Annotated in this window: 51 protein-coding genes (2 of these 51 running past the window's edge); 24 read left to right on the forward strand and 27 right to left on the reverse strand. The window is 62.6% G+C overall.

Translation table 11 applies throughout. From position 1 onward, the window contains the following. From fdh3B to ACWNZ3_RS19250, 4 genes are all read left to right on the forward strand, one after another. On the forward strand, positions 1-358 hold the 3' portion of the coding sequence (gene fdh3B, locus ACWNZ3_RS19235; protein WP_114276808.1) for a formate dehydrogenase FDH3 subunit beta. It extends 236 nt beyond the left edge of the window; the window shows 358 of its 594 coding nt (coding positions 237-594); its start codon lies off the left edge, out of view; the stop codon is at positions 356-358. 99 nt (positions 359-457) lie between these two features. Further along, entirely contained in the window at positions 458-1660 is a 1203-nt protein-coding gene (locus tag ACWNZ3_RS19240; protein WP_269360653.1) for a formate dehydrogenase subunit gamma, read from the forward strand. Between the two features lie 34 nt (positions 1661-1694). Beyond that, positions 1695-1820 carry a hypothetical protein gene (locus tag ACWNZ3_RS19245; protein WP_269360651.1) on the forward strand — a complete coding sequence of 42 codons (126 nt, stop codon included), beginning with the start codon at positions 1695-1697 and terminating at the stop codon, positions 1818-1820. Between the two features lie 21 nt (positions 1821-1841). Continuing rightward, positions 1842-3197: a sigma-54-dependent transcriptional regulator gene (locus ACWNZ3_RS19250; RefSeq protein ID WP_269360650.1), complete on the forward strand. Its 1356-nt coding sequence runs from the start codon at positions 1842-1844 to the stop codon at positions 3195-3197. A gap of 145 nt (positions 3198-3342) precedes the next feature. On the opposite strand, the gene ACWNZ3_RS19255 is transcribed toward ACWNZ3_RS19250, so the two are convergent. Then, positions 3343-3576: an oxidoreductase C-terminal domain-containing protein gene (locus ACWNZ3_RS19255; RefSeq protein WP_496902280.1), complete on the reverse strand. Its 234-nt coding sequence runs from the start codon at positions 3574-3576 to the stop codon at positions 3343-3345. A 150-nt stretch (positions 3577-3726) separates the two neighbouring features. After that, positions 3727-4203, reverse strand: a complete 477-nt coding sequence (locus ACWNZ3_RS19260) for an Lrp/AsnC ligand binding domain-containing protein (RefSeq protein WP_114277528.1) — start codon at positions 4201-4203, stop codon at positions 3727-3729. Between the two features lie 223 nt (positions 4204-4426). Here ACWNZ3_RS19260 and ACWNZ3_RS19265 point away from each other — a divergent pair, with 223 nt between their 5' ends. Next, positions 4427-5446 (forward strand): 1-aminocyclopropane-1-carboxylate deaminase, encoded by a 1020-nt coding sequence (locus ACWNZ3_RS19265; protein ID WP_269360648.1) that lies wholly within the window; start codon positions 4427-4429, stop codon positions 5444-5446. Positions 5447-5498: 52 nt separating this feature from the next. On the opposite strand, the gene ACWNZ3_RS19270 is transcribed toward ACWNZ3_RS19265, so the two are convergent. Beyond that, positions 5499-7016, reverse strand: a complete 1518-nt coding sequence (locus ACWNZ3_RS19270; RefSeq protein ID WP_496902281.1) for a malonate--CoA ligase — start codon at positions 7014-7016, stop codon at positions 5499-5501. A gap of 4 nt (positions 7017-7020) precedes the next feature. Beyond that, on the reverse strand, positions 7021-8274 hold the full coding sequence (locus ACWNZ3_RS19275; protein ID WP_496902282.1) for a malonyl-CoA decarboxylase domain-containing protein: 1254 nt from the start codon (positions 8272-8274) through the stop codon (positions 7021-7023). 220 nt (positions 8275-8494) lie between these two features. Between ACWNZ3_RS19275 and ACWNZ3_RS19280 the strand changes: the two genes are divergently transcribed. From ACWNZ3_RS19280 to ACWNZ3_RS19320, 9 genes are all read left to right on the forward strand, one after another. Next, a complete protein-coding gene (locus tag ACWNZ3_RS19280; RefSeq protein WP_496902283.1) occupies positions 8495-9151 on the forward strand; it encodes a GntR family transcriptional regulator in 657 nt (218 codons plus the stop codon). 263 nt (positions 9152-9414) lie between these two features. Further along, complete coding sequence (locus ACWNZ3_RS19285) at positions 9415-10929, forward strand: ABC transporter substrate-binding protein (protein WP_496902284.1); 1515 nt, start codon at positions 9415-9417, stop codon at positions 10927-10929. Between the two features lie 69 nt (positions 10930-10998). Further along, positions 10999-11916 (forward strand): ABC transporter permease, encoded by a 918-nt coding sequence (locus ACWNZ3_RS19290; RefSeq protein WP_496902285.1) that lies wholly within the window; start codon positions 10999-11001, stop codon positions 11914-11916. An 8-nt stretch (positions 11917-11924) separates the two neighbouring features. Next, complete coding sequence (locus ACWNZ3_RS19295; RefSeq protein WP_269360639.1) at positions 11925-12836, forward strand: ABC transporter permease; 912 nt, start codon at positions 11925-11927, stop codon at positions 12834-12836. Beyond that, positions 12836-14473, forward strand: coding sequence for an ABC transporter ATP-binding protein (locus ACWNZ3_RS19300; protein ID WP_496902286.1), 1638 nt, complete (start codon positions 12836-12838; stop codon positions 14471-14473). The genes ACWNZ3_RS19295 and ACWNZ3_RS19300 overlap by 1 nt, the downstream gene beginning before the upstream one ends. After that, positions 14470-16059: a gamma-glutamyltransferase gene (locus tag ACWNZ3_RS19305; protein WP_496902287.1), complete on the forward strand. Its 1590-nt coding sequence runs from the start codon at positions 14470-14472 to the stop codon at positions 16057-16059. The genes ACWNZ3_RS19300 and ACWNZ3_RS19305 overlap by 4 nt, the downstream gene beginning before the upstream one ends. Further along, positions 16060-17448, forward strand: a complete 1389-nt coding sequence (locus ACWNZ3_RS19310; RefSeq protein WP_496902288.1) for a M20 family metallopeptidase — start codon at positions 16060-16062, stop codon at positions 17446-17448. Positions 17449-17452: 4 nt separating this feature from the next. Then, positions 17453-18763 carry a D-serine ammonia-lyase gene (dsdA, locus tag ACWNZ3_RS19315; protein WP_496902289.1) on the forward strand — a complete coding sequence of 437 codons (1311 nt, stop codon included), beginning with the start codon at positions 17453-17455 and terminating at the stop codon, positions 18761-18763. Continuing rightward, a complete protein-coding gene (locus ACWNZ3_RS19320; protein WP_496902290.1) occupies positions 18760-20250 on the forward strand; it encodes an amidase in 1491 nt (496 codons plus the stop codon). Before dsdA ends, ACWNZ3_RS19320 begins: the two co-directional genes overlap by 4 nt. Before the next feature lie 20 nt (positions 20251-20270). Here the strand turns inward: ACWNZ3_RS19320 and ACWNZ3_RS19325 are convergent, their stop codons facing one another. Continuing rightward, positions 20271-21029, reverse strand: a complete 759-nt coding sequence (locus ACWNZ3_RS19325) for an IclR family transcriptional regulator domain-containing protein (RefSeq protein ID WP_496902291.1) — start codon at positions 21027-21029, stop codon at positions 20271-20273. Between the two features lie 100 nt (positions 21030-21129). Between ACWNZ3_RS19325 and ACWNZ3_RS19330 the strand changes: the two genes are divergently transcribed. After that, positions 21130-21837, forward strand: coding sequence for a 3-oxoacid CoA-transferase subunit A (locus ACWNZ3_RS19330; RefSeq protein WP_496902292.1), 708 nt, complete (start codon positions 21130-21132; stop codon positions 21835-21837). After that, positions 21834-22523, forward strand: a complete 690-nt coding sequence (locus tag ACWNZ3_RS19335) for a 3-oxoacid CoA-transferase subunit B (protein ID WP_496902293.1) — start codon at positions 21834-21836, stop codon at positions 22521-22523. The genes ACWNZ3_RS19330 and ACWNZ3_RS19335 overlap by 4 nt, the downstream gene beginning before the upstream one ends. A 131-nt stretch (positions 22524-22654) precedes the next feature. Here the strand turns inward: ACWNZ3_RS19335 and ACWNZ3_RS19340 are convergent, their stop codons facing one another. Both ACWNZ3_RS19340 and ACWNZ3_RS19345 read right to left on the reverse strand, forming a co-directional pair. Beyond that, on the reverse strand, positions 22655-24337 hold the full coding sequence (locus ACWNZ3_RS19340) for an amidohydrolase (RefSeq protein WP_496902294.1): 1683 nt from the start codon (positions 24335-24337) through the stop codon (positions 22655-22657). Beyond that, complete coding sequence (locus ACWNZ3_RS19345; protein WP_496902295.1) at positions 24334-25035, reverse strand: TetR/AcrR family transcriptional regulator; 702 nt, start codon at positions 25033-25035, stop codon at positions 24334-24336. The genes ACWNZ3_RS19340 and ACWNZ3_RS19345 overlap by 4 nt, the downstream gene beginning before the upstream one ends. Positions 25036-25375: 340 nt before the next feature. Here ACWNZ3_RS19345 and ACWNZ3_RS19350 point away from each other — a divergent pair, with 340 nt between their 5' ends. After that, entirely contained in the window at positions 25376-26611 is a 1236-nt protein-coding gene (locus ACWNZ3_RS19350) for a serine hydrolase domain-containing protein (protein WP_496902296.1), read from the forward strand. A gap of 73 nt (positions 26612-26684) precedes the next feature. On the opposite strand, the gene ACWNZ3_RS19355 is transcribed toward ACWNZ3_RS19350, so the two are convergent. Next, positions 26685-27641 (reverse strand): LysR family transcriptional regulator, encoded by a 957-nt coding sequence (locus tag ACWNZ3_RS19355; RefSeq protein ID WP_496902297.1) that lies wholly within the window; start codon positions 27639-27641, stop codon positions 26685-26687. Positions 27642-27743: 102 nt separating this feature from the next. Between ACWNZ3_RS19355 and ACWNZ3_RS19360 the strand changes: the two genes are divergently transcribed. The 4 genes from ACWNZ3_RS19360 to ACWNZ3_RS19375 all read left to right on the forward strand — a co-directional run bounded on the left by ACWNZ3_RS19360 (position 27744) and on the right by ACWNZ3_RS19375 (position 31978). Continuing rightward, entirely contained in the window at positions 27744-28184 is a 441-nt protein-coding gene (locus ACWNZ3_RS19360) for a tripartite tricarboxylate transporter TctB family protein (protein WP_496902298.1), read from the forward strand. A 7-nt stretch (positions 28185-28191) separates the two neighbouring features. Then, positions 28192-29709 carry a tripartite tricarboxylate transporter permease gene (locus ACWNZ3_RS19365; protein ID WP_496902299.1) on the forward strand — a complete coding sequence of 506 codons (1518 nt, stop codon included), beginning with the start codon at positions 28192-28194 and terminating at the stop codon, positions 29707-29709. A 23-nt stretch (positions 29710-29732) separates the two neighbouring features. Then, positions 29733-30689 (forward strand): tripartite tricarboxylate transporter substrate binding protein, encoded by a 957-nt coding sequence (locus ACWNZ3_RS19370; RefSeq protein ID WP_496902300.1) that lies wholly within the window; start codon positions 29733-29735, stop codon positions 30687-30689. An 80-nt stretch (positions 30690-30769) separates the two neighbouring features. Further along, entirely contained in the window at positions 30770-31978 is a 1209-nt protein-coding gene (locus ACWNZ3_RS19375; protein WP_496902301.1) for a CaiB/BaiF CoA transferase family protein, read from the forward strand. A gap of 224 nt (positions 31979-32202) precedes the next feature. On the opposite strand, the gene ACWNZ3_RS19380 is transcribed toward ACWNZ3_RS19375, so the two are convergent. Beyond that, complete coding sequence (locus ACWNZ3_RS19380; RefSeq protein ID WP_496902302.1) at positions 32203-33003, reverse strand: IclR family transcriptional regulator; 801 nt, start codon at positions 33001-33003, stop codon at positions 32203-32205. Between the two features lie 177 nt (positions 33004-33180). Here ACWNZ3_RS19380 and ACWNZ3_RS19385 point away from each other — a divergent pair, with 177 nt between their 5' ends. After that, on the forward strand, positions 33181-34500 hold the full coding sequence (locus tag ACWNZ3_RS19385) for a Rieske 2Fe-2S domain-containing protein (RefSeq protein ID WP_496902303.1): 1320 nt from the start codon (positions 33181-33183) through the stop codon (positions 34498-34500). A 68-nt stretch (positions 34501-34568) separates the two neighbouring features. Further along, positions 34569-36026: a glutamine synthetase family protein gene (locus ACWNZ3_RS19390; RefSeq protein WP_496902304.1), complete on the forward strand. Its 1458-nt coding sequence runs from the start codon at positions 34569-34571 to the stop codon at positions 36024-36026. Positions 36027-36097: 71 nt separating this feature from the next. Here ACWNZ3_RS19390 and ACWNZ3_RS19395 read toward each other — a convergent pair whose 3' ends face one another. The 15 genes from ACWNZ3_RS19395 to ACWNZ3_RS19465 all read right to left on the reverse strand — a co-directional run bounded on the left by ACWNZ3_RS19395 (position 36098) and on the right by ACWNZ3_RS19465 (position 54401). Further along, positions 36098-37570: an NAD-dependent succinate-semialdehyde dehydrogenase gene (locus tag ACWNZ3_RS19395; protein ID WP_496902305.1), complete on the reverse strand. Its 1473-nt coding sequence runs from the start codon at positions 37568-37570 to the stop codon at positions 36098-36100. Next, positions 37567-38619 (reverse strand): tartrate dehydrogenase, encoded by a 1053-nt coding sequence (locus tag ACWNZ3_RS19400; protein ID WP_496901930.1) that lies wholly within the window; start codon positions 38617-38619, stop codon positions 37567-37569. The genes ACWNZ3_RS19395 and ACWNZ3_RS19400 overlap by 4 nt, the downstream gene beginning before the upstream one ends. Positions 38620-38636: 17 nt before the next feature. Continuing rightward, positions 38637-38876, reverse strand: coding sequence for a hypothetical protein (locus tag ACWNZ3_RS19405; protein ID WP_496901931.1), 240 nt, complete (start codon positions 38874-38876; stop codon positions 38637-38639). A 208-nt stretch (positions 38877-39084) separates the two neighbouring features. Beyond that, positions 39085-40410, reverse strand: a complete 1326-nt coding sequence (locus tag ACWNZ3_RS19410) for an NAD(P)/FAD-dependent oxidoreductase (RefSeq protein ID WP_496901932.1) — start codon at positions 40408-40410, stop codon at positions 39085-39087. A gap of 116 nt (positions 40411-40526) precedes the next feature. Beyond that, positions 40527-41438 carry a 2-hydroxyacid dehydrogenase gene (locus ACWNZ3_RS19415; protein WP_496901933.1) on the reverse strand — a complete coding sequence of 304 codons (912 nt, stop codon included), beginning with the start codon at positions 41436-41438 and terminating at the stop codon, positions 40527-40529. Beyond that, positions 41438-42811 (reverse strand): aspartate aminotransferase family protein, encoded by a 1374-nt coding sequence (locus ACWNZ3_RS19420; RefSeq protein ID WP_496901934.1) that lies wholly within the window; start codon positions 42809-42811, stop codon positions 41438-41440. Before ACWNZ3_RS19420 ends, ACWNZ3_RS19415 begins: the two co-directional genes overlap by 1 nt. A 17-nt stretch (positions 42812-42828) precedes the next feature. Further along, positions 42829-43674, reverse strand: a complete 846-nt coding sequence (locus tag ACWNZ3_RS19425) for a GNAT family N-acetyltransferase (protein WP_496901935.1) — start codon at positions 43672-43674, stop codon at positions 42829-42831. A 135-nt stretch (positions 43675-43809) separates the two neighbouring features. Beyond that, positions 43810-44922, reverse strand: coding sequence for an acetylornithine deacetylase (gene argE, locus ACWNZ3_RS19430; protein WP_269361056.1), 1113 nt, complete (start codon positions 44920-44922; stop codon positions 43810-43812). 5 nt (positions 44923-44927) lie between these two features. Further along, positions 44928-45308, reverse strand: a complete 381-nt coding sequence (locus ACWNZ3_RS19435) for a cupin domain-containing protein (RefSeq protein WP_496901936.1) — start codon at positions 45306-45308, stop codon at positions 44928-44930. A 230-nt stretch (positions 45309-45538) separates the two neighbouring features. Further along, positions 45539-47716 carry an FAD-dependent oxidoreductase gene (locus tag ACWNZ3_RS19440; protein ID WP_496901937.1) on the reverse strand — a complete coding sequence of 726 codons (2178 nt, stop codon included), beginning with the start codon at positions 47714-47716 and terminating at the stop codon, positions 45539-45541. Between the two features lie 14 nt (positions 47717-47730). Then, positions 47731-49044: an NAD(P)/FAD-dependent oxidoreductase gene (locus ACWNZ3_RS19445; protein ID WP_496901938.1), complete on the reverse strand. Its 1314-nt coding sequence runs from the start codon at positions 49042-49044 to the stop codon at positions 47731-47733. Positions 49045-49055: 11 nt separating this feature from the next. Next, a complete protein-coding gene (locus tag ACWNZ3_RS19450; protein ID WP_114276850.1) occupies positions 49056-49934 on the reverse strand; it encodes an ABC transporter permease in 879 nt (292 codons plus the stop codon). A gap of 31 nt (positions 49935-49965) precedes the next feature. Further along, complete coding sequence (locus ACWNZ3_RS19455; protein ID WP_269360592.1) at positions 49966-50916, reverse strand: ABC transporter permease; 951 nt, start codon at positions 50914-50916, stop codon at positions 49966-49968. 79 nt (positions 50917-50995) lie between these two features. Further along, on the reverse strand, positions 50996-52663 hold the full coding sequence (locus ACWNZ3_RS19460) for a peptide ABC transporter substrate-binding protein (protein WP_496901939.1): 1668 nt from the start codon (positions 52661-52663) through the stop codon (positions 50996-50998). A gap of 73 nt (positions 52664-52736) precedes the next feature. Continuing rightward, the gene (locus ACWNZ3_RS19465; protein WP_496901940.1) at positions 52737-54401 is read right to left on the reverse strand and encodes an ABC transporter ATP-binding protein; all 1665 of its coding nucleotides are present in this window, start codon (positions 54399-54401) and stop codon (positions 52737-52739) included. A 390-nt stretch (positions 54402-54791) separates the two neighbouring features. Between ACWNZ3_RS19465 and ACWNZ3_RS19470 the strand changes: the two genes are divergently transcribed. After that, positions 54792-55271 (forward strand): Lrp/AsnC family transcriptional regulator, encoded by a 480-nt coding sequence (locus ACWNZ3_RS19470; protein WP_114277533.1) that lies wholly within the window; start codon positions 54792-54794, stop codon positions 55269-55271. Positions 55272-55471: 200 nt separating this feature from the next. Here the strand turns inward: ACWNZ3_RS19470 and ACWNZ3_RS19475 are convergent, their stop codons facing one another. The 3 genes in view from ACWNZ3_RS19475 to ACWNZ3_RS19485 are tightly spaced (each overlapping or abutting the next) and all read right to left on the reverse strand, a layout consistent with a single transcriptional unit that may run on beyond the window. Continuing rightward, positions 55472-56269 (reverse strand): SDR family NAD(P)-dependent oxidoreductase, encoded by a 798-nt coding sequence (locus ACWNZ3_RS19475; RefSeq protein ID WP_269360589.1) that lies wholly within the window; start codon positions 56267-56269, stop codon positions 55472-55474. Continuing rightward, entirely contained in the window at positions 56266-57216 is a 951-nt protein-coding gene (locus ACWNZ3_RS19480; RefSeq protein WP_496901941.1) for a phosphotransferase enzyme family protein, read from the reverse strand. Before ACWNZ3_RS19480 ends, ACWNZ3_RS19475 begins: the two co-directional genes overlap by 4 nt. After that, on the reverse strand, positions 57213-57245 hold the 3' portion of the coding sequence (locus tag ACWNZ3_RS19485) for an aspartate aminotransferase family protein (RefSeq protein ID WP_496901942.1). The gene runs 1257 nt beyond the window's last position; only the last 33 of its 1290 coding nucleotides appear in the window; its start codon lies off the right edge, out of view; its stop codon occupies positions 57213-57215. The genes ACWNZ3_RS19480 and ACWNZ3_RS19485 overlap by 4 nt, the downstream gene beginning before the upstream one ends.

The following is a 57245-nucleotide window of genomic DNA, read 5'->3' on the forward strand; positions in this document are numbered from 1 at the left end:
GGTGCTGCACTCCAAGGATCTGTGCATTGGTTGCGGCTATTGCTTCTATGCCTGCCCCTTCGGCGCGCCGCAATATCCGCAGGCGGGCAACTTCGGCTCGCGCGGCAAGATGGACAAATGCACCTTCTGCGCCGGTGGTCCGGAGGAAAACAATTCCCAGGCGGAGTTCCAGAAGTACGGGCGCAACCGGATTGCGGAAGGCAAATTGCCAATCTGCGCCGAGATGTGTTCGACCAAGGCACTGCTGGCGGGCGATGGCAATGTGGTCTCTGACATCTACCGCGAACGTGTGGTGGCGCGGGGCTTTGGCTCTGGTGCCTGGGGCTGGGGCACGGCCTACGAACAGAAGGGTCAGTAACCCGGGCGGCACGGGCCAGGTGCCCTTGCCGATGACAGATCTGGTGGCCCGCGTTGCTGCGGGCCGTCGCTTCACCGTTTTTCATGCGGGGGATTTCCCATGCTGCGCCATCTGATGGCATTGTTTGTTCTTGTACTGCTGGCCTTGCCCGGCGTCGCCTCTGCACAGGATGTGCGACCCCCCGACAACGCAGTCAATGTCGATGCGCCCCGCGCCTCGACCGGCGGGGCGCAAACGCTTCAGGACGTGCTGCGCCGTCAGCAGGGCCTTGCGGTTGACGACAGCTTCCGCCGCAACAACATCGGCGGCGATGCAGGCACCGCACCCGGGCTGGGGCCGCTGGGTGGCACCTCGGACGCCGAACAATGGCGCGCGCTGCGCTATAACGAGGCGGATGTACGCGTGACCACCCTGAACACCACCGGCAAAGTGCTGGTGCAGGATGGTGGGATGTGGTGGCTGGATATCCGACGTGGTGCCTTGCCGACCTATGGCGGCTGGCTGCTGCTGGGCACGTTGGGCATTCTGGCGGTGTTTTTCCTGCTGCGCGGCCGCGTGCGGGTCGAGGACGGCATGTCGGGGCGCACTGTCACCCGGTTCAAGGCGATTGAACGCTTTGCCCACTGGATGCTCGCAGGGTCCTTCATCCTGCTGGCGGTTACCGGGCTGCTGTCCCTGTTCGGCCGCAAGGTGTTGATTCCGGCCTTTGGCCACGGCTTCAACTCGGTCCTGCTGACGGGAACAAAATACATTCACGACAACGTCTCGTGGGCGTTCATGATTGCGCTGGTGATGGTGTTCGTGATGTGGGTCTGGCACAATCTGCCCGACCGCACTGACCTGACCTGGGTCCGCTATGGCGGCGGCATCATCGGCAAGAAACACCCGCCCGCCAAGAAGTTCAACGCAGGGCAGAAGCTGATCTTCTGGTCTGTGATCCTGCTGGGCGCATCGGTCTCTGTATCGGGCCTGTCGATGCTGTTCCCCTTCGACATGCCGCTGTTCGGACATACCTTTGCGGTGCTGAACGACACCGGCCTGCCGCAGGCCCTGGGGTTTGGCACATTGCCCGTCGATCTGGCCCCGCAGGAAGAGATGCAATATGCCCAGTTGTGGCATGCCATCATCGGTTTCGTCATGATGGCGATCATCTTTGGCCACATCTATATCGGGACGCTGGGCATGGAAGGCGCCTATGACGCGATGGGGTCTGGCGAGGTTGACGTGAACTGGGCGGAGCAGCACCATTCGATCTGGCTGGAAAAGGTCAGAGAGACCGAGCATCGGAGCCCTGCGGAATGATTGCCCCCGGGACCTACGCAAAAGGAAACAGGCGATGAAAGTGATGTTTGCAGGCTTTGCCGGGATCATGGTGATCGGTGTCGTGGCCTATTTCGGCCTGCACGAGATGGGCTTTTCCTCTCAGGACGTTTATTCCAGTGGTAATGTCAGATTGGACTGACCTGCGGGGATAAATTACGCCATGGCGGTACGGGACGAATACGGCGGCACGCTTGAGGGCGCGTCGGTTCTGATTATCGACGACGAGCCGGGCATGCGGCATTTCCTGACCAAGATTCTGGAACCGCGGGTGAAACGGGTGGCGCAGGCAGCCTCGCCGGCCGAGGCGACGAAGCTGCTGGATGCGGCGCATTTTGACGTGGTGGTGCTGGACAATGTCATGCCGGGCAAGACCGGGCTTGAGTGGGTCAACGAACAGCGCCGCAAGGGGTTCTATGCTGACACGATCCTGATCACCGCCTATGCGGATCTGGAAACCGCGATCGCCGCACTGCGGGCGGGCGTCAGTGACTTTGTGCTCAAACCGTTTCGGACCAATCAGATTCTGGGCGCGGTGTCGCGCACGCTGGACCGCAAGAACCTGCGCCGGGACAACACATTGCTGCGCCGCGAGCTGCATGCGGGAACAGCGGTGCAGATGCTGGGCAAATCGCAGGCCCTGGGGGCGGTGCGCCGCATGTTGACCCGTCTGGCGCCGCTGCCGACGCCGGTTCTGTTCACCGGGGCCAGCGGCACCGGCAAGGAACTGGCGGCGCGGCAGTTGCACCAGATGTCAGACCGCAGCGACAAGCCCTTTGTCGCCGTGAACTGCGCCGCCATTTCACCGGACCGGATCGTGCCGGAGCTGTTCGGGTCGGTGGAGGGCAATGAGACGTTAAAGCCGGGGCTGTTACTGCTGGCGGACGGCGGCACGTTGTTTCTGGACGAGGTGGCGCAGATGCCGGAGGCATTGCAGGCGGCGCTCTTGCGGGTGCTGGAAGACCAGACCATCCGCCCGCAGGGGGGCGAGCGGGAGATACCGCTGGACCTGCGGTTCCTGTTTGCCACCAACGCCAACCTGGAAAAAGCGGTGGCAGAGGGCCGTTTCCGCGCCGATCTCTATCACCGGATCAATGTGGTCGAGATCGAGATGCCGCCGCTAAAAGACCGGTCCGAAGACATCGTCGAACTGGCGGCATTGTTCATGGAGCAGTTTTCGACAGTCCTGGGCATGCCCGCGCTGCGGCTTGATGCGGAAACCCTACTGAAACTGCGGCGCTATGACTGGCCCGGAAATGTGCGCGAACTGCGCAATCTGATCGAACGGTCGGTCATCCTCGGCGCTTTCCCCGAGGGTTTTTCGGGCCATGGTTCCGTCGCCGGGACGCGGGCAATCGAAGATCTGGACCTGGTGATACAGCGGCATGTGTTACATGTGCTGGATCTGTGCAAAGGAAACCGGGCAGAGGCCGCACGGCGGCTGGGGGTGTCGCGCAAGACCATCGACCGCAAGATGGCGGTATGGGGTGAGGCGGGTATTGATATCGACCTTGCCTGAACCGGATTGCGCGGCGGCCTGCGGCCCTGGTTCCGCGCTTGGGAAAGGTGGAAAGGGCGCCGTCCGGACCTCCGCCGCGTCGGTCACGAAGCATAGTTTTGCATTCTGTAAGGCTGATAAGCAGAATTATGTCAAATTAATTCCGCTACATCACGTTGATATCCATCCCCGTCGCGACCAGTGACGCGCGGTCAATTGGCGCTCCGGCCAGACGCTTCCGCGCCTGCATATGGGTTTTGGCGTTGTATACTGTTTCCACCGCAGAAAGCCTGTCACCGGCAAAGCGCCAGACCGTGCCGTCCGCGCCTGTCAAGGCTTGGTCGTCAGGTCCGGCAAGGCCTGCAATCTGCAGCTGATATGGACCGCGGTAAACCTTCATTCAGAAATGCTGAAATGGGCCTGCGAAACGATCGCTGCATCCATCAGATCGGCTGAGGGCGCTACAGCACAGGTGCGGCAGCATGATCCGGGCAAGGATCAAGGCCGATGATCAAGGGTGTCGGCTTTGGGCCAGCCCGCCGCTGACATTTCAAAAATCCATCGGCGCATTCGCCTTTACTTCCTTGATCACAAAAAAGGTCCGGGCTTGCCGGACACCGGGAAGCGAGATCAGCTTTTGGGTGTGGAACCGGTTGAAATCCGCGATGTCAGACACCCTGATCCGCAACAGGTAATCGAAATCCCCGGCCACCAGATCACAATCCAGGATCGACGCCTCCTTGGTGATCGCAGCCTCGAAGGCGGCAAAGCTTTCGGGGGTGGAACGGTCCAGGACGATGCCGACCATCACCAGGGCCCCCAGGCCGACCTTGTGTGGGTCAACCATGGCCCGCACGCCGGTGATGTACCCCTCATCGAACAGGCGCTGGGTCCGGCGGTGGCAGGTTGCGGGGCTGACATTGGTACGCTGCGCCAGTTCTGCATTGGTCAGCCGCCCGTCCGCCTGCAGCAGTTGCAAAAGCGCCAGTTCAGTCCGGTCGAGCGCGCGGGATGGGTTATCTTTCAACATGTTACCTCTGAAACTCGGCGGAACGCACAGGGGTGCTGCCGCAGGCGATGATTCGCTGTAATCACTGGATGACGTATTCTTTCAGAATGATCGAGGTTTTTGAAGATTTTATGAGGTTGTGATGGCTTAGGGCGCAAAAGTGTAGAAATGAGCCATATACTTTGAAAGGACATTTCACAAATCCGTTGCTATCACGGGGCGACCCAAACTGGAGATAGCCATGTCACTACTTGAAAAATTCGAACGGTATCCGCTGACCTACGGCAAGACCCCGATTGACCACCTGCCCCGGCTGACCGCCGCTCTGGGTGGCAAGGTCGAAATCTATGCCAAGCGCGATGACTGCAATTCCGGTCTGGCCATGGGCGGCAACAAGCTGCGCAAGCTGGAATATATCGTGCCTGACGCTATCGCATCGGGTGCTGATACGCTTGTGTCCATCGGTGGCGTTCAGTCGAACCACACCCGGATGGTGGCGGCAACCGCGGCCAAGATCGGCATGAAATGCGTTGTGGTGCAGGAAAAATGGGTGCCCCATTTCGACGCCGTTTACGACCGCGTCGGCAATATCCTGATGACCCGTCTGATGGGCGCGGATTCGCGACTTGTCGACGATGGTTTTGACATCGGCATCCGCGAAAGCTGGGAAAACGCGATGCAATCGGTCCGCGATGCGGGGGGCAAGCCCTATGGCATTCCGGCGGGCGCCTCCGTGCATAAATACGGTGCGTTGGGCTATATCGGCTTTGCCGAGGAAGTGGCGGAGCAGGAAGAAGAGCTGGGCTTCAAGTTCGATTACATCGTGGTCTGCGTCGTCACCGGCTCGACACAGGCCGGCATGATCGTGGGCTTCAAGAACCAGGGCCGCGCCGACCGCGTGATCGGAATCGACGCCTCGGCCACCGTGGAACAGACCCGCGCACAGGTCACGGAGATTTCCCGCAAGACCGCCGAACTGGTTGGACTTGGCCAGGAAATCACCGAGGATGATATCGTGATCAACCCCGATTACGCCTATCCCGCATATGGTGTCCCGTCGGATGAAACCAATGACGCTATCCGGCTTGCAGCACAGACCGAGGCGATGATGACCGACCCGGTTTACGAAGGGAAATCCATGCAAGGCATGATCGACCTGACCCGCAAGGGGTTCTTTCCCGAAGGATCGCGGGTGCTTTATGCCCACCTTGGCGGCGCACCGGCCCTGAACGGCTACAGCTATTACTACAAAGACGGCTGAACCGGCAGCGAATGCCCGATGTGGGCGGTTCTTGCCGCCCACGTCACCCCCCTCAGCCGGAGACGAACATGTCCTTGTAGGTGTCCCGCAGCAGGTTTTTCTGGACCTTGCCCATGGTATTGCGCGGCAGGCTGTCGACCACAACCAGCCGGCGCGGGTGCTTGAAGCGCGCCAGCGGACCCTTGACCGCCTCCATGATCGCATCCGTATCGGGCGTCTTGCCCTGCTTTGACACCAGTACACCAACCACCGTTTCGCCAAAGTCCGGATGTGGCACGCCGATGACCGCGCTTTCCAGAACGCCGTCCTGCTCATCCAGCACCAGCTCGATTTCCTTGGGATAGATGTTGTAGCCGCCCGAGATGATCAGGTCCTTGCCCCGGCCTACGATGCTGACATAACCGTCGGCGTCGATCATCCCCAGATCACCGGTGATGAAAAAGCCGTTGTTCCGCAGTTCCTCGGCGGTTTTTTCGGGCATGTTCCAGTAGCCTTTGAACACATTGGCGCCCCTGACCTCGATGACGCCGACCTCACCTTGCGGCAGGGTTTCGCCGCTGGCCGGGTCGCAGACCTTCAACTCGACCCCCGGCAGCGGAAAGCCGACAGTGCCGGCGCGGCGTTCACCCACATAAGGGTTGGAGGTGTTCATATTCGTCTCTGTCATGCCGTATCGTTCAAGAATTCGCTGGCCGGTGCGGGCCTCGAACTGCACATGTGTCTCGGCCAGCAGGGGCGCAGACCCCGATATGAAGACCCGCATATGATCAGCGGACTGCCGGGTGAAGCGGGCATCGTCGAGAAGTCGTGTATAGAACGTGGGCACACCCATCATCGTTGTGGCGCGGGGCATCAGGGACAGCACCTGATCCACATCGAAGCGGGGCATGAATATCATGCTGCCACCGGCGATCAGGGTCACATTGGTGGCAACGAACAGACCGTGGGTGTGAAAGATCGGCAAGGCATGCAGCAGCACGTCCTGCGCGGTGAACCGCCATTCCTTTGCCAGGGTCGCGGCATTCGACAGCAGGTTGGTCTGCGTCAGCATCGCCCCTTTCGATCTTCCCGTGGTGCCGGACGTGTAAAGAAACGCGGCCAGGTCATCTGCGCTGCGCTCAACGGTGTCAAAGCGATCCGGCGCGCTTTCCGCCTTTGTAACCAGCGACCCGGCACCTTCGGCATCCAGCGTCTCGACCAGCGCGCCCAGTTCATCTGCGACGGGCGTCAGCGCCGAAACCGCGCTTGGGTCACAGACCACCAGCGCCGCGCCGCTGTCCTTGATGAAATAGGTCAGTTCAGATGTGGTGTAGGCGGTGTTCAACGGCAGGAACACCAGCCCGGCCTGAGCGCAGGCCGCAAACAGCGCCAGTGCCTGGGGTGATTTATGCACCTGTGCCGCGACGCGGGCCCCCGGCTGCAATCCCAGTCCGGTCAGCACATGGGCGATCTGCGCGGTCTGTTTCAGGAATTCCGAATAGCTCAGCGTTGTACCGTCGATCAGGTGCAGAAAAGCTGCGTCGCGCCCCAGATGAGCACCGAACAAAGTATCGTAAAGCGGGTTTGGCATGGCGTTATCTTTCCGAGGTCGTCGCGTTGACAAATGTCTTCGCCAAGGCGGTGACTTCCGCGCTGGCAACGATCTTGCCCTTGGTGGCAAAGTTTTCGAGGTTCTGTGAGACGGCTGACAGGTCATAGAGGTAATTGACCATCACACCGCCTGAATTGGCCTCCCCGTTGGCCGAGGAATCGGCATCGGCATGTACCGCATGGACAAGCGCGCCATTGCCCAGATGAAAGCGCGCCACCGGATCATAGGGCGCATCCCCCCTGCCCTTTGCATCCAGCAGGTAATGCGCCGCAAGCGCGCGCCGCATTGCGGGCGTCTCGGGCATCTTGATGTCGTTCAGGGCCGCCCATTTGGTCAAAAGCGGGATCGGCGAAAGGGTGACAAAGGTCTTCAGCCCTGCCTGTTCCGCGGCAAGGTCCGCCGCCACCTGCTTGATCAGCGAATTGCCGAAGGAAATGCTGGCCAGCCCGGCCTGGCAGTTCGAGATCGAATAGAACACTGCCGTGTCGCAGGCCTCGGGGTTCAGCGCTGCGCGGTCTTCGGCCAGCAGCGCCTGTATGGACCCGGGAATGCCCTTGGTCAGCGCCACCTCGACAAAGATCAACGGCTCATCCGGCATGGCGGGATGGAAGAAGGCAAAGCAGCGGCGGTCCTTGGGTTGCAACCGGCGGCGCAGGTCGTCCCAGCTGTGAATGGCGTGGACCGCCTCATAGGCGATGATCTTTTCCAGGATATGGGCGGGGCTTTCCCAGCTGATCGGGCGCAGCACCAGAAAACCGCGGTTGAACCAGGATGCGAAAAGGTGCCGGAAATCCAGGTCAAGTGCCGCCAGTTCCGGGTCATCACCGGCCAGCGACAGCAGGTCGGCCCGCATCCTGACCAGTGCGCCGGTGGCACCCGGCGCGCGGTTCAGGCGCCGGATCAGCTCCTGCCGCTGCGGCTCGGCCGCGTTCAGGAAGGCCCGGTAGGTCGCTTTTGACGGCGTCTGTTCATAGGCATCCAGCGCGGACCGCACGACTTCGGGGTCGATGTTCATGTCGCGCGCCAGGTGCTGCAGGAAGGCCAGTTTGCCTGCATCATCAAGACTTGCGAATTTTCCCAGAATGTCCTGGGCAAGCGCCTGTTCCGTCGTTTCGCCGGCACTGCCAAGCAGATCGGCGGTGAGAGCCGCAATCGGGCGGGTTGACGGGCGATCCTGACCAAAGGGGCGGTAGCGCCTTTCGAACATGGTCGACAGCAAGTCAGCAAGTATCGTCATGGTGCAAGTCCTTATGGCGGAGTGCCGCAAGCGATGAGGTGCCGCGCGTCAGGGGCGGCGTGAGAAGTGCCTGTATTTTAGTCGCAATTTCTGCGCCTGACGGGGTAAACCGCCGGAGGTGATGGGTGGATCATAGACGCATCATGTTTTTCAGGTCAATTATTTTGTATACAAGATATTAGTTATTGCGTGCTTCCTAGCACCAAGCTAGCTTTTCTACATGGAACAACGCAGTGCGGTGAACATCGCAAATTCTTTGGAGCAAATGATTTTCGACGGCACCTTTGCCGACGGCGATCGTCTGGACGAGGTGCGGCTGGCCGAACAATTCGGTGTGTCACGCACGCCGCTGCGCGAAGCGCTGCAACGTCTGGAAAGTTCCGGGCTGGTCACCCTGATCCCGCGACGTGGTGCTTTCGTGCGTCAGCCCGGGCCCCTTGAACTGCTGGAGATGTTCGAGGTGATGGCCGAACTGGAAGCGGTCTGCGCCAGACTGGCTGCGCGGCGCATGTCCGATGATGCATTGGACGAGCTGCGGTTGGCCAATATGCGCTGCCAGGCGGCTTCGGATGCGCAGGACACCGACCTGTATTATATGGAAAACGAAAAGTTCCACGCCACGATCTACCGCGAATCGGGCAACAGCTTTCTTGAGCAGGAAAGCCTGAAACTGCAAAAACGCCTGCGCCCCTTCCGCCGCCAGCAACTGCGCCTTCGCGGGCGGATGCCGCAATCGCTGACCGAACATGAGGCGATTGTGGAGGCGCTGACGGCAGGCGATTCCAACGCCGCCGCCAATGCGCTGCGCGACCATGTGAACGTTCAGGGCGAGCGGTTTCAAAGCCTGATGGCGGGCCTGAAAGCGGCTGCATCTTAGCGACCTGTCACGAGAATTTCATTCCGGCCTGCAAGAACTGCCTGTCTGAAAGGGGTGGAGACATCCTTACCATTGCCCCCGGGCAACGGGTGTACCAGCGATGCCCTGCCGACAAAGCCCAAATAAGCATCAGGCGGGTTGTTGCCGGGGATGTGTCACATGAAAATGCAGTATTTGCTTGACCAATTACAATCAGCCGATGTTGTATACAAAAACAAGAATAAAAATACATCATCCCGAACAACGTAACAGCGAGGACTACCATGACATTGAAAAACCTGATGACCGGCACTGCGCTGAGCCTGTTGGCCGCCGCACCCGCATTTGCGGACAAAGCCGACGACACGCTGCGTGTGGCCTTCACCAAGGAACTGGAATCGGTCGACACCTATTACAATTCTGCGCGCGAAGGGATTCTGTTCACCCGTGGCGTCTGGGACGCCCTGTTGTTCCGTGATCCGATCTCGGGCGAAATCTCGGGCAACCTTGCGACCGAATGGACCTGGATTGACGATGTCACCGTCGAATTCAAACTGCGTGAGGGCGTGACCTTTCACAACGGCGAGGTCTTCAACGCCGACGATGTGGTCCATACCGTCAACTATGTTGTGAATCCCGAAAACGGCGTCAAGGTGATGACCAACGTCAGCTGGATGAAGAGCGCGGAGAAGGTTGACGATTATACCGTCCGCATCATTCTGAATGCGCCCTTCCCGCCGGCCGAAGAATATCTGGCAAGCGTTGTGGTCATGTATCCCGACGAATATTACGCCGAAGTCGGCCCGACCGGCATGAACACCAATCCCGTGGGCACCGGCCCCTACAAGGTCGACAAGGTCGAAGCAGGCAAACTCTATGAGCTGAGCCTGAACGAAAACTATCACGACAGCCCCAAAGGCAAGGGCAAGATCGGCAAGATCGAGGTCAAGACGATCCCCGACATGAACACCCAAGTGGCGGAGCTGTTCAACGGCGGTCTGGATTTCCTGTGGAACGTCCCCGCCGATCAGGCAGAGAAACTGGCCGAGATGGATGACCGTTTTGACGTGGTCAACGCGCAGGCGATGCGCATCGGCTATATCACGATGGACGCCCAGGGCGCTGTCGACCCAGATGGCCCGATGACCAAGAAAGCGGTCCGTCAGGCGATCTATCACGCCATCGACCGTCAGGCGATTGTCGATGCGCTGGTCAAAGGTTCCTCCGAAATCGTGAATGCAGGCTGCGCACCGATCCAGTTCGGTTGCGACCTTACCGTCAAGTCCTATGACTATGACCCGGAAAAGGCCAAGGCGCTGCTGGCCGAAGCCGGTTATCCCGATGGTTTCGAGATCGACTTCTACGCCTACCGCGACCGGCCCTATGCCGAAGCGCTCATGGGCTTTCTGAATGCGGTCGGGATCAAGACCAACTTCAACTACCTGCAATACGCCGCCCTGCGCGAGAAACGCACAAAGGACGAGGTGCCGATTTCCTTCCAGACATGGGGTTCCTATTCGCTGCCCGACGTCTCGGCGATCACCGGTGAATTCTTTACCGGCGGCGAGCTGGACGATGCGCATGACCCGGAAATCATCGAATGGGTGAAAGAAGCAGGTTCCATCACCGACCGTGCCAGGCGTGAAGAGCTCTACAGCAAGGCACATGCCAAGATCGCCGAGGAGGCCTATTGGGTGCCGCTGTGGACCTACAACGTGAACTATGTGCTCAGCAAAGAGCTGGACTACACTCCCACAGACGACGAAGTCATCCGTTTCGCGGACTTCGCCTGGAAATAACCTTTGACGGGCCGCGCGGCATCTGTTGCGCGGCCCGTGCCTGTTTCTTTGCCCGGAAGGTGACGCACGATGGCCGTCTACATACTCAAACGTTTCGGTCTTGCCCTCTTGGTGGCCCTGACCGTTTCATTCATCAGTTTCAGCCTGTTGTTCATGGCAGGCGATCCGGCTGTTGCCATTGCAGGCGAAAACGCCACTTCGGAAGATATCGCGCTGGTCAACGCACGCTACGGCTTTGACCGGCCGATGATCGTGCAATACGGCGACTGGCTGGGCTCGGCCGTGACAGGTGACCTGGGACGTTCGTGGTATTTCGACATGTCGGTGACCGAGCTGATTGCCGACCGCCTGACCGTCACCATGAAGCTGGGCCTCTTTGCCATCACGCTTGCGCTGGCGGTGGCGATCCCGCTGGGCGTGGCGGCGGCGGCCAATCCGAATTCGATAATCGACCGCTTTGCGCTGTTTCTGTCCGTGGTCGGTCAGGCCATCCCGTCCTTCTGGTTCGGCCTGATCCTGATTGTCATCTTCTCGATCAAGATGCGACTCCTGCCTGCTTCGGGCAACGAGTCATGGCAGCATTTTGTCCTGCCCACCGTCGTGCTGGGCTATTACGCCACCCCCGCCATCATGCGTCTGACGCGGGCGGGGATGATGGAAGTGCTGTCCTCCGACTATATCCGCACCGCGCGGGCCAAGGGGCTGCGCACGCGCAAGGTGATGTTCAAACACGCCCTGCGCAACGCGATCATTCCCGTGGTCAGCCTGGCGGCGGTCCAGATGGGCTTTATGCTGGGCGGTTCGATCGTGGTCGAAACCGTCTTTGCCCTGCATGGGGCCGGCTATCTGGCCTGGGAATCCATCGCCCGCAACGACCTGCCGACCATGCAGGCGCTGATCCTGATCTTTTCGACCTTCTATATTCTGTTCACCTTCCTGGCTGACGTTCTGAACGCATGGCTGGATCCACGGCTGCGCGTGGGCTGAGGATAGACATGACCGATACAACCACACCCACCGACCAGCCCCTGCAGGCCCCCCGCAACAAGCCACTGACACCCGGACAGGCGATGCGCCGACGCGCCCTGCGTCACAAGGGCCTGATGTTCGGTGCCGTTGTCATGCTGATTGTCCTGTGCGTTGCAATCTTTGCCCCGCTGCTGACCCAATATGACCCTTACCAGCAAAGCCTGCTGGCGCGAATGAAACCTCCGGTCTTTCTGGGTGGCACATCCGAACACTGGCTGGGCACCGACGGGCTGGGCCGCGATTTCTGGGCGCGGCTGGCCTATGGCGCGCGTATCTCGCTGATGATCGGCATTCTGGCCGCCGTCATCTCGGGCATCATCGGCTCGACGCTGGGCATTCTGGCCGGCTATTTCGGTGGCAAGGTCGACATGGTCGTGACCTTCCTGATCAACGTGCGGCTGGCCATGCCCGTCGTGCTGGTGGCGCTGGCCGTCGTGGCGCTGTTCGGCGGCTCGCTGGTTGTCGTCGTCTCGGTTCTGGGTCTGCTGCTGTGGGACCGCTTTGCCGTGGTGCTGCGCTCGGCCACGATGCAGGTGCGCGAACAGGAATATGTCGCCGCAGCCGAAGTGCTGGGCGCATCCTTGCCGCGCATCCTGTTCAAGGACATCCTGCCCAACGTGATGAACCACCTGATCGTGATCTTCACGCTGGAAATGGCCCACGCCATCATCCTTGAGGCGGCGCTGTCCTTCCTCGGGCTTGGCGTGCAACCGCCCACCCCCTCCTGGGGCCTGATGATTTCCGAAGGCAAGGACATGCTGCTGTTCGAACCCTGGCTGATCACCATTCCCGGCGTGGCGCTGTTCTTTCTTGTTCTTGCCATCAACATGCTGGGCGATGGCCTGCGCGATGTCACCGCACCGGAGGGGCGCAACTGATGACCGATCCTATCCTGTCCATCCAGAACCTGACCGTTGACCTGCCCAAGGCCGCCGACCGCGCCCATGCCGTCGAAAACCTGTCCTTGCAGGTCATGCCCAAGGAAATTGTCTGTATCGTGGGCGAAAGCGGCTCGGGCAAGTCGATCACCGCCTTCACCACCATGGGCCTGCTTCCGCAGGCGCTGTCGCCCTCGCAGGGAGAAATACGTTTTGACGGGCACGACCTGCTGAAACTGTCCAAGCGCGCGCACAGCGACCTGCGGGGCCGTCGCATGGCAATGATTTTTCAGGAGCCCATGTCGGCCCTGAACCCCTGCTATTCCGTGGGCGACCAGATCGAAGAGATGTTCCAGCAGCACACCGATCTGGGTGCCGCCGAACGCAAGGCGCGCACGATCAGGCTGCTGGAAGAGGTGCACCTGCCCGACCCGCCGCGCATTTACAACTCTTACCCGCATCAGCTGTCGGGCGGCCAGCGCCAGCGCATCGTGATCGCCATGGCTCTGGCCCTGGACCCCGCGCTGCTGATCGCGGACGAACCGACAACCGCGCTGGACCTGTCGACGCAGCAGCAGATTCTGCACCTCTTCAAGGAGCTGCGCGAAAAGCATGATGCCGGCATCATGTTCGTCACCCACGACTTTGACGTGGTAGCCGAGATTGCCGACCGCGTCGTGGTGATGCAGCACGGCAAGATTGTCGAACAGGGCAGCGCCGAAGAGGTCCTGAACCGCCCGCAACACCCCTATACCCGCCTGCTGATCGACGCGGTGCCGCGCCGCACCCGCGACGTGCCCGCACCTATCACCAGTCACGAAGTGCTGAAAGTGTCGAACCTGAACAAGACCTATCACGTCGCCGGCGGCATGTTCCGGGCCGCGCGTACCGTTCATGCCTGCAAGGACGTGAACTTTACCGTCCATCAGGGCGAAACCCTGGGCATCGTGGGCGAAAGCGGCTCGGGTAAGTCGACACTGGTCAAATGCCTTATCCGTCTGGAAGACCCCGAAAGCGGCGTCGTCTCGGTCGAGGGCAAGGACATTGCCCTGATGTCGCGCCACGACCTGCACCCCTACCGCAAACACATCCAGATCGTGTTTCAGGACCCCTACGGCTCACTCAACCCGCGCCGGACCATTGGCGATCAACTGGTCGAGGGGCCGGTGAACTTTGGCGAAAACCGCGCCAAGGCCATGGAACGTGCGCGCGAGCTGATGAAGATCGTGCGGCTCGATCCCGAGGTGCTGAACCGCTATCCCAACCAGTTCTCGGGCGGTCAACGCCAGCGGATCTGCATCGCACGCGCCCTGATGGTCGAACCAAAAATCCTGATTGCGGACGAGGCGGTGTCGGCGCTGGACGTTTCAGTACAAAAAGAGGTGCTGAAACTGCTGAACGAAATCCGCGACCGGATGGGGCTGACCGTTCTGTTCATCACCCACGACCTGCGTGTCGCGGCACAGGTTTGTGACACCCTGATCGTCATGCAGCAGGGCGATGTGGTGGAACGTGGCACCGTGGAAGAGGTCTTTGGCGCGCCATCGCACCCCTACACCAGGATGCTGCTGGATGCGCAGCCGGGTAAACATTGGGATGTGCCCGACATCGCAACCCTGCCCCCGGCCGTCGCATGAGCGGGTCGTTTTCGCGCAGCCAGCAGACCCGCAAGCCGGGTGTCACCGCCACCTCGGGCGGTGTCGTTGCTGCCCAGCACGTGGTCGCCGCCGAAGTCGGGGCCGAAGTCCTCGCCGCAGGCGGTGACGCGATCGATGCCGCCGTCGCCGTCAGCTTTGCCATTGGCGTGGTCGAACCGTGGATGTCCGGCCCCATGGGCGGCGGTGCCATGATGCTGTGGCGCGCCGACGAAGGTCGCGCCCATGCGCTGAACTATGGCATGCGGTCCTCCGCTACACTCGATGTGGGCCACTATCCGCTGTCTGGCGCGGGCAAGGCCTCTGACCTGTTCCCGTGGGAAGCCGTGGTCGAGGACCGCAACGTCACCGGTGCCACCTCGGTCGCCGTGCCCGGCACGATGGCGGGCATTTCCGCCGCACACGGCCGCTTTGGTCGGATGCCGTGGGACACGCTGCTGACCCCCGCCGTCGATCTGGCCAAACAGGGCTTGCACGTGGATTGGTACGCGGCCCTCATCATCGCCTCCAGCGCGCGTGATCTGGCACGCGACCCGGATGCCGCCGCGCTCTATCTCGATGACGGTATCTGGCCAAAAGGATCCGGCTGGACCGCGCTGGCCGATCAGCGACTGGACCAGAGCAAGATGGCCAAAACGCTGGAACAGCTGGCCCGCGAAGGCGAAGAGGCGTTCTATCGCGGCGACATCGCCGCCGCCCTCGTGCGCGATGTCACCGACAAGGGCGGCTTCCTGTCGATGGACGACATGCGCGATTACCGCGTCACTTGGTCCGACCCTCTGGCAATCCCCTTTCGCGATGGCACCATCCACGCCATGCCCGGCCTGACCGCAGGCCCCACGCTGGCCGATGCAATCTCCCGCTGGCAGGATGGCTATGAGGCCTCCGACGCCGACAGCCCCGCCGCCTATGTCGCCCGTGCCAACGGGCTGCGCGCGGCCTATGCGGACCGGCTGACCAACATGGGCGATCACGACAGCGCCAAGGCCCCCGGTTGCACCACGCATTTTTCCATCGTGGACAGCGCGGGCAACATGGTGTCGATGACACAAACCCTGCTGTCGATCTTCGGCTCCAAGGTGGTGTCGCCCTCGACCGGCCTGAGCCTGAACAACGGCATCATGTGGTTCGACCCCGAACCGGGCAAACCCAACTCTCTGGGTCCCGACAAAGCCTGCCTGATGAACGTCTGCCCCGTCGTCGGTGAAACCCCGACCCGCCGCTTTGCGCTGGGGGCCTCGGGCGGGCGCAAGATCATGCCCGCCGTGGCGCAGATCAGCGGCCACCTGATGGAACAGGGCATGTCGATGCAGGACGCCATCGAAGCGCCGCGCATTGACGCCTCGGGCGGTGCGCAGGTTGTGGCAGACGAACGGCTTGCCGGTCCCGTGGGCGACGCGCTGGCAGACAACTTCCCGCTGGCGCTGGCGCAACGGCTGCCTTTCCCCTTTGCCTTTGCCTGCCCCGCAGGGGTGATGCGCGAGGGCACCACCAATTCCGGCACCACGGAAACCATGTCCCCCTGGGGCGATGGCGTGGCTGAACCCGAAACCAAAAAGGCCCCTTGAATGACCCTGCAAGACTCTGCCCGCGCCAATATCGAAACCTATTTCGACGATGGTGATTTCCAACGCGAGCTGGCCACGCTGGTGTCCCGCCCGACCGAAAGCCAGGACCCGCGCGGCAAGCCGCACCTGCAGGCCTATCTGCACGACGACATGGCCCCGATGCTGGAATCCATGGGGTTCACCTGCCGGTTCCACGACAATCCTGTGCCCGACGGCCCGCCCATCCTGACCGCCGAGCGGATCGAGGATGCAAGCCTGCCCACGGTCCTGACCTATGGCCACGGTGACGTGGTGCGCGCGCAAGAGGGCCAGTGGCGCGAGGGGCTGACGCCGTTCGAGCTGATCGAGGAGGGCGACCGCCTGTACGGGCGGGGTGCCGCCGACAACAAGGTCCAGCACCTGATCAACCTGCGCGCGATGCAGGCGGTGCTGAAGGCGCAGGGACATCTGGGCTTTAACGCCAAGGTCATCATCGAAATGGGCGAAGAGGCCGGATCGCCCGGCCTGAAGGAATTCTGCACCGCCAACGCCGACCTGCTCAAGGCGGATGTGTTCATCGCCTCGGATGGCCCGCGCCTGCGCCCTGCCGCGCCCACAATCTTTACCGGATCGCGCGGCGGTGCCAGTTTTGACCTTGAGGTCAAGCTGCGCGAGGGGGCCAACCACTCGGGCAACTTCGGCGGTCTGCTGGCCGATCCCGCGATGATCCTGTCGCACGCGCTGGCCAGCATCACCGACGCGCGCGGCCAGATCCGCATCCCCGAATGGCGCCCGACCAGCCTGACCCCCCGCATCCGCGAGGTTCTGGCCGCCCTGCCCTCCCATGACACCGGCATCGACCTTGACGCCGATTGGGGTGAAGCGGACCTGACCCCCGCCGAACGCGTGTTCGGCTGGAACAGCTTTGCCATTTTGGCGATGACAGCCGGCGTTCCCGCCGCCCCGGTCAACGCCATCGCCGGATCGGCCCGCGCCACCTGCCAGCTGCGGTTCGTGGTCGGCACCGATGTGGACGACATCCTGCCCGCCCTGCGCCGCCATCTGGACCGCGAAGGGTTCGACAAGGTCAAGATCGTCGCACACAGGCGCAACAGCTTTCCGGCGACACGGCTGGACCCAGATCACCCGATGGTCCGTTTCGCCAGTGCGTCGATTGAAAAAAGCGTGGGCACAGCACCGGACATCCTGCCGAACCTTGGCGGCTCGCTGCCCAACGATTGTTTTGCCGAGGTGCTGGGCCTGCCGACGATCTGGGTGCCGCATTCCTATGCGGGTTGCTCGCAGCACGCGCCCAACGAACATATCCTGAAATCCCTGTCGCGTCAGGCGCTGGTGGCAATGACCGGGTTGTTCGCCGATCTGGCCGAACAAGGCCTGCCAAAGGATTGATCCGGTGCCCGTTGCCCCTCAGGACATGATCGCCCTGCGCGACACCCTGCGTGCGGGGCAGTCGGCCCTGTGGGTCAATCCCGCCTATGCGCCCGCCCCCGATCCCGTGGCGCGCGCCGATCTGGACCAGGCCTGCGATGACTGGGCCATGCTGGCCCCGCTGTTGGCGCGCCTGTTCCCTGAATTGGAAGCCTCGGGCGGGCGCATCGCCTCGGACCTGATCCCGGCCCCTGCCGGAGCCTTTGGCGATCATCCAGGCACCCTGCTGATCAAGGGCGACCACGCCCTGCCGGTGGCCGGGTCCATCAAGGCGCGCGGCGGGCTGTTCGAGGTGTTCATCTGCGCCGTCACACAGGCCCGCGCGGCTGGAATGCTTGGCCCTGACGATCCCGTAACCCGTCTGGCCGAGATGCGCGATTTCTTTGCGGCCCGCACGATTGCTGTGGGATCCACCGGCAATCTGGGCCTGAGCGTCGGCATTGCCGCGCGCGCGCTGGGGTATGCCTGTGTCGTGCATATGTCGAGCGACGCAAAGCCGTGGAAGGTCGACCGCCTGCGCAAGCTGGGGGTCGAGGTGGTGCTGCACAGGGCGGATTACACCACTGCCGTTGCCGCCGCGCGCGATGCCACTGCGGACGATCCCGACAGCTATTTTGTCGATGACGAATCCTCGGAACTGCTGTTTCGCGGCTATAGCGCGGCAGCGGCGGAACTGGCCGCACAACTGGATGCGATGGGCATTGCCATCGGCCCCGACCGCCCGCTGTGCCTCTACCTGCCCTGCGGCATTGGCGGCGCGCCGGGTGGCATCGCCTATGGCGCGCGGGCGATGTTCGGCCCAGACGCCCACAGCATTTTCGTCGAGCCGCAGCAATCTGCCTCGGCCCTGTGCCATATGGCGTTCGATGCGCCGTCCGTCCACGATCTGGGCCTCAGCAACCGGACCGAGGCCGACGGCATGGCGGTCGCCACCCTGTCCCCGCTGGTGCGGGAGCGGATGCAGGACCGACTGGCGGGCGTCTGCACCGTTGGCGATGCCGACATGCTGCGCTGGGTCGCGGCGGGTCATGACCACGGGCTGCATTTCGAACCCTCCGCCACTGCCGGCTTCGCAGGGCCGCACCACCTGATGCACAGTGCCATGGGCAAGGCGTTCCGCGCGCAGCACATGGCCCATGTCGCGCTCGAAAACATCACCCACGTCGTCTGGGCCACCGGCGGCCTGTTCGTCCCCGACGCTGCCCACCGTGCCTTTCTGGAGTCTGCTGCCGCATTGCCTGCCGCCTATGACCTGCCACAGGAGATCACCCCATGACCAACCCCGCCAGCCTTGGCGCCATCGAAGCCCGCCAACTGATCGCGCACAAACAATTGTCGCCGGTCGAACTGGCCGAGGCCTGCATCGCGCGGGTCGAGACGCTGGACCATGCGGTGAACGCGCTGATCGCACGCGACTTTGACGGCATGCTGGAGGGGGCGAAAAAGGCCGAAACCGCCGTGATGTCGGGCGCGCCGCTCGGGGCGCTGCACGGGCTGCCCTTCGCGGTGAAAGACATGATCGACGTGGCGGGCCTGCCCACCACCTTCGGGTCCGAAGCCTTTGCCGACAACATCGCCACCGGCGACGACGCCATTGTTGCAGCGATGCGCGCAGCGGGTGGCCTGCCGATGGGCAAGACCAACACGCCGGAATGGAGCGCCGGTGCCAACACCCGCAACCGCGTAAACGGGGTGACCGCGAACCCCTACGACCTGACCCGCACCTGCGCGGGATCCTCGGGCGGCTCGGCGGTGGCACTGGCCTGCGAATATGCGCCTCTGGCCACAGGATCGGACACCGGCGGCAGCCTGCGCAACCCGGCGGCCTATTGCGGGGTTGTCGGCTACCGGCCCAGCCCCGGTGTGGTGCCGGGCAACAACCGTGCGGCGGGGCTGATCCCCATGCCCACTTCCGGCCCGATGGCGCGCAGCGTGGCCGACGCCGGGCTGATGCTGTCGGTGCTGGCACGCCCCGACCGCAACGATCCTTTCACCACCGTGATCGACGGACGCACACCCTGGGAGGCGGGCACCTTTGCCAACCTGCCGCGCCGCGATCTGACATCCCTGCGCATCGCGGTCACCGAAGATTACGGCTTTGCCCCCACCGAACGCCTGATCCGCAACCACTTCCGCGCGATCCTGCCCAAGCTGGCACCGTTCATGGGCGACATGACCGAAGCCACCCCCGATTGCACCGACGCCGACCGCATCTTTTCAGTGCTGCGCGGGGTGCAGTTCCTTGGCGTCCATGCAAAGCTTTACGACGAAATCCCCGATCAGGTCGGCCCCAACGTCGCCGACAACGTCCGCGAAGGCCGCAGCTATTCCGCCGAGGACGTGGCACAGGCGATCTTTGCCCAAGGGCGCTATCACCGCGACTGGCAGGCCTTTTTCGAGACGCATGATTTCATCATCTCGCCCGCCGTCACCATCAGCCCGCGCCCCTGGCGCGAACTGTACCCGACCGAAATCGACGGCACGCCCACCAAAAGCTATTATCACTGGCTGGCGATGGCCTATGCCTCGACCATTCCGGGGCATCCGTCGATCACCATCCCCTGCGGGATGGACGCGAACGGCATGCCCTTTGGCCTGCAAATTGTCGGGCGTCGTCACGACGATCTGGGCGTGCTGGCCGTCGCGGCTGAGCTGGAGGCGATCATCGCAGGCACTGATCTGGCCGTGCCTGCCCCCGACTTTGCCGCCCTGCGCGCCGCCCCGCCGCTGTCGCAGGCGGATGAATTCCTGACCTTCAACTGACCGGGTGCCAGGCGGCTGGCCTATTGCAAGACCCGCCGCAGCCCTGACTGGGCTTCCCGCAGCGGGGCGATAAAGCGTTCGGCCAATTCCGACGCGGGCGCATCTGAGGCCGCGATGCCAAGGTTCAGCGCCGCGACGACGCGGCCGCGAATGTCGTAAAGCGGCACGGCGATTGACCGCAGGCCGATTTCAACCTCCTGGTCGATCACCGAATAGCCCTGCGCACGCACGACAGCCAGTTCCGCCATGATCGCATCAGGATCGGTGCGGCTGCGCATCGTGCGCGGTGCGAGGTCGGAAAGGTCGACCCATTTGCGTGCTTCCTCCTCGGGCAAAGCGCTGAGCAGCACCCGGCCCATGGAGGTACAATGCGCAGGCAGGCGCGACCCCGGCATCAGCCCGATGGACATGATCCGGGTGGCCGCCGAACGGGCGATATAGACAATTTCGGTCTCATCCAGGATCGACACCGAAGAAGACTGCCCGGTGCGCGCGGAAAGCTGATCTAGCCAGGGTTGCACGATCTGCGGCAGAGGCAGGGCTGCCAGCGCCCCCATCCCCAGCCGCAGAACACGCGGCGTGAGCTGGAAATATTTGCCATCGTATTCCGCGTAGCCAAGTTCGGTGAGCGTCAGCAAACAGCGGCGGGCAGTCGCCCGGTCAAGCCCTGTCGCGGCGGCTATTTCAGATACGGATTGGCGCGGCGTCTCGGCCCGGAAGCATTCAAGCACGCGCAGCCCCTTGGCAAAGGAGACGATGAAATCGGTTCTGTGCACCATGCGAACAACTGATGGCAGCATGTGAACAAATGTCAACATGTGAACAAAGAATCTGGTGCCGGTTCCGGTTCAGCGCGTATCAAAAGCCGAGGAGACATCTATGGACAAGACTTTCTCATCGCTTGCAGATGCTGTGTCGGTCATCCCGGACGGGGCGACCGTGATGATCGGCGGTTTTGGCGGCTCAGGCGCGCCAATCGAGTTGATCCACGCGCTGATCGACCAGGGCGCGCGGCATCTGACGGTAATCAACAACAATGCGGGGAACGGCCATGTCGGCCTTGCGGCACTGATCGAACAGGGCCGTGTCGACAAATTGATCTGTTCCTTTCCGCGCTCGGCTGACCCCACCGTCTTTGCCGAAGCCTACAAGGCGGGGCGGATCGAGCTTGAGATTGTGCCGCAGGGCACCCTGGCAGAACGGATCAGAGCAGGTGGTGCGGGCATACCCGCCTTCTACACGCCCACGGCCTTTGGCACCCAGGTGGCGGAAGGCAAGCCGACAGAGGTTTTTGAAGGCCGGTCCTATGTGCGTGAGCGCTGGCTCAAGGCGGATTTTGCCCTGATCAAGGGCGAGCTGGGTGACCAGCATGGCAATATGACCTACCGGATGGCGGCGCGGAACTTCAATCCGATCATGGCGACGGCAGCCACAACCACCATTGCCCAGGTATCGCGGATCGTGCCGCCGGGCGGGATCGACCCGGAACATGTCGTCACGCCGGGCATCTTCGTTCGCCGACTTGTCGAGGTGTCCGCGCCCGCACAGGAAGAAGAGCTTAACCGGGCGGAGGCCGTCTATCCATGACCGAAGTTTCCCACGCAAAGCTGAGCAATGCCCAGATCGCATGGCGCGCCGCGCAGGACATCGAGGACGGTGCCTATGTCAATCTCGGGATCGGATTTCCCGAAATGGTCGCGCAGTTCCAGCCTCCCGGACGGCAGGCCATCTTTCATACCGAGAATGGCATCCTTGACTTTGGCGCCGCCCCGGCCCGCGGTGAGGAAGACTGGGACCTGATCAATGCGGGAAAAAAGGCCGTCACGCTGAAACCGGGGACCGCCTTCTTTCACCATGCCGACAGTTTCGCGATGGTGCGGGGCGGGCATCTGGATGTTGCAATCCTTGGTGCCTACGAGGTTGCGCAGAACGGCGACCTGGCGAACTGGTCCACCGGCAGGGGCGGCATTCCGGCGGTCGGCGGTGCCATGGATCTGGTACAAAGCGCAAAGCGCGTTGCGGTGCTGACCGACCATGTGACCAAGGACGGCTTGCCCAAGCTGGTGTCTGAATGCACCCTTCCCCTGACCGGCGTTGCCTGCGTGACGCGGATTTACACCTCTCTTGCGGTGGTGGATGTGGTCGACGGGCGCTTTGTCCTGCGGGAGAAAGTGCCCGCCGTGACCCTGGAAGCGTTGCAATCCGTCACCGGTGCGCCGCTGCATATCGACGGTGCTGTCGCTGACCTGATCTGCCCTGACGAACCAGCCTAAAGCGCCCCGCCTTAAACTTGAATCGCCGATACCCTGCCGCGCTTCGCGCTCTCGGGACATCGGCGATACTGAGTGTATCAGGTTAAAGGCGGGACGCTCCAGCCTCGGGATGAGGCGCGGCATTCAGCCAGTTACGCCCCTGGCCCCTGCGTCGTCTCAAAGGTGATCTGGCCATCGCAGATGGTCATCACCGGCCCGAGCCCAGGTATCTCTTTCGGGTCTGTTGCCGCGATATCGCCGCCAAGTATCACCAGATCGGCCAGCATCCCGGTGCAGATCCGCCCGGTGCGGTCATCCATGTGACCTGCAAATGCACCGCGCCAGGTAAAACCTTCGAGCACTTGCATTAGCGGAACGCGCTGATCCGGAACGCCGGGGTGGAAGGGTTCGCGCGTGAGCGCTGCCGAAATCCCGACCAGCGGTTCCACGCGCACCACGGGCCAGTCCGAGGAAAAGGCATAATCGGCACCCGTTTCGATAACGTCGCGCCAGGCATAGGCAAAGGGCAACCGGGCCTCGCCGATAACGGAAACAGCCGGTTCAAGGGGCAGACCCATAACCCCTGGCACGTGCAACGGCTGCATGGAGGCTATGACGCCAAGTTCGCGAAACCGGGGCAAATCCTCGGGATGGACCACTTCGAGGTGTTCGATCCTGTGGCGCGCGTCGCGTTTGCCGTTGGCTTCCTGTGCGGCCTGGACACCGTCAAGAACGATCCGCACAGCGCCATCCCCAATGGCATGTACGCTGATCTGCAGGCCGCGCGCATCAATGTCGATGGCAGCCTTGTTGAAATGCGCCGCTTCAAAGATCGGCTCACCGCGGTTACCGGGCTGGTTCGCATACTCATCCACAAGCACCCCGGTGCCGCTTTCCAGTACACCGTCGCAGAAAATCTTCACCCGGCCGGATTTCAGCTTGTCGCTGTTGAAATCGGCTGCAAGGCGGCTGGCCTCGTCGAGCGAGGACAAAGGTTTCTCACGCGTGAGGTGAAAGGGCACTTCAACACGGACCGTCAGTTCCCCGGCATCCTCGATCTCTTTCAACAGCTCAAGAAGATATCGGTTTCCGTCCATGTTATGGATCGACGTAATCCCTTGCGCCGCACAAAACGCCAGACCTTCCTTCAGCACCGCAATGTCCTGCGCGCGTTCTTCGGGCGTTGGCGGCGTTTCCGGCTCCAGCCCGTAGTTGCCCAGCATCTCGCGCCCGCCGCTGGTCCGCAGGGCACGCACCGGTCCGATGGCATTCTTTTCGCGCAGCTCTCCGGTGGCCATTCCGTCAGGACCCACCACCACTTCGCTGCCCGCCCCGACATCGCGGCCCCGGGAGAGTCCTGCCTGCTCCAGCGCGGCGCTGTTGGCCCAGCCGGTGTGAAAATCAAAGGACAAGACAAGAACCGGGCGGTCGCGAACCATCTCGTCGATCAATTGCCGGGGATCCTTGCCGTGACCGGCAAGAAGCTCGTAGGTCGTGCCCTGCGCGACGAGCAATCCTTCGTCGGGATTGTCGGCAGCAAACTGGCGCAAGGCGGTTTTCGCGGCTTCAACATCGTCGAATTCAGACATCTGCAGGAACCGCCTGCCATAGGCCCCGCTGAAAAGATGCAGGTGCGATTCCACAAAGCCGGGCAATACCGTCGCGCCGTCAGCGTCGATCACGCGGGTCTTTGGCCCGATCAGATCAGCCGTGTCTTCATGGCGCCCCACTGCCGCGATCTTGTTGCCCAGTAAAGCCAGTGATTGCGCGGTCGGCGCGCGCTCGTCCATGGTCAGGATCTGCGCGTTCCTGATGACAATATCTGCCTGGGTCATGTGGGGTCGCCGATTGTTGTTTTCAAAGTTGGCTCCGCGAGAAAATCAGGTGCAAATATCATTCTGCACAACGGCTCCAGCCGCTGTGTCAGCGCGATGCGGTGATCCGCGATTGTCATGTCTTCTGATTTGATCAGGTCGAAGAAGGCCCCGCCCCAGATGTCGTAGAGGATCTGCACAAGATGATCGACATCCGCCGGATTTCCGTCGTGCAGCGTAAGGTCGTAAGAGGAGAGCACCTGCCGCAACGCGGACATCAGCTCGGTGTTCACGATCTGGTAGGATTGCGCCAGCTCTGTTGTCGGATAGCGGATTGTGTCAGCCTCGGCATAGCGCCAGATGCGTTTGCTGGCGATGCGCAATGTACCCTCCGCGAACTCGGAAAAGATGGTGACGAGCAGCGTGGCAAAGTCCAGATCCGTGCGCGGCACCATGATCTTGCTGTGCTGACGTTCGCGGGCCGCGCCCTCATGGATCAAGGCAATCAGGATGCCACCCTTGTTGCCGAAATAATTGAAGACGGTGGGCTGAGACACACCAACGGCCTCGGCGATGTCGGCCATTGTCGTTGCATCGACACCCTGGCTTGCAAACAGCCCTTGTGCCGCTTCGAGAATTTCCTCGCGGCGCCGGGCCTTCTTGCGGTCCCGCAGGCCTGGCGCGCCCTGCGCTGCCTCAATGCTTGTCGTTTGACCCATGGCATAAAGTCCTTCATGTAGTAAAAAATTTTATTGACTAAAATATTATTGTCAATACCAATTGGCCCACCTTAATTTGAACGGACGGAAACCGCGATGATCGAAACGCAGTCCCTTTCGGAAGCCTGTGCCGTGACCGCGCTTGCACGCATCGCGCTTAATTCTCTTGTCCCGATTGCACCTCGTCCTTGCCGGATGCGCAACTGGCAACCGCTGCCGCCTTTGCCGAGGCATCCAAACTGAGCCTGCCCAAAAAGCTTGTGGCGGCAGGGCCATCGTTGGCCCCCGCCTTTCCGCAGAGGCGAAAGAAATGAACCCCATGTCAAAAGGAATGAACACCATGTCCAAACTTCCCCGCCTGGCAGCAACGCTGTCTGTCACAACGGCCTGTGCCTGCCTTGGCTTTGCATCCTGGGCCCAGGATGCAGCCGATCCGGCGCGCTGGCTTTCGCCCACGATGATCAATGCCCGTGCCAGCATGTTCACGCCCACGCTGAACTATCTGACCTTTCAGCACATGGACCAGATGTTCGCGACCCGCACGGTTCCGGCAGGGTCCGAAACCTGGGAGCTGTCCGAAAACCCGATCTCGCTGGAAGGCAGCTACACCATCCTTGGCGAGACCTATGACCTTGAAGGCGCGCTTGAACGGACCCGGACCAATGCTTTGGTCGTGCTGAAGGATGGCGAGCTGGTCTATGAACGCTATCGCAACGGCAGCGGCCCGACGACGCGCTTCCTGACCTTCTCTGTCGCCAAGTCCTATACGTCGACGCTGATCGGCCTGGCCTTGCAGGATGGGCTGATCGAAAATCTTGACGATCCGGTCACCAAGTATCTGCCGGAAATGGCAGGCACCGGCTATGACGGCCCAAGTGTGCGCGATCTGTTGCGGATGCGGTCCGGTGTCGACTGGGAAGAGCGTTACGAGTTCGGCAGCGATACCCAGCTGACCAAGGTGCACGACAATGCGCTTGTCGCCTACAACTACCGCTGGTGTGATTACGCGGCGAATGAATCCGTCAAGGGCGCTACAGCGCCTGACGAACGCTTCAACTATGCCACGCTTGATACCAGCGTCCTGGGCTGCATCGTCGAGCGTGTCACCGGGCGGACCGGCGCCGAATACATGGCCGAAAAACTCTGGCAGCCGATGGGGGCGGAGTCTGACGCCTATTGGATCATGGATGGCCCTGATGACATCGGGCGTGAATTTTATGGGGCTGGCCTTGCTGTCACGGCAAGGGATCATGCGCGTTTCGGCCAGATGTTCCTGCAGGGTGGCATGGCCAATGGCACCCGTGTTCTTCCCGAAGCCTGGGTGACCGAGGCGACCGTGCCTGACGCCGGATATTCGCCAATCGAAGAAGGATCGCCACTTGGCTATCAGTACCAGTGGTGGACGGAAGCCGACAGCGACGTCTACATGGCGATGGGCCTGTTCCATCAATTCATCCGTGTCGATCCAAGCAACAAGATTGTCATCGTCAAGACAAGCTATACCGAAGCGCCGATTGGCAATGATGCGGAAAACGCAGAGCTTTTTGCCCAGATCACCGCGAAGCTGACGCAATAAGGGGTTCGGGCCGGCCCCCTGCCGACCCTCCCCTCCGCCTGGCATTTGTGGCGGCGCGTTTCGCCGGGCGTTGCTACCCTTCGCTGCCCGCGATCCATGCCTTTGCCGCATCCAGCATCGCCTCGCGCAGGTCGGCGACTTCGGGCATTTGCCGCAGCTCCGCCGTGGTCGCAAAGCCGATGTGAATCGACGGCAGCGCGAGGTCTGCCACCTCCAGCACCTTGAAATCCCGCGCATTGGCATGTTCGTTCAGCGCCACCCGCGGCACGCAGGTCAACATCCCCAGGGCCAGCGCCAGGTTGATCAACCCGTTCGGGTCCGCCGACACCTCCACCGCCGCCGTCAGATCCGGGGCACCTGTGCTGCGCATCGCCGATTCCAGCACGATCCGGTTGTTCGACTCCCGCGAGGGCATGGCCCAGGGCCAGCCAACCAGATCCCGCGCTCTGGGTGCGTCCAGCCGGGCAACCGGATGGCCGGTCGGACAGATCAGGATCAGGTCCGTTTCCAACAAGGGATCATAGGTCAGCAGCCGCGCGATGCGGGTTGGCACCTGATCCCAGTCCAGCCGCCCGACATAACAATCCAGATTGCCCTCGCTCAGCGCCTCGACCATATCGCCGACCAGGCCGGTCTTGAGCTGGAACCGGGTTTCGCTCTGGCCCACGTTCAACCGGCGCAGCGCTTCGGGGATGATGTTGTACATCAGGGCCGAATTCGTGCCGATCCGTAGCGAAAGCGTCTGCCCCGCGTCCAGCTCGCGCACAAGCTGGTCCAATGTCGCCAGCCCCGACCGCGACCGCCGCAGCGCCAGCAGCCCGGTATCGGTCAGCACCACCCCCCGCACGGAACGTTCGACCAGCGGCACGCCCATGGCGAATTCGAGATCCTTCAACATCTGCGAGACTGCGGGCTGCGTCAGGTTCAGTTCCGCCGCCGCCGACCGCAGCGAACCGTGTTCATCAATCAGCTGCAACAGCCTCAGATGCCGCAGGCGCAGTCTTTCGTAATGAAGGGGTGAATGAGCCATCAGTAAAAGTTATCATATTCCAAGAAAGTTTAGAGTACTTCTTTCATCGGCAAGTGGATAGCCTTTGCGAACATTCGCGGAATGTGAACTCTGGGAGGGGCCATGAAACGCGCAAACGCCATATCGGGCATCATTCTGTGCGTGTTCTCGCTTGTCATGCTGGCTTTTGTCATTCCGGGCCAGATCAGCACCGGGCCATCCGGCATGATGTCACCCCGGCTGGTGCCGCAAATGACGATGATCGGCATATTTGGGCTCTCCCTTCTGCTGGTGCTGGGCAACCTGCGCGGGGGCGAGGATGACCATCCGCCGCCCTTCTCGCGCAAGGAATTGCTGGCGCTTTTACGGATCTCGGCAGTCTTTGCCATAGCGATTGTACTCTATGAATTCTTCGGCGCGCTGATCGGCGCCTCTTCCCTCGTGATCTTAGGGCTTCTTGCATTGGGCGAACGCCGCCCGCTGGTGATCCTGACGCTGACCGTGGTGTTGCTGACCGGACTCTGGGCCTTGTTCTACAAGGTCCTCGGCACGGCGATCCTGTGAGGGTGCAATGGAATATCTGATCCTGGGCATCGGGGATGTGTTCGGCGGCACCACGCTGCTTTGGGTCGCTGTCGGTGTGACCCTCGGCTATGTGCTGGGTGCCATTCCCGGGCTGGGCAAGGCCATCGGCGTGGCGGTTTCGATCCCGCTGACCTTCTACCTCGAACCGGTCAGCGCATTGGGCCTGCTGATCGGCATCGCCAAGGGCAGCGCCGCAGGAAGTGCAGTCTCCGCCATCCTGCTCAACACGCCGGGCGAGCCCTCCTCCGCACCAACGGCCTTTGACGGCTATCCGCTTGCCCGGCAGGGCAAGGCGCAGAAGGCGCTGAAGATGGGCCTTTTCGCCTCGGTCATCGGTGATTTCGTCTCCACCATCATCCTGATCCTGCTGGCAGCCCCCCTTGCCCGCTACGCCTTGCTGATCGGCCCGGTCGAACTTTGCGCCATCCTCGTGTTCTCGCTGGTCTTCATCGGCGGCCTTTCCGGCAATTCGCTCACCAAAGGTCTGATTGCTGCCTGTTTCGGCATCTTCTTTGCCACCGTGGGGCTGGAAACCGAAACCTTTGTCCCGCGCCTGACCTTCGGCTACCTCGAACTCGAAGACGGCATTTCCCTGGTGCCCATGGCCATCGGCATGCTGGCGGTTGCCGAAATGATCGTACAGGCCGGAAACCTCGACACGCTGGACCGCGAAACCGCTGAGTTGCGCGACAGCAGCGATCCCCGCGACCGCAGAGTGACCCGCGAGGAATGGCGCCGCTGTGCGCCGGTCATCGCGCGCGGCACCTTTATCGGTGCCGCGATCGGCATCCTGCCGGGCCTTGGTGCCAGCGTCGGCTCCTTCCTGTCCTACGGCGAAACCCGCCGCGTCTCTGCCACGCCGGAAAAATACGGCACCGGCATGATCGAAGGGGTCGCCGCCGCCGAAAGCGCGGACAATGCCGTGGTCCCTTCCAGCCTGATCCCGCTCTTTACCCTGGGCATTCCCGGCAGCGTCATTGCCGCAATCCTGATCGCCGCCTTCGTCCTGCACGGGCTGACACCGGGCCCCCTGATGTTCCAGCAACAGCCCCGGATGGTTGCGGGGCTTTATGTCTCCATGCTCTGCGCCAGCGCCATCCTTCTGGTGATCGGGCTGCTGGGCCAGCGGCTGTTCTCGTTGATCGTGCATGTCCCGCTGCGGCTGGTGATCCCCGGTGTCCTGCTGTTCTGCTGTGTCGGATCCTACATGGAAACCGGCAGCATCTTCTCGATCTTCATCATGCTCGGCTTTGCCCTGATCGGCTTCGTGGCGCGCAAGCTCGACTTTTCCTTCGTCACATTCCTGATCGGCTTTGTCATCGGACCCAAGCTGGAGCTCAGCTTTCGGCAGTCCCTGCAACTGCTGAAACACGACGCGTCGAACCTGCTGGGCCATCCCATCGCGCTGGTCTTTCTGTTTGCGGCGCTTGTCTTTGTCGTCATGTCCGGCCGCTCCTCGGTCACGCGCCGGGTGCAAATGCCACCAACAACCCAGGAACACTGAAACTGAAAGGGAGGAAACCAACCATGAAATGCTTTGAAAGACGCGCGATACTCGGTCTTGCCGCGAGCCTGGCCATCGCCTCGGCGGGCCTGCTGCCCGACCTGGCCGCAGCGCAGGATTATCCGACGAAACCTGTCACCATGCTGGTGGGATACGGTGCGGGCGGCCAGACGGACCTTGTTGCACGCGGCGCGGCGCGGGTCCTTGCGGAACAGCTTGGCCAGCCCGTCAACGTGGTGAACAAACCCGGTGCCGGCGGCGCTGTCGCCGCGCGCGAACTGACGCAGGCGGCTCCCGATGGTTACACAATCCTGTTCCATTCCAACTCCGTCGTCAACTCCGCGCCCTTCATCATGGATCAGGTGAATTTCACACCGGATGACTTTGAATATGCCGGCATGATCACCGCCTATCAGACCGGGCTGGTCGCCCATGTCGACGCGCCCTTCGACGATCTGAAAGGCTTCATTTCCTGGGCCAGGGAAAATCCGCACTTCGCCTATGCGGCGCTCAGCCCCGAAGCGCGGATGTACATGGACACCCTGGCCGAAGCCAACGGGCTGGAACCGAATGCCGTCCCGGTGCAAAGCGGCGGCGAGATGATCACCGCCTTGCTGGGCAAGCAGGTGGTCGCGGCCTTCTCCGGCGGGATCCACTACCGCTATCCTGATGAGCTCAAGACGATCTCGGCCACGACGACCTTCCGCCATCCTTCGGCACCCGATGTCGCCTCGATCGAGGAGGACGGCTATCCCATCGGCATGGACACGCGCACCACGCTGTTTCTGCCCAAGGGGACGCCGCGCGATGTGCTGGAAAGAATTTCCGTCGCGCTTTCCGCCGCCGCGGACGATGCCGACTTCAAGAAGGTCACGGACGGGGCAAACATCCCCATCATGTACATGAACCTTGATGAGGCGCGCGCGGAAATCGAAGCCACCTATGCAAAGCACAAGGGCATCCTGACCGACGGTTCCTGAACCCCATCGCACAGCGCCGCCCCGGGCCAAAGCCGGCCCGGGGCACCCGCAGCACCCTCTCAAACAGCATCAGAGGCCTCATGTTTCAGCCACTCAAAGGATTGAAGGTCATCGACCTGAGCCAGGTACTTGCCGGACCCTATGCCACCTACCAGCTTGCGCTCATGGGGGCGGAAGTCATCAAGATCGAAAAACCCGGCGAAGGTGACTGGACCCGCGTGCTGGGCCCCTTCCCGGACCTGATCGCGCGGCGCATGGGGCTGGGCTACATGACCCAGAACGCAGACAAGAAATCCGTCGCCATCAATCTCAAGACTGCAGAAGGGATCGAATTGATGCGCGGGCTGATTGCGGGTGCTGACATCTTTGTCGAAAATTTCAAACCCGGTGTCGCGGAACGGCTGGGTTTGGGGTTCGAGGCGGTGCGCGAGATGCAGGACCAGATCGTCTATTGCTCGATCTCCGCCTATGGTCAGACCGGCCCGCTGAGCGAACGGCCCGCCTATGACCACATCATCCAGGGCATGTGCGGCATCATGAAGACCACCGGCACAAGGGGCAGCGGCCCCACCAAGGTCGGCGCACCCTATATTGATTATGCCACCGGGATGAACGCGGCCCTGGGCATCATCGCGGGCCTGCGCGAGGCGGAGCGGTTGAAAAAGGCCGTGCACATCGACGTCGCCATGCTCGACACTGCGCTGATGATGATGGCCTCTCTCGCGACGCAACACCTGTCTTCCGGCTGGATGCCGGAGCAGAACGGAAACGAAGCCTGGAGCGCCAGCCCCTCCTCCGGTGCGTTTGAAACCTCCGACGGTATGCTGATGCTTGCCGCGAACAACGACCCGCAGTTCCATCTGCTGTGTGCCGCCCTGAACCGCAAAGATCTTTCGGCAGACAGCCGCTATGCCAGCACCGCCGCGCGGGCGCGGAACAGCGGCCAGCTGCGCCGGGAGCTCGACGATATCTTCCTCACCAGGCCGGCGGCCGAATGGGAACTGCTGCTTGCCGAATGGAAGGTCCCCGCCGCCAGAGTCCGTGGCCTCGAAGAAGTCCTGGCCGAGGATCACATCCAGTCACGCGGCATCATCAGCAGCATGAACATCAAGGGCGACACAGATCACGAGGTCTTTGTGCCGGGGCTCAGCTTTCTGGCCAACGGGGTGGCGCAATCCCCGGTGAACATCCCCAGCGCACTTGGCGCAGATACTGATGCTGTCCTGACGGGCCTGAACCTCAGCCCGGAAAAGCTGGAGGAATTGAGAAAGAGCGGCGTCATCGGGTGAAAGTGACGACCCTGACCCGGCGCCCTCGGCTTGTTCCGGGCCCGGGCTGGCATCGACTGACAGCAGCTTAATTCCGCTACAGCGTTTCGGGATTAACTTGAAACATCCAACATCACTTTTCGCGTTCGACCGCAGGAAGAGGCAGCGAACAAGTGATTCAGGTATATCCCGAAGCGCTATAGCAGGTACCCGCGGCATTCGACACATGTTCCGAGCTGCCCCGATCAGCTGGCAGAAAACAGCCGTGACCGGCCCAACTCCTGCGCGACCTGCTGCAACAGGCTGATCGTCTGCAGCCGGTCATCCTCGCTGCGGATGCCAAGGGTCGACATCGACGTGCCGACCACGGCTTTCAAGGCATTCACCCCGCCAATGGGGGCTGCAAAACCTGTCACCCCCGGTTCGAACTCGTTCTCGACGATGGCATAGCCAACCGCCCTGCAGTGCTGCACCCGGTTCAGAATTTCGGTGCGGTCCATGGTGGTGTCCGGCGCATATTGTTCAAACGGAAGGCTGCGGATCGTCTCCTCCGCCCGGTCCTGCGGCGCAAAGGCCAGTATCATCCGGCCGATGGCAGTGTGGAGCAATGGCAAGCGGCTGCCGACGGTGAACCCGAAGGAAACTGCATCCTCCTGCGCTGTCGACTGTGCAACATAGACCGCTGAATTGCCGTCAGGAATGGCAAGCGAAACCGTTTGTCCGATCCGGGTGGAATAGCGGTTCAACAGCGGCTGGATATGCGTGCCGAACTGATTGCCACGCAGAAAACTGCCTGCAAGTATCAGCACCTGTGGCGACAGGGAAAAATGCCGCCCCTCCCGTTCGGCATAGCCCAGATGGACCAGCGTCAGGGTCAGCCGCCGCACCGACGCGCGGTCAAGCCCGGTCAGCTGCGCGATCTCGGCCAGCGTAAGCCTGGTATGGGTATCGTCAAAGGCTTTCAGGACGGCCATGCCCTTCACGAAGGTCGAGGAAATATCCCTGTCCGCAATCTCATGTTTCAATGGGTCTGGACGAAGGGTCACGGGCGGCTCCTGGATTTCGCTTGGTTCTTTCAGATGACACATCCGTGGGCGCTATTAAACCAAAAGCCAAGATATCACCCGGGATGTCGCCATGAGGATTGTTAATGTAACATATGTGCGCTATTTAACCAAATGGAGCAAAGATACAACCAGCCGCCAATCTGAAGGAGACTTCCCATGATCAGCCAGGAACTGAACGAAACGCTCACAAGAACTGGCCCCGGGACAGAGGCGGGCGAGGTCATGCGCCGCTATTGGCAGCCTGCCGCGCTGACCGACGAACTGGCGGGCAAACGCCCGGTTGTGCCGGTCCGCCTGCTGGGTGAGGATCTGGTGCTGTTCCGTGACAGCGAAGGCGAACTTGGCCTGATCGCACGGGGCTGTCCGCACCGTGGGGCCGATCTTTGCTATGGTCGGCTGGAAGACAACGGATTGCGCTGCCCCTTCCACGGCTGGCACTTCAACCGCAATGGCCAATGCGTGGAACAGCCCGGTGAACCCGAAGGGTCGCGGATGCATGAACAGATCCGGACGACATCATATCCGGTGATCGAAAAGAACGGGATCATCTTTGCCTATATGGGGCCGGGCACGCCACCGGCCTTCCCGAATTTCGACTGTTTCCGCGCGCCGGAAAGTCACGTATTTGCTTTCAAGGGTCTGTGGGAATGCAACTGGCTGCAGGCGATGGAGGTGGGCATCGACCCTGCGCATGCCTCTTTCCTGCACCGTTTCCTGCAGGACGAAGACCCCGCCGACAGCTATGGCAAGCAGTTCCGCGACATGGCCGCCAACACAGAGATCCCGATGACCAAGCTGCTGCGCGATTATCCGCGCCCCGACATCACGGTCGAGGAAACCGATTACGGCATGCGCATCATCGCCCTGCGCCACATGCAAGACGGCCGCACCCATGTGCGCATCACCAACCAGATCTTCCCCGAGGCGATCTCGATCCCCATGTCGCGGGAGATGATCATCACCCAGTGGCATGTGCCTGTGGATGACGAGACCTGCTATTGGTATTCGATGTTCACCAGCTTTGACAAACCCGTCGACAAGCAGAAGATGCGCGATCAGCGGCTCAGGGAACATCGCCTGCCCGACTATGCCCCGATCAAGAACAAGCGCAATGACTACGGTTTCGACCCCGAAGAGCAGGCCCGCGAAACCTATACCGGCATGGGGCTCGACATCAACGTGCACGATCAATGGGCGGTCGAAAGCCCCGGCCGGATCTTTGACCGGACCAGGGAACATCTGGGCAAGACCGATGTTGCCATCATCAAATACCGGCGCATGCTGCGCGCCGCGATCAGCAGCCTCAAGGATGGAAACACCGATGCGCTGCCCATGTGCAACGGCGTCGATGTCAGCAAGATCTACGGCCCGATCTCAAACGACACCATCGGCACGCGGGACAACTGGCAGGATGTCTTCACGCAAAGCGATGCCGAACGACGCGAGGCTTGCAAGGGATGGGATGCAAAGGTCTGATGGCCACAAGATGAATCGTACCGGTGGTTGACGCGCGGTTCCCTGATGCCGCCACCTGAAGGGCAGATATGAGCCAGTTACACGAAAAGATCGCCAGCGGCGCGCTTGCCCGGATGGGCCTGCTTGACGAGGATGCCATCGGCGCCGCCGCCGCCCTGGTCGAACGGGTCAGCGGCTCCGATGTCGAGACGGTGAGGGTGCTCTTTGCCGACCAGCACGGCATCCTGCGCGGCAAGACCCTCGTGGCCTCCGCAATGGCCTCGATCTTCACCTCCGGGGTTGCGATGCCCTCCACCCTTCTTCTGAAGGACACATCGCACAAGACTGTCTTTCCGGTGTGGTCGGATGACCCCGACATTCCCGGGGGCATGACCGGTGCGGGCGATATCCTTTTGCTGCCCGACCCTGCCACGTATCGCGAGTTGCCGTGGTCGTCGAACTCCGCCTGGATCTTCTGCGATCCGCATGGAAAAGACGGCGCCACCCTGGATTTCTCGCCGCGTGACCTGCTCAAGCGTGCGATTGCGCGCCTGTCAGAGCATAACATCGCATTGGTTGTCGGGCTGGAGGTCGAATTTCAGATCTACGCGCAGGTTGCGCAAAAGCTCGACCATGGCGATGCGACCATGCCCGGCCAGCCGCCTCAGACCCGCAACCTCACCCAGGGTTACCAGTTCCTGACCGAACAGCTTTATGACCTGATGGAACCGGTACTGGACGATCTGCGCCGCCATTGCCAGGCGCTCGGCCTGCCGGTGCGCTCGATGGAGATCGAAATGGGGCCCAGCCAGTTCGAATTCACCTTCGACCCGGCCGATCCGCTGACCCATGCGGACAACATGATGATGTTCCGCGCCATGGTGAAAGAGACCTGCGCGCGGCGTGGCCTGCATGCGACCTTCATGTGCAAGCCGAACCTCGCCAATGCCGCCGCCAGCGGATGGCATCTGCACCAGTCCCTTGTTGACATGACAACCGGAGAGAACCTGTTGGTGCCACCTGCCGTAGGGACGATCACCGACACGGCCAGTGGCTGGATTGCGGGTTTGCTGGAACACGCCCGCGCGTCCTGCCTGCTGACTACGCCGACGGTGAACGGATACAAACGCTACCGCCCGCATCAACTGGCCCCCGACCGCATCCAATGGGGCCGCGACAACCGTGGCGCAATGATCCGCGCCCTGATGGCACCCGGTGACCCCGCCTCGCGGATCGAGAACCGCGTGGCAGAGACAACGGCCAACCCCTATTATTTCTTTGCCAGCCAGATCCTGTCAGGCCTCGATGGTCTGAACCGCAATCTGCGCGCGCCCGACCCGGTGGAAACCCCCTATGACGGCCCGGCAACGCAACTGCCCGAAAGCCTGCTCAGCGCGATCCAGCATTTCGAAAACTCGTCCTTTTACCGTGAGGTGCTGGGCGATGCTTTTGTCGATTACCTCGCCTTCATCCGGCGCGCGGAATGGGACCGTTACCACCTGACCATCTCGGAATGGGAACAGGCCGAATATTTCGGGATCTACTGAAACGCCGCTGACGCGGGTCTGCCCGCTTTCCACCAGTTAACGGCAGGAAAGCGGGCAGGCCCCGGGAACGCTCAAAGACCGGCGAAATGGAACGCCTTGGTTTCAAGGTATTCCTCGATCCCTTCCTGCGCGCCCTCACGCCCCAGACCGGAGGCTTTGACCCCGCCGAAAGGCGCCTCCGCATGGCTGACCACGCCGGTGTTCAACCCGACCAGACCCGCCTCCAGCGCCTCGCCGAACCGGAAGGCACGGGCCATGTCCGTGGTGTAGAAATAGGCCGCCAGACCAAAGGGCGTACCATTGGCCAGCGCCAGCGCCTCGGCCTCCGTTTCGAACCGGAACACGGGCGCGACGGGGCCAAAGGTTTCCTCGTCTGCCAGCTGCATGTCCACCGTCGCCTCCGACAGCACGACCGGATCGGCAAATTGCGCAGGCAGATCGCGCGCCTTGGTGGCACGCCGGGCGCCCTTGGCCAATGCATCCGCCACATGGGCGTTGATCTTGGTGATGGCGCTGGTGTTGATCATCGGACCGATGGCAATGCCCTCGGCTGTGCCGGGACCCACCGTCAGCGCATCGACCCTGGCCGCCAATGCCGCGACAAAGGCATCGTAGATGCCGGATTGCACCAGAATGCGGTTGGCGCAGACACAGGTCTGACCGCCATTGCGGAACTTCGACTGCATCGCGCCCTCGACAGCGGCATCCAGATCGGCATCGTCAAAGACGATGAACGGCGCGTTGCCGCCCAGCTCCAGCGATATTTTCTTGAGCGTCGGGGCGCATTGCCCGGCCAGCAGCGCGCCCACGCGGGTCGAGCCGGTGAACGACAGCTTGCGCACCACGGGGCTGGCGGTCAGCGTTTCGCCGATCACCTCCGGGCGGCCGGTCAGGATGTTCAGCACACCCCTGGGCATACCCGCCCGCTCGGCCAGAACGCCAAGCGCCAGCGCCGAATAGGGGGTAAAATCGGACGGCTTGATGACCATCGTGCACCCTGCCGCCAGGCCGGGGGCCACCTTGCGGGTGATCATCGCGATGGGGAAATTCCACGGCGTGATGATGGCACAGACGCCAACCGGCTCCTTCATGGCAAAGATCTTCTTGCCCGGCACCGGAGAGGGGATGATATGGCCGTTGATCCGCCGCGCCTCTTCCGCGAACCAGCGGACAAAGGACGCGCCGTAAACCACCTCGCCCCGCGCCTCGGCCAGCGGTTTGCCCTGTTCGGCGGTCAGGATCCGCGCCAGGTCTTCGGCGTGGTCATACATCAGTTGATACCAGCGCATCAGGATGTCGGCGCGGTCGACGTGGGTGCGCGCGCGCCAGTCTTTCATCGCCTCTTCGGCGGCGGCGATGGCGGCGCTGGTTTCAACCGCCGTACAGTCTGGCATATGCCCGATCGCGTCACCGGTGGCCGGGTCGATCACCGGCATGTCCGCGCGCTCGATCCAGTCGCCGTCGATCAGCGCCGCTTCGCGCAGCAGGTCGGGATCGGACAGCTGGTCGCGCAGGTTGGTGGATGGTGTGTCGTGAATGGTCATGCTTTTCCTCCAAGCGCGGCAACAACTGCCGCCGTGATATCGTCTGTGGTGTTCTGACCGGGACGGGTGCCAATGCCCTGTGCGGTCGCTGTTTCGACGGCCTCCAGCACAGCGGCAGCGGCTTCGCCCTCGCCCAGATGCTCCAGCATCTGCGCCCCCGACCAGATCGCGGCGATCGGGTTGGCAATGTTCTTGCCCGCAATATCCGGTGCTGAACCATGCACCGGTTCGAACATCGAAGGCGCGCTGCGGTCAGGGCAGATATTGGCCGAAGCGGCAAAGCCCAGCCCGCCCTGAATAGCCGCGCCCAGATCGGTCAGGATGTCGCCAAACAGGTTCGAGGCAACCACCACGTCCAGATCCTGCGGGTTCATCACCATCTTGGCCGCCATGGCGTCGATATGCATGTGGCTGACCGTCACCTCGGGATATTCGGCAGCCAGTTCGCGGGTCACCTCATCCCAGAACACCATCGAATATTTCTGTGCGTTCGACTTGGTGACCGACGTCAGATGCTTGCGCCGCGCCTGTGCCTGTTCGAAACCAAAGCGCAGGATACGTTCGACACCTTGGCGAGTGAAAATCGACGTCTCGACCGCCACTTCGTTGTCACGTCCCTGATGCACGCGCCCGCCGGCACCGGAATATTCACCTTCGGTGTTTTCGCGGATGCACAGGATGTCGAAACCTTCGGCCTTCAGCGGGCCTTCGACACCGGCCAGCAGCCTGTGGGGCCGGATGTTGGCATATTGGTCAAAGGCCTTGCGGATCGGCAGCAACAGACCATGCAGCGACACCGAATCCGGCACGCTGTCGGGCCAGCCGACCGCACCCAGAAAGATCGCGTCAAAGCCGCGCAGCGTTTCAATGCCATCTTCCGGCATCATCGCACCTGTCTTGGCGTAATATTCGCAAGACCACGGAAAGGTCTGTGTTTCCAGGGCAAAGCCAAAGCGGCCGGCGGCCGCGTTCATGACCTCCATGGCGGCGTCGGTGACATCGACGCCAATGCCGTCTCCGGGGATCAAAGCAAGATTATATGTGGTCATATCAGTTTCCTTGGTCTTCACAGGTCGATCAGGACCGATTTCATTCTGCGGCTGGCGGCACCGGCTTTGCGTCCCGGGCCGCAGGTCTTCAGCCCCGCACAGAGCCCATAGCCGGGATGGCCGACAAGAGCCAAGGCCACTTGCGCGCGCCCAAATCTCCGAAAGCGCGCCACCCGTCCGGCATCGGCGCCATCGGCACCACCGATAAACCGACAGGCTGGCAAGGCGGTCTGGTCTGCATCATTGGCAAGGTTCATGGCGCACCCTGAGAAGGAATTCTGCCTGCAAGATCGCGCGTTCGATGCGGCCATAGCTGCCGAAAGCGCCGGATCCTCAGCATTTTACGCTGCACTCCCGGATTTCTCAGGCAGAAGATTTTGGCGCTGTCGAGCCCGAACCTTCAGATCGGCGCGGCCTGTATCCTGCCGCCCTGCATTGGGCAAAGCCATGGCCGCACAGCCGCTATCAAAACTTGGATACTCTGCCCCATTGGGCATGATCAAAGCGGGCCAGCCGGTACTGCGCCGTCTCGGTGATGGGGGCGCGGGCAAGTACCAGATCGGCGACCAGATGGCCCACCCCCGGCCCGATGCCAAAGCCGTGGCCAGACAGCCCCGCCGCCAGCGTCAGACCCGCAATGCCGATATCATTGTCGATCACCGGCACGCCGTCCGGCGTGCTGTCGATATAGCCTGCCCATCGTGCCTGCACCGGTACAGTCGCAAGTGCGGGCAAGAGCTTGCGCGCATTGGCCAGCGTCTGGTTCACCGTCGCAACCGAGGGGCGCGGGTCAAGGATGCGGACCCGTTCCATCGGGGTTTCCCGGTCCAGATCCCAGGTCGCCATGGTCTCGAAACCCGCCCGCCAGGCCTGCAACCCGCCTGGCAGCAGCGACCGCCAGCGTTTGGTGAACATCGGCAGGAAATGCTTGGCTTTGCGGATCATGCGAGGGGTCGGATCAACGTTGCCCTTACCCGAAATCGCCAATGTATAACCGCCATCGCCACGCCGGGTCAGCGACACCGCAGAGGTATGCAGCGCAGGCGGCAAACCCTCGGCACCCGGCGCCACGGAGAGGATCGAACTGCGCACCGAGGCCTGGGGAAAGAAGATGCCCGATTGGTGCAGGAAACTGCCCGCCCAGGCGCCACCCGCCATCACCACCTGCGGCGTGCGGATCACGCCACGCTCGGTCACCACCGCCGAGACGGCCCCCGCTTCGGTTTCGATACCGCGGGCGGCACAGCCCTGCACCACGACACCGCCATGCTTCATCACGCCGCGTGCAATCTGCGGTGCGGCACTGGCAGGGTCGGCAATGCCATCGCTGGGCGACCAGACCCCACCGGCCCATTTCTGCCCCGTCGCAGCGCCCCTTTCGGTGGCTTCGGCGGCGCTCAGCATCCGGGTGTCGACACCTTCGCCCCGCGCAAACCGGCCCCAGCTGGCCCAGCCTTCGATTTCGGCGGCATCGTTGGAAAGATACAGCAACCCGCAGCGGCGAAAGCCCAGATCAACACCGATGTCCTGCGCCATGTCTTCCCACAGCGCCAGGCTGCGGGTGGAGAGCGGAAGCTCGCGCGCATCGCGGTTCTGCTGGCGGCACCAGCCCCAGTTGCGGCTGGATTGTTCGGCCCCCACGCGGCCTTTCTCCAGCAGCACCACTTTCATGCCCGCACGCGACAGCCAATAGGCGGCACATACGCCGACAATGCCTGCCCCGATCACCACGCAATCGGCAGCATCTGGAAAGGTGTCATTTGTCGTCAAATTCATCAACGGGGCAGGCATTGTATTCTCCGTACTTCTGGCCAGACCTTCATCATATCGCCTGCTGCGCGGCGTCGCAGGATATGGTCTTGTAATTGTTCACAAAAACGAAACCTGCGCGGCACCGCCGGTTGCGCTCAATACCCCCGGTTCTGATCGACACGCCCGGGAAGCGGGCTTTTGGTGCACGTGGCGCGGACCACCTCCAGCGCATGCAGCGCGCCAGCGTGGTGATCGGTCACGGCCGCGATATGCGGCGTGACGATCACCCGCGGATCGCGCCAGGCCCAATGATCGGCAGGCAGCGGTTCAGGGTTGGTCACATCCAGCATCGCATGCCGCAGCGCGCCACTGTCCAGCGCGTCGCGCATTGCCTGCATGTCCAGCTGCGCCCCGCGCCCGGCATGCACCAGCGCCGCCGCTTCCGGCAGTTTCGCAAACAGAGCGGCGTTCAGGATGCCGCGCGTCTCGGCTGTCAGCGGCAGCAGACAGACCAGAATATCGCTCTGGCCCAGAAACCTGTCCAGATCCTGCAGGCCATAAACCGGAACATCTGCCACCGGCCGCCCGGAGCGTGACCAGCCGCTGACCTTGAAACCCATGCCGCCCAGCGTCTGTGCCGCCAATGTGCCGATCCGGCCCATGCCCATGATCCCGACGCGGGCGTTCCGCGCATGCGACACCGCCTGCGGCTTCCATTGGCCCTGCCCTGCCTGTTCCAGATAGGCCGACATCGTGCGGTGCAGCATCAATGTTGCCATTACCACCCAGTCGCGCACCATCTCCTCGATACCCGGATCAAGGGCGCGCACCAGTTCCATGCCTGCGGGCAAGGCAGGCATCTGGTCCACCCCGGCCCCGGAACTGATCACGACCTGCAGGTTGGGATAGCGCTGCAGATCTTTCGGGGGTGTCCAGCACAACAGATGCGTGACCTCGGCCGGGTCGGTGACGGCCTCTTCGCCCACAATGATCTTTTCTCCTGCCGCTTCAAAGGCCGCGACCCAGACCGCGGCACGTTCGGCACTGGACAGGAACAGCAATGCCATCAGCGCAACACCTCGCGAATTTCGGGATCGTCCAGGGTGATATCCAGAACCCTGCGGGTCCGCGCCACGATCTCGTCAATCTCGTCTTCGGTACAGCACAGCGGTGGCGCATAGGCAAAGATGCCCTGCGGAAATGACCGCACCACCAGCCCCTGTTCCCAGGCCCGGTCAAACAACCGCGTTGCAGGCTGCACTTCGGGCGGCAGGGGTGTCTTGCGCGCCTTGTCGGTCACCAGTTCCACCGCCGCCAGCATCCCGCGTCCGCGCACATCGCCGACCAGGGGATGATCACGCAGGGTTTCCAGCCCCGCCATCAGGCGTTTGCCTGCGCGTATGCCGTTCTCGAACAGCCCGCCCTCATAAAGCGCCAGCACCTCAAGCGCCACCGCCGCCGAGACCGGATGCGCGGAATAGGTGAACCCATGCCCCACGGCCTTGGCCCCTGCACCATCGGCAATCACCTCATAGACATGATCCGACATCAAGACCGCCCCCATCGGGACATAGCCCGAGGTCAGCCCCTTGGCGCAGGTCAGCAGGTCGGGCACGATGCCCTCGTCGGCGCTGGCAAAAATCGGGCCGGTGCGGCCAAATGCCGTGATGACCTCATCAACGACAAAGAGAATGCCAAGTTCACCGCACAGATCCCGCATCGCCTTGATCCAGCCCGGCGGCGGCACCAGCACGCCACCCGATCCCTGAATCGGCTCGACATAGAAGGCCGCAACGCGGTCCTCTCCGATCTCGGCCACCTTGGCGCGCAGCTCGGCCACCGAGGCCTCGATCACCGCCTGCGGATCATCGCCCCGCGGATTGCGATAGACGTAATGCGAGGAAATCTTGTGTTGCCAGGCATAGGGCACGCCGAAGCCGTCATGGAAACCGGGCAGCGCCGTCAGCCCCGCGCCCATCGTGGTTGAGCCGTGATAGCCCTGCTCGACCGAGATGAACTGATCGCGCCCGGGCTTGCCCCTGGCCTGCCAGTAGTAGCGGACAAAGCGGATGGTGCTGTCCACCGCGTCCGACCCGCCAAGGGTGAAATAGACATGGTTCAGATCGCCCGGCGCACGGTCGGCCAGAGCGGCGGCCAGCCGGATCGGGGGTTCCGACCCCAGATCGAAATATCCCGTCGCATAGGGCAGCCTGCGCATCTGCTCGGCAGCGGCCTCGACCACGCTTTCATGGCCATAGCCCGCGTTCACACACCAAAGGCCCGCAAACCCGTCCAGCAGCTCGCGCCCTTCGCTGTCGGTGACAGTCGCCCCCTTGGCCGACCGCAGGACGCGCACGCCGCGGGCCTCGTGGCCGCGGAAGGACGACACCGGATGAACAAGGTGCTGGCGGTCCAGCTCGACAAGAGAATTGGTCAACATTTGACGTCCCATTCAGGTTATCCCAGCGCCTGCGACACAAGGGCAAAGGTTTTGTATTCCGACGGCGCGCGGGTCCGCGCGTCGCGTTTCATGGCAATGCCGCCGCCAGCGGCTTCCAGACCCAACCGCGTTGCAGTCTCGCCCATGCCCGCGTCGGCGGGCAGGTCAACACGCAGGAAACCACCCGCACAGCGGCGCGCGGCCTCGGCCATCAGCGCCGCAGCGCTGGCCGCGTCCCGTGCCACCACCGGCCCCAGCACCCGCCCGCGCCCGAAATCGCGCAGCAGGGCAAATCCGTTCTCGCAGCGCAGCACTTCGCCCTGCGCGGCAATCGCCCCCAGCAATCCCGCCCGCGACATGCCCGAGGCCTGCAAATCCAGCGCTGCCAGCGCCGGAATATCCTGCGCATCACCGGTTCGAACGGGCAATTCAGGCGTCGCTGCCTGGGCAATCCCCTGCTGCTGGCACACTTCGCCACAGGCGACAAAGCCCATCTTTTCATAAAGCGGCAGCCCGTCCGCAGTGGCGGTCAGACGCAATTCGCGCGCACCGCCAAGGGCAATCACCTGCTCCATCAGCGCCCGGCCCAGCCCGCGTCCGCGCATCTGCGCATCGACGATGATCATGTTCATCGTCGCCACATCGCCGAAGGCAGAGCACAATGCAGTGCCCACAACTTTGCCGTCCTGCAGCGCCACAACCCCCCTGGAGACCGACAGCGTGAGCTGCCAGTCCTCGGCACGGTGCGGCCAGACGGCCTCCGTCGACAGACGCAGTGCGCCATCCAGATGGGCGGGCTCAAAGGCGGTGATCTGAACATCGTCTTGCGACAATCTGGCCGGTGCGGGTTTGATAGCAGTCATGAATTTTCCGTCCTGTTTGTGCCCAGTCTAGGCCCCCGCACGCGGCAGTTTTGTTTTGATCCCCGCCCGTTGCGGCAGTTTTCTGCGGCGGCGCAGTTGCTCGGCCACAGAAAATGCCGCGTAGCGCAAAGCGGATCAGGACGCCAGATGACGCCCCAGCGCCAGGACCATTGCTATTGCCCCCGCCAGTTCGTCTTCGGTCAGATATTCCTCGGGCCGGTGCGCGCGTGCGATGTCGCCGGGCCCGCAGATGACCGAGGCGATTCCCGCCTGCTGGAACAGCCCCGCCTCGGTGCCGAAACTGACAGCACCCAGGGGCTTATGCCCCGAGATGTGCGCGGCCAGTGTGGCCAGCGGATGATCCGCTTCCAGCGACAGCGCCGGATAAGTCGACAGCCATTCGCCGCGCACCCCCGGCCCCAGCGCCGCCATCACCGGCTCCAGCAGCGTTTTGGGATCAACACCGGCAATCGCCCGCGCCTCCATGCTGGCTTCGGCGTGATCGGGGATGATGTTCAGCGCCTGACCGCCCTGCACCGTGCCGATCTGAAGACTGGAATAGGGCGGCGCGAAACGGTCATCCTGCGGCCCTTCACGCAGCGCCTCGGCCTGCTTGCGCGCAACGGACAGCGCAGGCAACAGCGCATGAATGGCATTGTCACCCTGATCGGGGCGCGAACTGTGGCCCGACCGGCCCTCGGCCACCAGCCGCAGCGCCGCCTTGCCCTTATGCGCCAGCACCGGCACCAGCCCGGTCGGCTCTCCGACGATGCAGCCCAGGGGCGGCGCGCATAGATCCGGCAGCACCGCAATCATATGCGGCACCCCGCGACAGCCCGCCTCCTCGTCATAGGACAGCGCAATATGAACAGGGGCGGACAGCTCCATACCGACCAGTTCGGGCACGGCGGCCAGCACCGCAGCCACATAGCCCTTCATGTCGCAACTGCCCCGCCCGATCAGCCGCCCGCCGTCACGGCGCAGGACAAAGGGATCATCCAGCCATTCCGGCTCGCCCGCCGGCACCACATCGACATGGCCCGACAATATATAGCCGGGCCGTGACGCATCCCCGATGGTGGCGAACAGATTGTACCGGTCGCCTTCCGGTCCCTTGAGCAGGTGAAAGGGCACCCCGTGTTTGCGCAGGTAATCCGCAACAAACTGCATCAACCCGTCATTGGGCGTGCCGACCACACTGGGAAAGCCGACAAGCTGCTCCAGCAGCGCGGCACCCGATGCCTGCATCACGCTCACTCCGTGACGGGGGTTGCGGTGACATAGATCTTGCGCAGGGTCTCCAGTGTTTTCCACTGGCCCACAAAGCCCGGCTTCATCACAAAGCTGTCGCCCGCACCAAAGCTGAAGGTATCACCGCCGTCTTCGCTGATCTCGACGCGTCCGGACAGGATATGGCAGAATTCAAAGGTTTCGCCCTTCATCGACTTTGTCGTGCCGGGCGTGGCTTCCCATACGCCGGTGCGAATCTGACCCCATTGCGCGGCTTCGGCCCAGGCTTCGTCCTGCGCCCATGTGCGAAAGGCAGGCGCGCCTTCGATCAGGCGGTCGGGGGCTGCCACATCTTCGCGGGGGGCGAATTCGGGGGCGGTATCAATCGGAACAATAAGGGACATAGAGAGGTCTTTCTGCTGGTGCGCCAACCGGCGCGTTGATCTGCCCGGACAAAATGCACCAGCCTGCCCGGCGATCTTGTCCAAAGTTGCCGTTCCGGCGGCAGGACCTGCCGGATGCTGCCCGCCCGGCGCAATTTCATGCTCGCGATTCCGTAAATTGGGGGAAGCCCGGTGGCACATGTCAGGTGAACCTTGGCCACGAACCAGAAAACCCCTGCAAACATGGAAAACTATGTTTCCCGGTCGTGGATCAGGATCTTATCGCCCGTCTCACTGACCGCACAGATGGTCAGTTTCCCGCAACCGGCAGGCGCATTGCGCGGGGCGCCATCGACAAGATCGAATTCGGCAAAATGCACGGGACAAACGATGTGACCATCCGCCACGAAACCATCCGACAAGGAAGCCACGGCATGCGGGCAGGCATCCGCAACTGCATGGACCTGACCATTGATGCGGGTGACGGCCAATGCGCCAAGCTTGGGGTCATCGACACGCAGCACCGCGCCCTCCGCCACAGCGGAACCCGCGACAAGGAAGCGTCCCGGCCCGGTTGGTTTAGGCGGCTGACGGCGCGCGGTCTTTGGTCGTGGTGCGGAATCGAAACGATGAATCTCCTGCGGGCGGTCGATGCCGATCGCAAAATCGCCAAAGTCCCAAAATGGCCGGTCCCCGTCCCCGGGTCTGTTGCAAAGGCGGGCTTTCGCAGTCGGGCGCCCGGCAATTTGAATCCGTTTGCCAAATTGATCCGACCAGAACCGCAGGGGCGCGCGGGCCGAAAGTGGCTGGCCCAACATGGCGCGCACGCAGGCGCGCGCCTGGTCATTGGCGTTCTGCCAGCTTTCGATCCGCGCGAGCCCTGCCGGCCCGGGTTGTGACGCCACATCGCCAATCGCATGGATGAGCGGATTGCTGGTCGTGCCTGCGGCATCCGTGCTGATACCTCCGTCACAGGCGATCCCGGCATGGCGACCCAGATCATCGTTGGGCGAGATCCCCACGGCGATCAGCAGCATGTCAGCCGTAATCTCGCTGTCGCCGATCTTGGCGCGGACCGCGTTGACATCCACAGCGAATTCAGCGCTGACGCCCAGGCGAAGATCAACACCATGGCTGCGGTGCAAGGCGGCAAGGTGATCGGAAACCGCAGGCGGCAACAGACGGTGGGCCAGCGCCGGTCCACGCACCAGAACGGTCACCTCGATCCCGGCGGCACGGGCGGCGGCAGCGGCCTCCATCGCGATCCAGCCGCCCCCGAGGATCAGCAAGCGGCGTGGCGCGGCCAGGGCGATGGCCCGTGCGTCATCGCGGGTGCGCAACCTGTGCACGCGCGTACCGGACAGCGCCATCGGGTTTCGCGCCTGCCCACCGGTCGCGAGGATCAGCCGCGCATAGTCGCGATTGCTGCCATCGGCCAGGGTCACCCGGCAGCGATCCGCATCCACCCCGACAACCCGCTGGCCGAGGCTCAGGTCGATGTTCAGGCGCTTTGCCTCATCCGGGGTCATCGCATCGGTCTGCGGCACGCTCTGGAACAGCGTCTTTGACAGTTCCGGCCGCTCGTAGGGCGGATGCGCTTCGTCGCCGATCATTTGCACCGGCCCGCGATGGCCTGCTTCGCGCAAGGAACGTGCCGCCATCGCGCCGGCCTGTCCCGCGCCCACGATCACGATTGGCCGGGGCTGCGGCAGCTCCAGTCGCTGGCCAAGCTCAATCGCGCCTTCGGTTTCGATGACACAATAGATGCCAAGATTGCGTTGAAACCGATCCACAAGCGTCCGCAAAACGTCGGGATCGCCCGGCAATTCGCCCTGCGCCAGCGTGGTAAAGCCGCATCTTCCACAATGGGAGACACCGCGCAGGGTGACATTCCCGATCCGGAAACGCTGGCCGAGCAGGTTGTATTCCGGAATACCCTCCGGGGCATCGGGCAAATCGACCACGATGTTCGGGCGAAAGCGGCGCGCATCCATGTTGCTTTGCGGAAGGAGGCGGGACAATTGCGCCAGCGCCTGCCGGCTGATCAGATGCACCGGCGCCATGGTGTAGCGTGGCCGGGCCGCCGTGCCGTCTGCCAGCGCCGTGCCGTGCCGCCGGACCTGAACCGCGCGGCCGAAATGCAACGACAGCATGTCACGGGCCGCCTCGCTTTCCGCATCCAGCCAGACCTGTCCATCGGATGAAATCTGGGGACAGTCGTTGCGGATCCGTGCCTGGATATCGGGCGCCCGGTTCCAGCGGGGATCACGCACGGGATAGGCTGTCTCGCCTGTCTCCGCATCGAAAAGCCCATGGGTCCGGTCACCAACCGGCCCGCCCTTGACCATCCGGAGGGTCTCGCAGCGCTCGCCGCCCAGCGTGCTGAGCGGATAGCGCCAGAGGTCGGCCACAATTGCGTCGTCGAACATCGCGGTCATCCGCTTTATCGTTTGCTACGCCACCATGCGATGCGGTCCTGCAGCGCATAACCCCTGATGATCGCGGGCATGAACCACGGGTTGCCCCGGTAGAGCGGCACCGCAGCAGGCGGGCGGGAGAACAGCGCGGAACGGCCCTCTTCGCCATTGCCCAGCAACCGGTGCGCCGCGCGGGTGCCGACCCAGGGTGCCCAGACGACGCCCGAGCCACAGAACCCGCTGGCATAGACGATCCCGTCCTTTTCAAAGATCCGGGGCAGCATGTCGCGGTTCATCGCCACATTGCCATACCAGCTGTGCGACAGATGCACCCCTTCCAGCTCGGGGAAGACTTCGGCCAGCCCCCGGCGCAGCCGCTGCGTCGGCACGGTGGCGTCGCCCCCATGCCCGCTTTCGCGCCCGCCCAGCAGGATGCGTTTGCCGTCTGGTGTGGGGCGGTAGTAATAGCCCAGCTGCCGCCCCTCGCCCATCATCATGCGCTGCGGCATCAGCCGGTCCATCACCTCGGGCGGCAGCTCTTCGGTGACGATAATCCGGCTGCGCACCGGCACCAGACGCCGGCGCAGATAGGGGGCGGCACCATCGGTGTAACCGTTGGTGCAGACCAGTACCTGCCGCGCCTCGACCGTGCCTGACGGGGTCTGAACGCGAAATGTCGCGCCCTCGCGCCTGATCGCCGTGACCGGGGTGTGCCCGTGCACGGCGACACCGGCGGCCAGTGCCAATTGCAACAGGCCTGCATGAAACTTGCCCGGATGCAGCCCGCCGATGTCCTTGCGCACAACGCCGCCACGGTAAAAGCCGGAGCCGATATATTGCTCCTGTTCCCCGTGGGGAACCGCATAGGTCTCGATGCCCAGCCGTTTCGCCAGGGCCTCGGCACCCCGGGCCATGGTGTCGTATTGGCCGAACCCCAGCGCCCCCTTGAACAAGCCAGTCAGCCGGAAGTCGCAGTCGATCTCCTCGCTGCGGATGAAGTCGTACAGGAATTCCCGCGCGGTCTTGCTCTCGGCTTCGATGGCATAGGCAGTGGCCTCGTCAAAGGTCCTTGTTATCGCGGCATGGCTGGGACGGATCGAGCCGCTGGTGATGCCGCCGTTGCGCGAGGATGCGCCCTCGCCCGGATGCATCGCGTCAAAGGCCGCGACCGAGCGGCCCGCCCGGGCCAGGGTCAATCCCGCAGCCAGCCCGGCATAGCCGGCGCCGACAATGGCCACGTCCACCGACCGGGCGGGGGGCTGTACAGGCACCGGTCCGGGCGGGGCCGCTTCCCACCAGAACGGTGTCGCCTTGTCAGCAAGCCGGGATGTTTTGGCCATCGTATATCCTATCAGACGGTGTCGTTGCGGACGTCAAGCGCGTCGCGCAGACCGTCCCCGATAAAGTTGAAGCTGGACACCGCGATGGTGATCGCAATGCCTGGTATGATTGCAAGCCACGGCGCGCTGGCCAGGTATTGCTGCGCCCCGTTCAGCATGTTGCCCCAGCTTGGCAGCGGCGGCTGGATTCCGAAACCCAGAAAGCTGATATAGGCTTCCAGCAGGATGGCACGGGCCACTGTCAGGGTCGCGGCAACGATGATGGGCCCCATGGCATTGGGCAGGATCTCGCGGAACATGATATGCGACCGGCCCAGCCCCAGCATACGCCCGGCAAGCACGAATTCCCGCTCCTTGAGCGAACGGACCTCGGCCTCGACGATCCGGGCGACCTCCATCCAGCTGGTCACGGCAATGATGATGGTGATCATCACTGGGCTGGGTTTCAGTGCTGCGGCCAGCGCCAGCAACAGGAAGATGGTCGGGTAGGACAGGAACCCGTCGACCGTACGCATCAGCACGGCGCTGATCCAGCCGCCGCGGTAACCCGCGATCACGCCGACCAGCGTGCCGACGAAGATCGACAGCACCATGGCGAAGAAGCCCACCAGCAGCGAGATCCGGCCAGCCATGAACAGCCGCGCCGCGATGTCGCGCCCCAGGGGGTCGGTGCCCAGATAGTGATCGCTGGCAAAGGGCGGCGCGAACCTTGCCCGCAAATCGATGTAAAGCGAGTCGTAGGGCAGCAGATAGGGGCCGACAACGCAGGCCAGCGTCAGAAGGGTGATCATCAACAGCCCCAGCAGCGCCAGACGATGGCTCAGGAAGCGGCGCAGCACCCGGCTCTGCCACCAGCGGCTGGGGGAGTGGGTTGCGGTCAGGGTGGTCATCTCGGTGGCTTCCTTCTCCTTGGGTCGGGCGTCAAGCCAGACGAATGCGTGGATCAACCAGCGCGACAACAATATCGGCAACAAGGTTGCCTGCGATGGTCAGGATGGCTGAGAACATCAACAATCCCATTACGACGGGGTAGTCGCTGTAGCCGAGGCTATCGAGGAACAGCCGCCCCATGCCCGGCCAGGTAAAGACGGTTTCCGTCACCAGCGCGCCGGTCAGGATCGAGGGCAGCTGCACCCCGGCCAGGGTGATCATCGGCAAAAGCGCGTTGCCGACGACATGTTTCATCAGCACCCGGCGTTCGGTGACACCTTTGGCGCGGGCGGTTTTCACGAATTCCTGGCTGATCGCATCCAGCGTTGCAGTGCGCATGTACCGGCTCCAGACCGCGATATGGACCAGCGCCAGCACCACCGAGGGCATGATCAGGTGGTGCAGGTAATCCAGTACCGAACCGTCGCCGATGGAATACATGTTGCCCGCCGGCAGCCAGCCCAGTTTCAGCGAGAAGACGTAGATGCCGATCAGACCGAACCAGAAGGTCGGGATCGACAGGGCAACCATGGCACCCACGGTCGCGGCATAATCGAAGGTCGAATAGCGGTGGGTCGCCCCCCGGATACCGATCCAGGTCCCGATCGCGATGGCGATGACGGTCGAGGAGCCCATCAGGAGGAAAGTGGCAAAGAGATGCCGGCCGATCACGGTCAGGACCGGGTTCCCGTCGCGGAAGGATATTCCCCAGTCGCCCTGAAGCAGCCGCCAGGCCCAGTCGAAATACTGCACCAAAAGCGGGCGGTTCAACCCGAGCTGTTCGGCGAGCCGGGCCTTGTCCGCTTCGGTCATGCCGGGGTCGAGCGCAAATTGCGCCAGCGGCCCGCCCGGAATGAGGTTGAGTACGACAAATCCGATGATTGAAACGATCACGAGCAGCACGATGCTTTGCGCGAAGCGTTTGAGCAGGAATGCAGGCATATTCTCCTCCTTCCGGGACAGGTAGCGTTACATTGTGCCCGGTGTCCGGAGCGTTCTGCCCCGGACACCGGAGGTCAGGTCAGGCCCAGTACCAGGCCGCGGCGTGCCAGGATTCGGTCCGCGTGTTGGTATTGACCTCGAAGCCCTCGATGCCTGCCTTGCGACCATAGAGGTTGGTGTAGGCAAACAGCGGCAGGAACGGGAGGTCGTGCCGGATGATCTCCTGCACCTTGAAGTAGATCTCCCGCCGCTTTTCGGGGTCGAACGTGCGGCTGCCTTCCACCAGCAGGGCATCGACCTCGGAGTTCGAATACTGCGCGTTGTTCGACCCGCTGCCGCCCTTGGCCGCGATGGCATCGGTGTGGAAGCGATAGGTCACATCCGGGTCGCCGCCGACCAGATAGGTGATGCCGACCATGGCCGAGTCGAATTGCGACTGGCCCCAGAAGTCGCCCCACATCACGGCGGGGGGCAGGTTCTCGATCTTCATCTCTGCGCCGATCTCGGCAAAGGTCTGCTGCAGGAACTGCTGGGTCTGTTCACGCAGGTGGTTGCCGACCGTGGTCGAGTTGTTGAACGACAGGCGCAGCCCGTCCTTTTCGCGGATGCCATCGGCACCCGGCACCCAGCCGGCCTCGTCCAGGATCTGGCGTGCGCGGTCGAGGTTGAACTCCTGCTTCGGCAGATCCGGGTTGTAGTAATAGGACTGCGGCGGCATGAAGGTTTCGGCCGGGGTGGGCACCCCATAGTACAGCGCGTCGATGATCGCCGTCCGGTCCATCGCCAGATACAGCGCCTCGCGCACGGCCTGGTCCTTGAAGACAGGCAGTTCCTGGTTGAGATAGATCGATTCAACCGATCCCTTGGGTTCAACCGTCACCACCCGGTCCGCCAGATCCTTGGCCTCCTGGTAGTTGTCGGGCGTGATATAGGCGTTGCCGACCAGGTCGATGTCGCCGCTCTTGAACTGGGCGTAAAGCACGGTCATGTCGGGGATGTATTTGAAGATCAGCTCTTCGACATAGGGGCCTTCGCCGAAGTAATCCGCGTTGGCCATCAGTTCGAGCCGGTCCCCGGCAAGACGCTGTCCCCATTTGAAAGCCCCGGTGCCGACCGGCGCCTGATTGAACGCGGCCTCATTGGGGTTGGCCTCGGCCTCAAGGATATGTTTGGGCACCATGAAGGTTTCGGTCAGGAACGACAGATAGGGAGCAAAGGGCTCTTCCATCCGCCAGGTGATCTCGGTCGGCGAGACAACGGTGATGTCGCGGACCAGATCATGGCCGGTGGTCCGCCAGGCGCGGAAATCGGGGTTCACGATCAGTTCGAGCGTATATTTGACGTCCTCGGCGGTGAAGGGCGTGCCATCGTGCCAGGTGACATCATCGCGCAGGCGGATGCGCCAGTTCAGCCCGTCCTCGGAAATGCCGCCATTGTCCTGGCTGGGCACTTCACTGGCAAGGTTCGGCCCGATGACGCCATCGACACTGATGCGGAACAGCGCGTCGAAAATCGAGAAGTTCACGCCGTCATCCACTTCGATATGCGGCATCAGCGGGTTGAACACGGTCGGTTCCTGCGACAGGCCGACTACGATACGGCCCGTCGGCGCTGCCGGAGGTGTCTGGGCGAAAGCGGGTTTGCCCAGCAGATGTGGTGCGAAAAGGCCCGCAGCGCCACCGGCGCCGAGAACCCGCAGGGCGTCACGGCGTGAGAAGCCTGCGCTGGTTTTGTTGAACTTGGTCATTTTAGTCTCCCATGTGTTGGATTTATCGGGTTGGTTTTGTGACGTTTCTTGTGACGGCTTTGGATATCGGCGCTCAGCCCTCGGCTGCGGCCAATTCGGGGCGGTTGCTGCTTTCGCCGGGAATGGCGGCCACCAGCTCGCAGGTGTAATCGGATTTCGGGTTGAGAAAGATCTGCGACGGCGGCCCCATTTCGACGATCCGTCCGCGCTGCATGACGGCGATATCGTCGCAAATCTGGCTGGCGACCCGCAGGTCGTGGGTGATGAAGACCATCGAGATCCCGGTTTCCCGCTGGACCTTGTCCAGCAGTTCCAGGATCTGCGCCTGTATCGACACGTCCAGCGCCGAAACAGCTTCGTCGGCAACCAGCAGCGTCGGCTTGAACATCAGCGCGCGTGCAATGCCGATCCGCTGCCGCTGACCGCCGGAAAACTCATGCGGGTAGCGCCCGTAGGCCCCGGTATCCAGCCCGACCAGATCCAGCAGAGCGCGGGCATCTTCGCGGGCCTTGGCATAGGGCATCCCGTGGGCGGTTGGCCCCACGGTCAGGATCCGCCCGATCGTCGCGCGCGGGTTCAATGATGCAAAAGGATCCTGAAAGATCATCTGGATGCGCTGGCGCAGCGGGCGGAACTCGGTCTCTGCCATCGGGGCGATGTCACGGCCTTCGAACAGGATGCGCCCCCCGTCGCAGTCCATCAGCTTGGTCAGCAACCGCCCCAGCGAGGATTTTCCCGATCCGCTTTCACCCACCACGCCCAGCGTTCGGCCGCTGGCCAGTTCAAAGGACACGTCACGCACGGCAGGCACCACACGCTGGGTGCGCAGCAGGGCGCTGCCGCTGCGATAGGTCTTTGTCAGCCCTTCGACCTTCAGCACCGTATCGCTGCCTGTGGATTGCAATGACGGGCGGTCCTTGTCGGTCAGATGCGGCACGGCAGCGATCAACCGTTTGGTATAGGGGTGTACGGGCGCCTTCAGAACCTGGTCTGCGGTGCCCCGTTCGACAACATGGCCTTTTTCCATCACCACGACATTGTCGGCAATCTCGGCCACGACGCCAAAATCATGGGTGATGAACAGCACGCTCATGCCCTTGCGGCGCTGGATGTCGCGGATCAGTTCGAGGATCTGCGCCTGGGTGGTCACGTCCAGCGCCGTGGTCGGTTCATCCGCGATCAGGATCGAGGGTTCAAGCGCCAGCGCCATGGCGATCATCACCCGCTGGCGTTGCCCGCCGGACAGGCGGAAAGGATATTGATTGTACATCAGCGCAGGGTCCGGCAGCCCCACTTCGTCCAACAGTTCCACCGCCCGTTTGCGCCGTGAGGCCTGTGTGCCGATCCCATGCGCCCGCATGGCCTCGTCTACCTGCGCGCCCACTGTCATCAGCGGGTTCAGCGCCGACAGCGGGTCCTGAAAGATCATCGACACCACCCGTCCGCGCAGGCTGCGCAGGGATTCCGCATCCATGCCGACAATTTCGAGCCCGTTCAGCGTGATGGAGCCCGCGCTGACACCGATCACACGAGGCAGAAGCCCCATGATGGTATTTGCGGTCACCGATTTGCCCGACCCCGATTCACCGATCACACAGAGGATCTTGCCACGTTCGAGATCGAAAGAGACCTCCTCGACCGCATGGGCACGTTCCATGCCATGGGGCAGGTTGACGGTCAGACCGCGCACCGATAGCGCCAGTTCATGGCTGTCGTCTGTCTGGGGGCTTGCTGTCATGCTGCACTTTCCTTGCGTGTGAACCGTTGTGTAGTCCTCGCCGATAATCCAAGTATTGTGATCCCAATCGGGGGGCAGAGTCACCAAATCACCACGTGCAGACGGCAGGATAAACTGATCTGATGTCCGGGTCTGGCAGATTATTCTGCGCCGCATATGGCACCTTTTTCGGTGCATGATGAGGCGAAGGATCCCCCTGGCCCGGTCGGTGTATTGCCCGCGCCCGAAGGATATGTTGAAGTTTTGTCAAAACATCCGCTGTGAAGCTTGCACAGGAAATGGGCATTCCGGCAAGTGGGACAGAAATCCTTCGGCACCCGCCCGCACGAAACAGATGACGGCCCGCCCTATGCCACGTATTACTTTCCCAGGACGAATTGGAGCGCCTGCATGACCCTCGACAAGATCGACATCAGGATTCTCTCTGAACTCCAGAAGAACGGCAGGATCACAAATGTCGAACTTGCCGAACTGGTTTACCTGTCGCCCAGCCCCTGCCTGATGCGGGTCAAGAAGCTGCAGGCCGAAGGGTACATCACCGGTTACGCCGCACAGATCGATGTATCGAAACTTGGCCAAAGCCTGATGGTTTTCACGGAAATCACGCTGAAAAACCACCGTCAGATTGATTTTGCCCGCTTCCTTGCCGCGATGGAAAAGATTGACCAGGTGATCGAATGCCACCTTGTGTCCGGTGGGTATGATTACCTCGTAAAGTTCGTCACCGCCGGGATCACCGAGTATCAGACGATCATGGAAAACCTGGTTGAACGGGACATCGGCATCGACAAATATTTCAGTTTCGTCATCCTGAAATCGCCCATCGTCAAGAAACATCTGCCGCTTGCCTCCTTCCTCGGAGAAGACTGACGCCGCTCTGCCGGCGGGCGGACCCCTTGCCGGGTGCGCCCTGTTCTGACTGCCGGAGACATCCCGTCAAAACGGGCCTCAACCCGGGGTCAGAGCCTCATCGCCCCTGCGACAGCCCTGCGCTGACGCAGGAGGGCGACGCGGTAAAGGGTGATGCCACCGGCGACGATCTTGCGCTTGCGGCCCCTGGCCCGCAGACCTTACGCCGGGTCGGAGAAAGACAGCGTCGGCACGTCCACCGCTGTGGCACCGCCATCAACGGTCAGCACCGCGCCGGTGATCATCGCGGCCTCTTCCGAACAAAGGAAGGCAACGGCGGCGGCGATGTCCTCGCCGGTGGCGGGGCGGCCAAGCGGGACGTCGCGGGTAACCAGGGCATAGGCCTCCTCTATTCCGCCAAGGGCGCGACGCTCGACCAGTTCGCGCATCTCCATGTCGGCCATTTCGGTGCGCACCCAGCCCGGACAGATCGCGTTGCAGCGCACGCCTTTCACGCCGAAATCACGCGCAATCGATCTGGTCAGGCCAATCAGTCCGTGTTTCATCGTGACATAGCCACAGGACTCGGGTGCCGCTGCCAGCGCGGCAATCGAGGCCATCATCAGCACGTTACCACGGGTTTCGATCAATGCAGGCATCGCGGCCCGTGCTGTGACCAGGGCGGTGTTGAGATTGGCCTCGACCGAAGCGCCCCAGTCTTCGTCCGAAATCTCTGTCAAGGTCCCGTAGCCGAAACCGCCGGCGTTGCAGACCACCGCGTGCAACCCGCCAAAGCGGTCGCGCGCGAGCCTCACAAGGCTTTCCATATGCGCGCGCGAGGCGGCGTCACCCGCCACGGCCACGCCGCCGCAGCTTTCCGCGACACGCTCTATCGGTTCGGCACGGCGGCCGGTCAGAATGACATTGGCGCCTTCGGCAGCAAGCCGCCTGGCCGATGCCGCGCCGATGCCGGTGCCAGCGCCGGTCACGATGACGGTCTTTCCGGTGTAACGGTTCATCTGGTTGCTCCTTTTTCAGACAGGTAGGCCCGGGCCAGCGCCCGCGCATGGGTGACAAACCGGGTGTTGCGCGCCCCGGAGCCGTCTTCGTTCATGCGGGTGATGATCCAGCCGACATAGGTTGCGGCGCGCAGGACAATGAAGAGATCCAGCGCCGCAAGATCGAGATCGCGCACTGACAGATAGCCTTCGATCAGCGCGGCCTTGAGACCGTCGTAGTTCGGTTCGTTCTGGTTGCGGATCAGCGTCGTTGCGATGTCGAACAGTCTGTAGCCAAAACCGCCGTCGTCAAAGTCGATCAGCTGCAGCCTGTCGCCATCGACCATGATGTTTTCCCGCACGAGATCGGCATGGATCAGGCCGAAATCCAGCTTGTCGCCAATCTGTGCCAGCCGGTCGCGGGCGGTGTCGCGCAGCCGCATGAACAGCAACCGGTCCGCGTCAGAGAGCGTGGGATTGTCCCAGAACCTGTCCCAGACAGGTGTCTCTCCGACCAGACCCGCGCGGTCCCAGCTTTGGCGGGTGAAGCCTTCCGGCCGGGACCAGCTGTCAGAAACCTCATGCAGGCGCGCCATTTCGCGGCCGATGTTGCGAAACAGCGTGATGCTGTCCTTGACCTGAAGGGCAACCCCGGTCTTGCCGACAGGGGCGCCGGGCAGCCATGTCAGAACGTCAACGGCATGTGCGCCAACCATGTGCAGCAACGCGCCGGAGGCCGAGGGCACCGGCCTGGGCACATGCAGCCCGCCGCGATCCAGCGCCGCCATCCACATCAGTTCAGAGCGCAACTCTGCCTCGGTGCGGTAACCCGGGCGGCGCAGCCTCAGGGCATAGGTGCGATCTGCGTGATCGACGCGGAACACCTGGTTCTCGCGTGCTGCGACCAGCGACCATGAAGCCCCTGCGAACCCCCAGAGCGCCAGCGCCTGTTCGACAATGGCGTTCATGACTGCAATGGCGTGCTGGACAGGACCTC

Source organism: Sulfitobacter sp. IGS-18, assembly GCF_059628195.1.

Coding starts and splice junctions, on each gene's coding strand:
- ACWNZ3_RS19240 (WP_269360653.1), top strand. CDS start 458: ATGCTGCGCCATCTGATGGCATTGTTTGTTCTTGTACTGCTGGCCTTG.
- ACWNZ3_RS19245 (WP_269360651.1), top strand. CDS start 1,695: ATGAAAGTGATGTTTGCAGGCTTTGCCGGGATCATGGTGATCGGTGTC.
- ACWNZ3_RS19250 (WP_269360650.1), top strand. CDS start 1,842: ATGGCGGTACGGGACGAATACGGCGGCACGCTTGAGGGCGCGTCGGTT.
- ACWNZ3_RS19255 (WP_496902280.1), bottom strand. CDS start 3,576: ATGAAGGTTTACCGCGGTCCATATCAGCTGCAGATTGCAGGCCTTGCC.
- ACWNZ3_RS19265 (WP_269360648.1), top strand. CDS start 4,427: ATGTCACTACTTGAAAAATTCGAACGGTATCCGCTGACCTACGGCAAG.
- ACWNZ3_RS19270 (WP_496902281.1), bottom strand. CDS start 7,016: ATGCCAAACCCGCTTTACGATACTTTGTTCGGTGCTCATCTGGGGCGC.
- ACWNZ3_RS19275 (WP_496902282.1), bottom strand. CDS start 8,274: ATGACGATACTTGCTGACTTGCTGTCGACCATGTTCGAAAGGCGCTAC.
- ACWNZ3_RS19280 (WP_496902283.1), top strand. CDS start 8,495: ATGGAACAACGCAGTGCGGTGAACATCGCAAATTCTTTGGAGCAAATG.
- ACWNZ3_RS19285 (WP_496902284.1), top strand. CDS start 9,415: ATGACATTGAAAAACCTGATGACCGGCACTGCGCTGAGCCTGTTGGCC.
- ACWNZ3_RS19290 (WP_496902285.1), top strand. CDS start 10,999: ATGGCCGTCTACATACTCAAACGTTTCGGTCTTGCCCTCTTGGTGGCC.
- ACWNZ3_RS19295 (WP_269360639.1), top strand. CDS start 11,925: ATGACCGATACAACCACACCCACCGACCAGCCCCTGCAGGCCCCCCGC.
- ACWNZ3_RS19300 (WP_496902286.1), top strand. CDS start 12,836: ATGACCGATCCTATCCTGTCCATCCAGAACCTGACCGTTGACCTGCCC.
- ACWNZ3_RS19305 (WP_496902287.1), top strand. CDS start 14,470: ATGAGCGGGTCGTTTTCGCGCAGCCAGCAGACCCGCAAGCCGGGTGTC.
- ACWNZ3_RS19310 (WP_496902288.1), top strand. CDS start 16,060: ATGACCCTGCAAGACTCTGCCCGCGCCAATATCGAAACCTATTTCGAC.
- ACWNZ3_RS19320 (WP_496902290.1), top strand. CDS start 18,760: ATGACCAACCCCGCCAGCCTTGGCGCCATCGAAGCCCGCCAACTGATC.
- ACWNZ3_RS19325 (WP_496902291.1), bottom strand. CDS start 21,029: ATGGTGCACAGAACCGATTTCATCGTCTCCTTTGCCAAGGGGCTGCGC.
- ACWNZ3_RS19330 (WP_496902292.1), top strand. CDS start 21,130: ATGGACAAGACTTTCTCATCGCTTGCAGATGCTGTGTCGGTCATCCCG.
- ACWNZ3_RS19335 (WP_496902293.1), top strand. CDS start 21,834: ATGACCGAAGTTTCCCACGCAAAGCTGAGCAATGCCCAGATCGCATGG.
- ACWNZ3_RS19340 (WP_496902294.1), bottom strand. CDS start 24,337: ATGACCCAGGCAGATATTGTCATCAGGAACGCGCAGATCCTGACCATG.
- ACWNZ3_RS19345 (WP_496902295.1), bottom strand. CDS start 25,035: ATGGGTCAAACGACAAGCATTGAGGCAGCGCAGGGCGCGCCAGGCCTG.
- ACWNZ3_RS19350 (WP_496902296.1), top strand. CDS start 25,376: ATGTCCAAACTTCCCCGCCTGGCAGCAACGCTGTCTGTCACAACGGCC.
- ACWNZ3_RS19355 (WP_496902297.1), bottom strand. CDS start 27,641: ATGGCTCATTCACCCCTTCATTACGAAAGACTGCGCCTGCGGCATCTG.
- ACWNZ3_RS19360 (WP_496902298.1), top strand. CDS start 27,744: ATGAAACGCGCAAACGCCATATCGGGCATCATTCTGTGCGTGTTCTCG.
- ACWNZ3_RS19365 (WP_496902299.1), top strand. CDS start 28,192: ATGGAATATCTGATCCTGGGCATCGGGGATGTGTTCGGCGGCACCACG.
- ACWNZ3_RS19370 (WP_496902300.1), top strand. CDS start 29,733: ATGAAATGCTTTGAAAGACGCGCGATACTCGGTCTTGCCGCGAGCCTG.
- ACWNZ3_RS19375 (WP_496902301.1), top strand. CDS start 30,770: ATGTTTCAGCCACTCAAAGGATTGAAGGTCATCGACCTGAGCCAGGTA.
- ACWNZ3_RS19385 (WP_496902303.1), top strand. CDS start 33,181: ATGATCAGCCAGGAACTGAACGAAACGCTCACAAGAACTGGCCCCGGG.
- ACWNZ3_RS19390 (WP_496902304.1), top strand. CDS start 34,569: ATGAGCCAGTTACACGAAAAGATCGCCAGCGGCGCGCTTGCCCGGATG.
- ACWNZ3_RS19395 (WP_496902305.1), bottom strand. CDS start 37,570: ATGACCATTCACGACACACCATCCACCAACCTGCGCGACCAGCTGTCC.
- ACWNZ3_RS19400 (WP_496901930.1), bottom strand. CDS start 38,619: ATGACCACATATAATCTTGCTTTGATCCCCGGAGACGGCATTGGCGTC.
- ACWNZ3_RS19405 (WP_496901931.1), bottom strand. CDS start 38,876: ATGAACCTTGCCAATGATGCAGACCAGACCGCCTTGCCAGCCTGTCGG.
- ACWNZ3_RS19410 (WP_496901932.1), bottom strand. CDS start 40,410: ATGCCTGCCCCGTTGATGAATTTGACGACAAATGACACCTTTCCAGAT.
- ACWNZ3_RS19415 (WP_496901933.1), bottom strand. CDS start 41,438: ATGGCATTGCTGTTCCTGTCCAGTGCCGAACGTGCCGCGGTCTGGGTC.
- ACWNZ3_RS19420 (WP_496901934.1), bottom strand. CDS start 42,811: ATGTTGACCAATTCTCTTGTCGAGCTGGACCGCCAGCACCTTGTTCAT.
- ACWNZ3_RS19425 (WP_496901935.1), bottom strand. CDS start 43,674: ATGACTGCTATCAAACCCGCACCGGCCAGATTGTCGCAAGACGATGTT.
- argE (WP_269361056.1), bottom strand. CDS start 44,922: ATGCAGGCATCGGGTGCCGCGCTGCTGGAGCAGCTTGTCGGCTTTCCC.
- ACWNZ3_RS19435 (WP_496901936.1), bottom strand. CDS start 45,308: ATGTCCCTTATTGTTCCGATTGATACCGCCCCCGAATTCGCCCCCCGC.
- ACWNZ3_RS19440 (WP_496901937.1), bottom strand. CDS start 47,716: ATGTTCGACGACGCAATTGTGGCCGACCTCTGGCGCTATCCGCTCAGC.
- ACWNZ3_RS19445 (WP_496901938.1), bottom strand. CDS start 49,044: ATGGCCAAAACATCCCGGCTTGCTGACAAGGCGACACCGTTCTGGTGG.
- ACWNZ3_RS19450 (WP_114276850.1), bottom strand. CDS start 49,934: ATGACCACCCTGACCGCAACCCACTCCCCCAGCCGCTGGTGGCAGAGC.
- ACWNZ3_RS19455 (WP_269360592.1), bottom strand. CDS start 50,916: ATGCCTGCATTCCTGCTCAAACGCTTCGCGCAAAGCATCGTGCTGCTC.
- ACWNZ3_RS19460 (WP_496901939.1), bottom strand. CDS start 52,663: ATGACCAAGTTCAACAAAACCAGCGCAGGCTTCTCACGCCGTGACGCC.
- ACWNZ3_RS19465 (WP_496901940.1), bottom strand. CDS start 54,401: ATGACAGCAAGCCCCCAGACAGACGACAGCCATGAACTGGCGCTATCG.
- ACWNZ3_RS19470 (WP_114277533.1), top strand. CDS start 54,792: ATGACCCTCGACAAGATCGACATCAGGATTCTCTCTGAACTCCAGAAG.
- ACWNZ3_RS19475 (WP_269360589.1), bottom strand. CDS start 56,269: ATGAACCGTTACACCGGAAAGACCGTCATCGTGACCGGCGCTGGCACC.
- ACWNZ3_RS19480 (WP_496901941.1), bottom strand. CDS start 57,216: ATGAACGCCATTGTCGAACAGGCGCTGGCGCTCTGGGGGTTCGCAGGG.